At 52.9% G+C, this 57,461-nt stretch carries 54 protein-coding genes, 1 other RNA gene and 1 pseudogene (1 of these 56 running past the window's edge); 34 read left to right on the plus strand and 22 right to left on the minus strand.

What is annotated here, in order from left to right:
- Both AMM48_RS03785 and AMM48_RS03790 read right to left on the minus strand, forming a co-directional pair.
- Positions 1-462 (minus strand): annotated as a pseudogene (locus AMM48_RS03785) (hypothetical protein); the annotation flags it as partial.
- Between the two features lie 689 nt (positions 463-1,151).
- Positions 1,152-1,871, minus strand: a complete 720-nt coding sequence (locus tag AMM48_RS03790; protein ID WP_102782991.1) for a GntR family transcriptional regulator — start codon at positions 1,869-1,871, stop codon at positions 1,152-1,154.
- 132 nt (positions 1,872-2,003) lie between these two features.
- On the opposite strand from AMM48_RS03790, the gene dctP reads away from it, so the two are divergent.
- The 8 genes from dctP (at position 2,004) to AMM48_RS03825 (ending at position 10,537) form a co-directional block, all read left to right on the plus strand.
- Positions 2,004-3,026: a TRAP transporter substrate-binding protein DctP gene (dctP, locus tag AMM48_RS03795; protein ID WP_102782992.1), complete on the plus strand. Its 1,023-nt coding sequence runs from the start codon at positions 2,004-2,006 to the stop codon at positions 3,024-3,026.
- Between the two features lie 92 nt (positions 3,027-3,118).
- Complete coding sequence (locus AMM48_RS03800) at positions 3,119-3,640, plus strand: TRAP transporter small permease (RefSeq protein ID WP_102782993.1); 522 nt, start codon at positions 3,119-3,121, stop codon at positions 3,638-3,640.
- The gene (locus tag AMM48_RS03805) at positions 3,630-4,946 is read left to right on the plus strand and encodes a TRAP transporter large permease subunit (RefSeq protein ID WP_102782994.1); all 1,317 of its coding nucleotides are present in this window, start codon (positions 3,630-3,632) and stop codon (positions 4,944-4,946) included. Before AMM48_RS03800 ends, AMM48_RS03805 begins: the two co-directional genes overlap by 11 nt.
- A gap of 17 nt (positions 4,947-4,963) precedes the next feature.
- Positions 4,964-5,125 (plus strand): hypothetical protein, encoded by a 162-nt coding sequence (locus AMM48_RS22265; RefSeq protein WP_181951544.1) that lies wholly within the window; start codon positions 4,964-4,966, stop codon positions 5,123-5,125.
- Positions 5,126-5,479: 354 nt separating this feature from the next.
- Positions 5,480-7,225 (plus strand): L-arabinonate dehydratase, encoded by a 1,746-nt coding sequence (gene araD, locus AMM48_RS03810; protein WP_022733342.1) that lies wholly within the window; start codon positions 5,480-5,482, stop codon positions 7,223-7,225.
- A 68-nt stretch (positions 7,226-7,293) separates the two neighbouring features.
- On the plus strand, positions 7,294-8,205 hold the full coding sequence (locus AMM48_RS03815; protein WP_102782995.1) for a dihydrodipicolinate synthase family protein: 912 nt from the start codon (positions 7,294-7,296) through the stop codon (positions 8,203-8,205).
- Between the two features lie 29 nt (positions 8,206-8,234).
- Positions 8,235-9,749, plus strand: coding sequence for an aldehyde dehydrogenase (NADP(+)) (locus AMM48_RS03820; protein ID WP_102782996.1), 1,515 nt, complete (start codon positions 8,235-8,237; stop codon positions 9,747-9,749).
- Positions 9,750-9,811: 62 nt separating this feature from the next.
- Complete coding sequence (locus AMM48_RS03825; RefSeq protein WP_022733339.1) at positions 9,812-10,537, plus strand: ribonuclease activity regulator RraA; 726 nt, start codon at positions 9,812-9,814, stop codon at positions 10,535-10,537.
- An 88-nt stretch (positions 10,538-10,625) separates the two neighbouring features.
- On the opposite strand, the gene AMM48_RS03830 is transcribed toward AMM48_RS03825, so the two are convergent.
- The 5 genes from AMM48_RS03830 to xylF all read right to left on the minus strand — a co-directional run bounded on the left by AMM48_RS03830 (position 10,626) and on the right by xylF (position 16,455).
- On the minus strand, positions 10,626-11,891 hold the full coding sequence (locus AMM48_RS03830; RefSeq protein ID WP_102782997.1) for an ROK family transcriptional regulator: 1,266 nt from the start codon (positions 11,889-11,891) through the stop codon (positions 10,626-10,628).
- Between the two features lie 142 nt (positions 11,892-12,033).
- A complete protein-coding gene (locus AMM48_RS03835) occupies positions 12,034-13,215 on the minus strand; it encodes a fumarylacetoacetate hydrolase family protein (RefSeq protein WP_102782998.1) in 1,182 nt (393 codons plus the stop codon).
- Positions 13,212-14,039, minus strand: coding sequence for an ATP-binding cassette domain-containing protein (locus tag AMM48_RS03840; RefSeq protein ID WP_102783118.1), 828 nt, complete (start codon positions 14,037-14,039; stop codon positions 13,212-13,214). The genes AMM48_RS03835 and AMM48_RS03840 overlap by 4 nt, the downstream gene beginning before the upstream one ends.
- A gap of 20 nt (positions 14,040-14,059) precedes the next feature.
- The gene (locus AMM48_RS03845; RefSeq protein WP_181951545.1) at positions 14,060-15,325 is read right to left on the minus strand and encodes a sugar ABC transporter permease; all 1,266 of its coding nucleotides are present in this window, start codon (positions 15,323-15,325) and stop codon (positions 14,060-14,062) included.
- A 98-nt stretch (positions 15,326-15,423) separates the two neighbouring features.
- Positions 15,424-16,455, minus strand: coding sequence for a D-xylose ABC transporter substrate-binding protein (gene xylF, locus AMM48_RS03850; RefSeq protein ID WP_022733334.1), 1,032 nt, complete (start codon positions 16,453-16,455; stop codon positions 15,424-15,426).
- Positions 16,456-16,696: 241 nt separating this feature from the next.
- Between xylF and AMM48_RS03855 the strand changes: the two genes are divergently transcribed.
- A complete protein-coding gene (locus tag AMM48_RS03855) occupies positions 16,697-17,458 on the plus strand; it encodes an SDR family oxidoreductase (RefSeq protein ID WP_101304121.1) in 762 nt (253 codons plus the stop codon).
- Positions 17,459-17,526: 68 nt separating this feature from the next.
- Positions 17,527-19,689, plus strand: coding sequence for a dihydroxy-acid dehydratase (locus tag AMM48_RS03860; protein WP_102782999.1), 2,163 nt, complete (start codon positions 17,527-17,529; stop codon positions 19,687-19,689).
- 76 nt (positions 19,690-19,765) lie between these two features.
- On the opposite strand, the gene purU is transcribed toward AMM48_RS03860, so the two are convergent.
- Positions 19,766-20,650 (minus strand): formyltetrahydrofolate deformylase, encoded by an 885-nt coding sequence (gene purU, locus AMM48_RS03865; protein ID WP_022733331.1) that lies wholly within the window; start codon positions 20,648-20,650, stop codon positions 19,766-19,768.
- Positions 20,651-21,040: 390 nt separating this feature from the next.
- Here purU and AMM48_RS03870 point away from each other — a divergent pair, with 390 nt between their 5' ends.
- The gene (locus AMM48_RS03870) at positions 21,041-21,733 is read left to right on the plus strand and encodes a dienelactone hydrolase family protein (RefSeq protein WP_102783000.1); all 693 of its coding nucleotides are present in this window, start codon (positions 21,041-21,043) and stop codon (positions 21,731-21,733) included.
- A gap of 80 nt (positions 21,734-21,813) precedes the next feature.
- Here AMM48_RS03870 and argE read toward each other — a convergent pair whose 3' ends face one another.
- Complete coding sequence (gene argE, locus AMM48_RS03875) at positions 21,814-22,998, minus strand: acetylornithine deacetylase (RefSeq protein WP_102783001.1); 1,185 nt, start codon at positions 22,996-22,998, stop codon at positions 21,814-21,816.
- A complete protein-coding gene (locus AMM48_RS03880) occupies positions 22,995-23,762 on the minus strand; it encodes an NAD kinase (RefSeq protein ID WP_101304129.1) in 768 nt (255 codons plus the stop codon). Before AMM48_RS03880 ends, argE begins: the two co-directional genes overlap by 4 nt.
- 203 nt (positions 23,763-23,965) lie before the next feature.
- Between AMM48_RS03880 and AMM48_RS03885 the strand changes: the two genes are divergently transcribed.
- From AMM48_RS03885 to AMM48_RS03895, 3 genes are all read left to right on the plus strand, one after another.
- Positions 23,966-24,688 (plus strand): TetR/AcrR family transcriptional regulator, encoded by a 723-nt coding sequence (locus tag AMM48_RS03885; RefSeq protein WP_022733327.1) that lies wholly within the window; start codon positions 23,966-23,968, stop codon positions 24,686-24,688.
- A 155-nt stretch (positions 24,689-24,843) separates the two neighbouring features.
- On the plus strand, positions 24,844-25,767 hold the full coding sequence (locus AMM48_RS03890) for a sulfurtransferase (protein ID WP_102783002.1): 924 nt from the start codon (positions 24,844-24,846) through the stop codon (positions 25,765-25,767).
- A gap of 108 nt (positions 25,768-25,875) precedes the next feature.
- The gene (locus AMM48_RS03895; RefSeq protein WP_102783003.1) at positions 25,876-27,087 is read left to right on the plus strand and encodes a YeeE/YedE family protein; all 1,212 of its coding nucleotides are present in this window, start codon (positions 25,876-25,878) and stop codon (positions 27,085-27,087) included.
- 150 nt (positions 27,088-27,237) lie between these two features.
- Here AMM48_RS03895 and AMM48_RS22270 read toward each other — a convergent pair whose 3' ends face one another.
- The gene (locus AMM48_RS22270) at positions 27,238-27,579 is read right to left on the minus strand and encodes a hypothetical protein (protein WP_102783004.1); all 342 of its coding nucleotides are present in this window, start codon (positions 27,577-27,579) and stop codon (positions 27,238-27,240) included.
- Positions 27,580-27,922: 343 nt separating this feature from the next.
- Here AMM48_RS22270 and AMM48_RS03905 point away from each other — a divergent pair, with 343 nt between their 5' ends.
- The gene (locus AMM48_RS03905; RefSeq protein ID WP_102783005.1) at positions 27,923-29,740 is read left to right on the plus strand and encodes a DEAD/DEAH box helicase; all 1,818 of its coding nucleotides are present in this window, start codon (positions 27,923-27,925) and stop codon (positions 29,738-29,740) included.
- Between the two features lie 80 nt (positions 29,741-29,820).
- Positions 29,821-30,030, plus strand: coding sequence for a cold-shock protein (locus AMM48_RS03910; protein WP_008892034.1), 210 nt, complete (start codon positions 29,821-29,823; stop codon positions 30,028-30,030).
- Between the two features lie 86 nt (positions 30,031-30,116).
- Here the strand turns inward: AMM48_RS03910 and AMM48_RS03915 are convergent, their stop codons facing one another.
- The gene (locus tag AMM48_RS03915; RefSeq protein ID WP_102783006.1) at positions 30,117-30,794 is read right to left on the minus strand and encodes an FCD domain-containing protein; all 678 of its coding nucleotides are present in this window, start codon (positions 30,792-30,794) and stop codon (positions 30,117-30,119) included.
- 199 nt (positions 30,795-30,993) lie between these two features.
- On the opposite strand from AMM48_RS03915, the gene AMM48_RS03920 reads away from it, so the two are divergent.
- Genes AMM48_RS03920 through AMM48_RS03940 form a run of 5 tightly spaced genes read left to right on the plus strand, consistent with a single transcriptional unit; the run spans position 30,994 to position 34,358 of the window.
- Positions 30,994-31,776: a transporter substrate-binding domain-containing protein gene (locus AMM48_RS03920; RefSeq protein ID WP_102783007.1), complete on the plus strand. Its 783-nt coding sequence runs from the start codon at positions 30,994-30,996 to the stop codon at positions 31,774-31,776.
- A 37-nt stretch (positions 31,777-31,813) separates the two neighbouring features.
- Positions 31,814-32,485: an amino acid ABC transporter permease gene (locus AMM48_RS03925; RefSeq protein WP_102783008.1), complete on the plus strand. Its 672-nt coding sequence runs from the start codon at positions 31,814-31,816 to the stop codon at positions 32,483-32,485.
- A complete protein-coding gene (locus AMM48_RS03930; RefSeq protein ID WP_102783009.1) occupies positions 32,478-33,131 on the plus strand; it encodes an amino acid ABC transporter permease in 654 nt (217 codons plus the stop codon). Before AMM48_RS03925 ends, AMM48_RS03930 begins: the two co-directional genes overlap by 8 nt.
- Positions 33,118-33,846 (plus strand): amino acid ABC transporter ATP-binding protein, encoded by a 729-nt coding sequence (locus AMM48_RS03935; RefSeq protein WP_102783010.1) that lies wholly within the window; start codon positions 33,118-33,120, stop codon positions 33,844-33,846. The genes AMM48_RS03930 and AMM48_RS03935 overlap by 14 nt, the downstream gene beginning before the upstream one ends.
- A gap of 38 nt (positions 33,847-33,884) precedes the next feature.
- Positions 33,885-34,358, plus strand: coding sequence for a YaiI/YqxD family protein (locus AMM48_RS03940; RefSeq protein ID WP_102783011.1), 474 nt, complete (start codon positions 33,885-33,887; stop codon positions 34,356-34,358).
- 171 nt (positions 34,359-34,529) lie between these two features.
- Here the strand turns inward: AMM48_RS03940 and AMM48_RS03945 are convergent, their stop codons facing one another.
- Positions 34,530-35,987, minus strand: coding sequence for an aldehyde dehydrogenase (locus AMM48_RS03945; protein ID WP_102783012.1), 1,458 nt, complete (start codon positions 35,985-35,987; stop codon positions 34,530-34,532).
- 316 nt (positions 35,988-36,303) lie between these two features.
- Here AMM48_RS03945 and AMM48_RS03950 point away from each other — a divergent pair, with 316 nt between their 5' ends.
- Both AMM48_RS03950 and AMM48_RS03955 read left to right on the plus strand, forming a co-directional pair.
- Positions 36,304-37,287: a helix-turn-helix domain-containing protein gene (locus tag AMM48_RS03950; protein WP_102783013.1), complete on the plus strand. Its 984-nt coding sequence runs from the start codon at positions 36,304-36,306 to the stop codon at positions 37,285-37,287.
- 148 nt (positions 37,288-37,435) lie between these two features.
- On the plus strand, positions 37,436-38,257 hold the full coding sequence (locus tag AMM48_RS03955; protein WP_102783014.1) for a DUF3750 domain-containing protein: 822 nt from the start codon (positions 37,436-37,438) through the stop codon (positions 38,255-38,257).
- A gap of 85 nt (positions 38,258-38,342) precedes the next feature.
- On the opposite strand, the gene AMM48_RS03960 is transcribed toward AMM48_RS03955, so the two are convergent.
- Entirely contained in the window at positions 38,343-38,852 is a 510-nt protein-coding gene (locus AMM48_RS03960; RefSeq protein WP_102783015.1) for a TspO/MBR family protein, read from the minus strand.
- 167 nt (positions 38,853-39,019) lie between these two features.
- Here AMM48_RS03960 and AMM48_RS03965 point away from each other — a divergent pair, with 167 nt between their 5' ends.
- Positions 39,020-40,711: a cache domain-containing protein gene (locus AMM48_RS03965; protein WP_102783016.1), complete on the plus strand. Its 1,692-nt coding sequence runs from the start codon at positions 39,020-39,022 to the stop codon at positions 40,709-40,711.
- A 59-nt stretch (positions 40,712-40,770) separates the two neighbouring features.
- Here AMM48_RS03965 and zigA read toward each other — a convergent pair whose 3' ends face one another.
- Together zigA and AMM48_RS03975 are read right to left on the minus strand one after the other, a co-directional pair.
- The gene (zigA, locus tag AMM48_RS03970; protein ID WP_102783017.1) at positions 40,771-41,991 is read right to left on the minus strand and encodes a zinc metallochaperone GTPase ZigA; all 1,221 of its coding nucleotides are present in this window, start codon (positions 41,989-41,991) and stop codon (positions 40,771-40,773) included.
- A gap of 139 nt (positions 41,992-42,130) precedes the next feature.
- Complete coding sequence (locus AMM48_RS03975; protein ID WP_101304156.1) at positions 42,131-42,823, minus strand: glutathione binding-like protein; 693 nt, start codon at positions 42,821-42,823, stop codon at positions 42,131-42,133.
- A gap of 154 nt (positions 42,824-42,977) precedes the next feature.
- Between AMM48_RS03975 and AMM48_RS03980 the strand changes: the two genes are divergently transcribed.
- On the plus strand, positions 42,978-43,670 hold the full coding sequence (locus tag AMM48_RS03980; RefSeq protein ID WP_102783018.1) for a glutathione S-transferase family protein: 693 nt from the start codon (positions 42,978-42,980) through the stop codon (positions 43,668-43,670).
- 82 nt (positions 43,671-43,752) lie between these two features.
- Here AMM48_RS03980 and AMM48_RS03985 read toward each other — a convergent pair whose 3' ends face one another.
- Positions 43,753-44,967 carry an MFS transporter gene (locus tag AMM48_RS03985; protein ID WP_102783019.1) on the minus strand — a complete coding sequence of 405 codons (1,215 nt, stop codon included), beginning with the start codon at positions 44,965-44,967 and terminating at the stop codon, positions 43,753-43,755.
- Positions 44,968-45,079: 112 nt separating this feature from the next.
- On the opposite strand from AMM48_RS03985, the gene AMM48_RS03990 reads away from it, so the two are divergent.
- On the plus strand, positions 45,080-46,000 hold the full coding sequence (locus AMM48_RS03990) for a LysR family transcriptional regulator (RefSeq protein WP_102783020.1): 921 nt from the start codon (positions 45,080-45,082) through the stop codon (positions 45,998-46,000).
- 67 nt (positions 46,001-46,067) lie between these two features.
- Here AMM48_RS03990 and AMM48_RS03995 read toward each other — a convergent pair whose 3' ends face one another.
- Positions 46,068-47,408 carry an MFS transporter gene (locus tag AMM48_RS03995; RefSeq protein WP_101304160.1) on the minus strand — a complete coding sequence of 447 codons (1,341 nt, stop codon included), beginning with the start codon at positions 47,406-47,408 and terminating at the stop codon, positions 46,068-46,070.
- Positions 47,409-47,857: 449 nt separating this feature from the next.
- Here AMM48_RS03995 and cyoA point away from each other — a divergent pair, with 449 nt between their 5' ends.
- The 6 genes from cyoA (at position 47,858) to AMM48_RS04025 (ending at position 53,805) form a co-directional block, all read left to right on the plus strand.
- Positions 47,858-48,991: a ubiquinol oxidase subunit II gene (gene cyoA, locus AMM48_RS04000; RefSeq protein ID WP_081649548.1), complete on the plus strand. Its 1,134-nt coding sequence runs from the start codon at positions 47,858-47,860 to the stop codon at positions 48,989-48,991.
- 112 nt (positions 48,992-49,103) lie between these two features.
- Complete coding sequence (gene cyoB / locus AMM48_RS04005) at positions 49,104-51,092, plus strand: cytochrome o ubiquinol oxidase subunit I (RefSeq protein WP_338063620.1); 1,989 nt, start codon at positions 49,104-49,106, stop codon at positions 51,090-51,092.
- A 10-nt stretch (positions 51,093-51,102) separates the two neighbouring features.
- Positions 51,103-51,723 carry a cytochrome o ubiquinol oxidase subunit III gene (gene cyoC, locus AMM48_RS04010; protein ID WP_022733300.1) on the plus strand — a complete coding sequence of 207 codons (621 nt, stop codon included), beginning with the start codon at positions 51,103-51,105 and terminating at the stop codon, positions 51,721-51,723.
- Positions 51,720-52,103 carry a cytochrome o ubiquinol oxidase subunit IV gene (cyoD, locus tag AMM48_RS04015; protein ID WP_102783021.1) on the plus strand — a complete coding sequence of 128 codons (384 nt, stop codon included), beginning with the start codon at positions 51,720-51,722 and terminating at the stop codon, positions 52,101-52,103. The genes cyoC and cyoD overlap by 4 nt, the downstream gene beginning before the upstream one ends.
- Before the next feature lie 103 nt (positions 52,104-52,206).
- Complete coding sequence (locus AMM48_RS04020) at positions 52,207-53,007, plus strand: SURF1 family protein (RefSeq protein ID WP_244271108.1); 801 nt, start codon at positions 52,207-52,209, stop codon at positions 53,005-53,007.
- 159 nt (positions 53,008-53,166) lie between these two features.
- Positions 53,167-53,805 (plus strand): glutathione S-transferase family protein, encoded by a 639-nt coding sequence (locus AMM48_RS04025; protein WP_102783022.1) that lies wholly within the window; start codon positions 53,167-53,169, stop codon positions 53,803-53,805.
- A gap of 92 nt (positions 53,806-53,897) precedes the next feature.
- Here the strand turns inward: AMM48_RS04025 and AMM48_RS04030 are convergent, their stop codons facing one another.
- From AMM48_RS04030 to AMM48_RS04045, 4 genes are all read right to left on the minus strand, one after another.
- Positions 53,898-54,455, minus strand: a complete 558-nt coding sequence (locus tag AMM48_RS04030) for a peroxiredoxin-like family protein (protein WP_102783023.1) — start codon at positions 54,453-54,455, stop codon at positions 53,898-53,900.
- A 161-nt stretch (positions 54,456-54,616) separates the two neighbouring features.
- Positions 54,617-55,198, minus strand: coding sequence for a TetR/AcrR family transcriptional regulator (locus AMM48_RS04035; RefSeq protein ID WP_102783024.1), 582 nt, complete (start codon positions 55,196-55,198; stop codon positions 54,617-54,619).
- Between the two features lie 216 nt (positions 55,199-55,414).
- Positions 55,415-55,939, minus strand: a complete 525-nt coding sequence (locus AMM48_RS04040) for a dihydrofolate reductase (protein WP_102783025.1) — start codon at positions 55,937-55,939, stop codon at positions 55,415-55,417.
- Positions 55,939-56,733, minus strand: a complete 795-nt coding sequence (locus AMM48_RS04045; RefSeq protein ID WP_102783026.1) for a thymidylate synthase — start codon at positions 56,731-56,733, stop codon at positions 55,939-55,941. The genes AMM48_RS04040 and AMM48_RS04045 overlap by 1 nt, the downstream gene beginning before the upstream one ends.
- A 129-nt stretch (positions 56,734-56,862) precedes the next feature.
- Between AMM48_RS04045 and ssrA the strand changes: the two genes are divergently transcribed.
- Positions 56,863-57,238: a transfer-messenger RNA gene (gene ssrA, locus AMM48_RS04050) on the plus strand.
- 154 nt (positions 57,239-57,392) lie between these two features.
- Positions 57,393-57,461 carry the start of a ClpXP protease specificity-enhancing factor SspB gene (locus tag AMM48_RS04055; RefSeq protein ID WP_101304173.1) on the plus strand. Its footprint extends 471 nt past the window's final position, so only the first 69 of its 540 coding nucleotides appear in the window; it begins with the start codon at positions 57,393-57,395; its stop codon lies off the right edge, out of view.

Here is a 57,461-nt window from a genome sequence, read left to right on the forward strand (position 1 = left end):
GGCAACGCGAACGCGTTGACCAGCCGCCGCCGCAGCAATCACGTCTTCCATCGACTGCATCGGCGAATTTTTCGCTACGAGATACGCATTGCCCGGATTGATCGCGACCGTTGGGCCGACAACGTAATTATCAAAGATATCGTCATAACCGCGCACACCGTACAGATTTCCAAGATAGGATTGATCGTGGAAGATCATGATGGTGGTGCCACGCGAATCGCGTTGCAATGCCTTGAAAGCTTCGCTGGAGCCAACCGCATCAACTTTCACATTGATGTCGAGCTTTTTGGCGAGTGCTTCGGCGACGATCGCGCTGTTCTGATAGGTGTCGCCACCGGTTGATTTCGAGCCGATGACAAGGCGAATGTTGCTTGGCAGATCAGCAGCTGAAGCGAGAACAGGTGATGCAACCATGGCAGCGAAGCCAGCAGCAGCGGCGATGGATTTAAAGAGTCCGGTCATAAGATTTCCTCCCGAATGACGCGTTCCTGACGATGGGGGTGTCCCCAGTTTGTCCGCTTGGTGTGGTTCCCGAGCGAAAGGCTGTTGCTTGTTCTTATTGTTGTTTTGACTTGTAAAATTAAAAGCCATATGTATGCGCATACATATGTTGATACATCTTGTCTTAATTTGTGTCAATCGTTGAATATCTAGGATACTTGCATAATACATAGAGTGTACTTGCACATGTAATTTTAGATAACATCTTGTCTTTGTATACGCATACATAAAGCATCAGTGAAAAGTGTGGGCTCCTGCTTTTCGTGTGCCATGTGGAAGGCAGGGCAAAAGCCGAACGACGAGGCGGGTGCTATGTCCTGGGAGTATAAAAAGCTGCGGAGGATATTGGACGTGCGCGCTAGCTTCGTCCCGGATGATCTTCGTTCGTTTGGCCGTCGTTCGCGAGTGATGCGGGTGGGATTGATCCCCCGGTGCCTTTATCTTGATGGCCAGCCGGTGTTCCTGTTGACCGCACTGTGTCGTTGAGTGTCTGGACTTGCGAGGCTTTTGGTCGTTTGCCCAAATTTGTAAAGTTACCCGGCACTCATAAAGGTGATCGTAGGCAAGATCATTCAGAGCAATAAGATGCCGTTGGCCGCATCCTGTGCCTGTCAGGCTTATAGCGTCATCAGTTAAGTGATCTTAATAACCTAGAAGAAATTTGGATGTCGCTTGCGAATGTCATCAACCTTTGCAAGTGTGCCTGAGAGGTGCTCTCGCACAACAGATGCAGCGTCTTTGACGTTGCCGGTCTCGATCGCCTGAAGAATGCGGGTGTGGCAGCTGAAAATGGACGCCAATTTTCCGGGGTCAGGCAGGTTTAGGTTACGCAAGCGGTCTATATGTCCTGATCGTGCGTCAATCACGGTGTGGAGGTTTGCAACCCCGGCGGCTTCATATAGCGATAGATGAAAGGACCGATCAAGGCGTGAGAATGCATCGAGATCACCGGTTGTCATTGCCGCAGACTGTTGGGCAAGAATAGATCGGGTGTTGGATATTCGTGCCGGATCCGCGGCCTGTGCCAAATTCCTTGTGATTTCGAGTTCAATCGAAAGACGTAAGAACTGTGTTTCCAGCGCATGTTCGACATCAATACGTGACACTTCTGTTTTTGACTGGGGGAAGGTGTCTATCAGACCTTCCTCCTCCAGTTTTATCAAAGCGTCGCGTACGGGGGTTTGACTGACACCATACTCAGCGGCAATTTCATTGCGTGACAGGTACTGACCAGGAGCGAGTTGGAGTTGAATAATTCTATCTCGCAGGGATTCATGGAGCTGTGCGCTGGCTGATCCACGCTTTGCTTTGTGATTTATTCTCAAATGCTTACTGTTCGCGGGGCGCGCGTGCTGCGGATGGCTATTCATATGCTGCCTTCAAATCCAATCTAAAACCTATAGCATTTATATACATAAGTCTTGCGAGTAATGCACTAATATATTAGTGTTTTAATTCACCGGAGGGAAAACCCTTTGGATAATACTGGGAGGTTACATCTAATGAAGTTTGTTAAAACTGCTGTGATTGCGAGCTCTGTCTCGCTCTTTGCTGGCGCCGCAAGCGCGGAAACCTTGAATATTCAGACATCGTTCAACGCGGGTGACTTTTCCACGCAATTCATAACTGAGCAGTGGTTGCCCAAGATCGAAGAGCGCACGGATGGCCGAATCAGTATCGTTCTGACGCCAAACGGCTCGATCGTTCCAGCCAAAGAAACCCCCGAAGCTGTTGCTGCGGGGGTTATTGATGGGGACTTTACCTCGGTAAACTATTTTGCCGGTCTTGAGCCAGCGTACGCCATCATGGGTGATCTGATTTCTGGCTATGACACGCCAGAGCAGATGCTTGGTTTCTGTAAAGAAGGTGGCGGTGAAGCCATGATGCAGAAAGCTGCTGATGCTGTGACTGGCGGTGAGGTCAAAGTTATTGCATGTGGCCCTTATTCGCGTGAATCCCTCGCCGCAGGTACGCCGATCCGCACATTCGAAGATTTGCAGGGCAAGAAAATCCGATCCCCTGAAGGTCTGGCTGCGGCGGTATTTTCTGCTGCTGGGGCATCACCGGTTTCCATTCCCTTCTCCGAGGTTTTTGGTGCGCTTGAAAAGGGTATTGTTGATGCAGCTGATGCGTCGGCATATGTGAACAACGCTGCGACGGGCCTTCAGGATGTGGCGCCGTATCCGCTGTATCCGGGTATCCATTCAATGCCGTCCATGCAGTTCACGGTGAATGCGGAAAAATGGGCGGATATTTCGGCTGAGGATCAAACCACATTGCGTGACTGGTGGTATGACGCAATGTATGCAATGGCTGCGGAAGTTTCCAAGCTTGATGCCGAGTTGGCAGCGCGTGACGATGCCACCGACGATATCGAAGTGATCGACTGGGCGCAGGAAGATCGCGACAAGCTGCGTGTGGTTGCGCGCAAACAGTGGGAAGAATACGCCAAGAAATCCGACCTTGCTCAGGAAGCGCTGGACGCGAACATCGCTTACATGACCAAAATTGGTCTGTTCAAATAACCAAGCGATAATGCATGTGGGCCGCCCTTTTTATACCCTGATCGTAAAAGGGCGGTCCTTTTTTCTAAAATTTTCCTTGTCGGGGAAATGCAATGAAACTTCTTTTTGCCCGTTATGCCGATGCTATGGACACAGTCAGTGTCTTTGTCGGACAGGGCTGTTCCGTTCTGTTTTTTGCCTGTATTGCGGTATCGGCACTTGAGGTCGTTCTGCGTTACGGGTTTGACGCACCGACCTTGTGGTCGACCGAGCTTGTCATGGCGCTGTGTGCAAGCGCATGGGTCCTTTCTGTCGGTTATGTGACCGAACGTCACCGACATATCTCGATCACCATGCTCGAAATATTTGTGGGCGAGCGCATTTGGCGTGTTTTCCGTCTGATCCAGATGCTGGTTGCGACCGGTGCCATTCTGATCCTGTCCATGGCGCTTTATCATCCCGCGGCAAAGGTTCTCTCGCGGATAGAATACTCAGGTACGGCTATGAACTCTATGCAGCCGACTTACCTGAAGATCCTGCTGTTTGTAGGCAGCATCTTTTACATTTTACAGCTTTTGTCCAACGTCATTCGTTGGGTTCAGCGCACCGAAGGGGATGTAACCGGTGGGCATTGAGATAATTACACTTTTGATCGTTGTTTCGCTTCTGGCGCTGATGGCGCTGGGTGTGCCGCTTGGCATTACGACATTGACGGTCTCCCTTGCGACGGCACTTTTGTATTTTGGAGAGCGTGCAGGTTTCTTTATCGTTGCTGCAAATGTCAGTGAGGTACTGCATAAGTACGAACTGATTGCTGTGCCGTTTTTCGTCTTTATGGCGAATGTTCTGGAAAGGTCTGGCATTGCTCATTCAATGTTTGATTCCATGGCCATTCTGGGTGGGCGTTTTCGTGGGTCTGTTGGTGTTCAAACGACATTTGTTGCCGTGCTGCTTGCCGCTATGTCGGGGATTATGGGCGGCGAGATAGTCATGCTGGGCCTGATTGCCCTGCCGCAGATGCTGCGTCTTGGTTATGATCGTAAACTTGCCATCGGTATCATCTGTGCTGCCGGTGCATTGGCGACTTTGATCCCACCTTCGGTAGTTTTGATTGTCTATGGTCTGGCAGCACAGGTTTCGATTACCAAGCTGTTTGCTGCCTCTGCTATTCCGGGACTTATTCTGGCGTTACTTTATATCGCTTATATTCTGGTGCGTGTACGCCTGAAGCCTGAAATGGCACCGATCTATGATATTCCCGAAACAGGTCTACCGTTCTTCCAGCGCCTTAAGTTTCTTAAGGGGATTGCATTACCGGCCCTGCTGATCGGTACGGTTCTGGGGGTAATCTATTCCGGTATTGCGACGGTCACGGAGGCCGCAGCAATCGGTGCTGTCGGTGCGCTTGTGGTTGCTGCCGTGCGCAAGGAGTTGAACTGGGGTATGGCACGTGATGCGATGCGCCAGACCGTGATCACGGTCGGGTCTATCGTGTGGTTGGTGATTGGGGCGGTATCGCTAATCGGGATTTATAACCGGATCGGGGGTGGTGAATTCCTGCGTGGTATGCTGACTGCACTCGACATCGGTCCGATCTGGGTGATCGTCGTTATGATGCTGATTGTAATGGTTCTGGGTACTTTCCTTGAATGGATTGCGATCATTTTCATCACGGTTCCGATCTTTGCGCCTGTTGTGATTGATCTTGGATTTGATCCGGTTTGGTTCGGTGTTCTGTTCGCGATGAATATTCAGATGTATTACCTGTCACCGCCCTTTGGTCCAGCTTGTTTCTTCCTTAAATCGGTGGCTCCAAAAGATATTCAGTTGCAGGAAATATTCGTTGCGGTTCTGCCGTTTATCGCACTGCAGGCGGTGGGGCTGTTCCTTGTTCTGTTCAATCCGCAGCTTGCTCTTTGGCTGCCGTCATTATTTGACTGATGTGAAAGGATAAAACCATGTCTGATCAGGAATTGACCCGTCAGGATGAAAACCTATCTGTGCCCGAATTTGAAGGTGAAGAGCGTAAGGATGGCTATGATTTCGGCAGTTGGCCCGAGGTTTTTGGTCTGGTCTTCACGCTTATTGTGTCCTGGCTGATTTTGACGATTCGGGGATAAGATGATGCAACAGAAATCGCTGCGGGGGCTTTCGTGCTCATTGGTTCGCCTCGAAGTGTTTTTGTTCCATTCTTCTAGATCTATCTGGCACGTCAGGGGATTGCTCCAGACGTGCCATCAAAAACGCGACTGGTTCCTGTGTTTCGGTGGAATGGCTTAGCGGCTGGTTGCTACTCGGTATGACCAAGTGAGATGGACTTGTAAAATTTTTGACTGAGTGTCGGAGCGCAAGAACTTGTCACACAGACTGGAAAATTAATTTTCCAATACATTAAGGCGATTGAAATTCGTCTGTTATCTTGTTATTCAAGATGTAACTTATAATTACAAGTGGGCTAACCCAAGGAAGACGCCATGTCCGAGAAACATAAAAAAGCTGCAGAAGATCTTAGAAGTGCGCGCTGGTTTGCGCCCGATGATCTTCGTTCGTTTGGCCATCGTTCGCGTCTGATGCAGATGGGGCTTGATCCTGAGGATTGGACCGGGCGTCCGGTCATCGGGATCCTTAATACATGGTCGGAGCTTAATCCGTGCCATGCGCATTTCCGCGAACGTGCCGGTGATGTGAAAAAGGGCGTTCATCAGGCGGGTGGTTTCCCGGTTGAACTGCCATCAATCTCGGTTGATGAGTCGTTCACCAAACCAACCTCGATGCTGTATCGTAACTTGCTTGCGATGGAGACAGAAGAACAAATCCGGTCTCACCCGCTTGACGGTGTTGTCCTAATGGGTGGGTGTGACAAAACCACACCTGGTCTGGTGATGGGCGCGCTTTCGGCGGGTGTCCCAATGATCTATTTGCCTGCCGGTCCGATGTTGCGTGGCAATTATGCCGGTAAAATCCTTGGCTCGGGCTCGGATGCCTGGAAATATTGGGACGAACGGCGTGCCGGTAACATCAGTGACGAAGAATGGGTTGGGGTCGAAGGCGGCATTGCACGGTCATATGGTCACTGCATGACCATGGGAACCGCATCGACCATGACAGCCATTGCCGAGGCGATGGGGCTTTGCCTTCCGGGGGCATCATCCATTCCGGCACCGGATGCCGGTCATATCCGTATGTCGACCCAATGTGGTCGTCGTATTGTTGATATGGTCTGGGAAGATTTGACGCCGGAAAAAATTGTTACCCCGGCATCGGTCAAAAATTCCGCCGTTGTCGCGATGGCAACCGGCTGCTCGACCAACGCGGTTGTGCATATGCTGGCCATGGCGCGCCGTGCATCGATTGATCTGACACTCGATGATCTTGATGCGCTGGGTCGGACTACGCCCCTGATTGCCAACATTCGACCATCGGGCAAAGATGACTACCTGATGGAAGATTTCTATTACGCGGGTGGCTTGCGTGCGCTGATGGCGCAGCTTGGCGATAAGCTTGATACGTCGGTGACGACCGTGACAGGTAAAACCCTTGGTGAAACGCTTGAGGGGGCGGTTGTTTATAATGATGATGTCATTCGACCGTTGTCCAATCCAGTCTATCATCAGGGGTCGCTTGCGGTTTTGCGCGGCAATCTGTGCCCGGACGGGGCGGTGATCAAGCCTGCAGCCTGTGATGAGCGTTTCCGCAATCACGAAGGCCCGGCACTGGTGTTTGATAGCTATCCGGAAATGAAAAAGGCGGTTGATGACGAAAACCTTGATGTCACGCCCGATCACGTCATGGTTCTGCGCAATGCGGGTCCGCTTGGCGGGCCCGGTTTCCCCGAATGGGGCATGCTGCCCATTCCAAAAGCCCTGATCAAACAGGGGCATCGTGACATGCTGCGTATTTCTGATGCCCGGATGTCAGGAACGTCTTATGGGGCATGTGTGCTGCATGTGGCACCGGAATCCTATATTGGCGGTCCGCTGGCGTTGCTGAAAACCGGTGACATCGTGCGGCTTGATCTTGATAGCCGTCGTTTGGATATGCTGGTCGATGAAGAAGAAATCGAACGCCGTCGTGCTGCGTGGCAAAAACCCGAGCCGCGTTTCCAGCGTGGCTATGGCTATATGTTTGGCAAGCACGTGACACAGTCCAATGAAGGCTGTGATTTCGATTTCCTATCGCCGAAATTTGGCGAAACCGCCGGCGAGCCGGACATCTTCTAAACGCAAAAGACGCAAAGCGGGGGCTAGCTATGGCCCCCGCGAACCGCATCACTCAGGGATACAGTTCAATGGCACTTTCAAAAGCCGATCTGCGTGGCGTGCTGTCCGGGATTTCGGGCATTCTTGTTACGCCGTATGATGACAATGGCGACATCGCGCCAACCAAGCTCAAACCGATTATTGACCGTGCACTTGCTGCCGGGGTTCATTTTCCGGTGGTCAATGGAAATACTGGCGAGTTTTATGCGCTGACCACAGATGAAGCCATCACCATGGCAAAATCGGTTGCCGAGATGCTCGATGGCCGTGCGCCGATGCTCGCTGGTATCGGGCGCGGTGTGCGCGATGCCTGCGCCTTGGCCAAGGCATCGGCAGATGCCGGTGCAGAAGCCTTGATGATCCATCAGCCGCCTGATCCGTTCGTCGCACCACGCGGTGTTGTTGATTACATCAAACGTATTGCTGATGCGTCCGGCGGGTTGCCGATGATGCTGTATCTGCGCAACGATACGATTGGCACCAAGGCGATTGCTGACCTTTGCGCTGTCGAAGGTGTTGCGGGTGTGAAATGGGCGACGCCAAACGCCATGAAACTGGCTGATGCGATCAATGCATGTGATCCTGACATTGTGTGGGTTGGTGGTTTGGCCGAAACTTGGGCACCAGCGTTTTATGCGGTGGGCGCGCGTGGCTTTACATCGGGTCTGATCAATGTCTGGCCCGAACGGTCCATGGCGATCCACGCAGCCCTTGAGTGTGGTGACTATGCCAAGGCACGTCAGTTAATCGGTGAAATGAAGGCATTCGAAGACGTCCGTGCCGAAGAAATGAACGGTACGAACGTGACGGGTGTCAAGGCAGCGCTTAAACTGCTGGGTGATGATTGTGGCGCGACGCGTCCGCCATCTGCATGGCCGCTGACCGATGAACAGCACAAAAAACTGACCACGTTTATGCGTCAAAACAATCTTGTAAAATAAGGCGGCTCTGCCGCACCAAGGAGGCATCTATGTCCTATAAACTGACAGGCAAACATCTGATCGCGGGTGACTGGGTCGCAGGCGATGCAACGTTCCAGTCCGAACCGGCCCATGGCCCGGCCAACACATTCCCGGTTGGCACTCCGGCATTGGTCGATCAGGCCGCCAAGGCCGCCGAAGACGCGTTTTGGTCCTTTGCCTATTCCACCCGCGAAGACCGCGCAGAATTGCTTAACAAGATTGCTGATGAGATCGATGCACGCGGTGATGAAATTACCGAAATTGGCACGCAGGAGTCCGGGCTACCCGAAGCCCGCCTGAACGGCGAACGGGGCCGTACGGTTGGACAGCTTCGTCTGTTTGCCAGCCATATTCTTGATGGTGCGTATCTTGATCGTCGCCATGACGAAGCCCTTCCTGATCGCGCGCCCTTGCCACGCCCGGACCTGCGTTTGATGCAGCGTCCGATCGGTCCGGTGGCTGTGTTTGGTGCATCGAACTTCCCGTTGGCATTCTCTGTTGCTGGTGGCGATACCGCGTCGGCTCTGGCAGCGGGCTGCCCGGTCGTGGTCAAGGGGCATTCGGCCCATCCAGGCACAGGTGAAATCGTCGCTCAGGCGATTGATGCCGCGATCAAGGCATGTGGCGTTCATCCCGGTGTGTTCAGCCTTATTCAAGGCGGTAAACGCGATGTTGGCCAAAGCCTGGTGCAGCATCCGCTGATCAAGGCGGTTGGCTTTACCGGATCGCTTGGCGGTGGACGTGCACTGTTTGATCTGTGTGCAAGCCGTCCTGAGCCGATCCCGTTCTTTGGTGAGCTTGGCTCGGTCAATCCTATGTTTATGATGCCGGTTGCGATGAAAGAACGCGGCGAGGCGCTTGGCAAAGGCTGGGCAGGATCACTGACCATGGGGGCCGGGCAGTTCTGTACCAATCCGGGGATTGCTGTTGTGATTGACGGGTCGGATGCGGATGCGTTTGTCGATACGGCCAAGGCTGGTCTTTCCGAGGTTTCGGCCCAGACCATGCTGACCGATGGCATGGCGGATGCCTATCGCACCGGGGCAAAACGGATTGCTTCGACCAGCGGTGTCAAAGACGTTTTGACAACCTCATGTGATCTGCGCAATGCAACGCCGTATCTGTTTGAAACCACCGGTGAAAACTGGCTTTCAAATCATGAATTGGGCGAAGAAGTCTTTGGGCCGCTTGGTCTCGTTGTCCGGGTCAAGGACATGGAAGAAATGCGCACCATTGCCAAGGCGCTTGACGGTCAGTTGACTTGCACGCTGCATCTTGATGGTGGTGATGCAGGGGATGCCCGGTCGTTGATGCCGATTTTGGAACGTAAAGCTGGTCGTGTTCTGGCCAACGGGTTCCCGACCGGTGTGGAAGTTTCCGACACCATGGTGCACGGCGGGCCGTACCCGGCATCGACCAACTTTGGTGCGACGTCGGTTGGTACCATGGCCATTCGTCGGTTCCTGCGTCCGGTTTGCTATCAGAACATCCCGGCGGATGTTTTGCCTGATGATCTTGTCTGATTGTGTTTCCCAATGATATTGCCCGGCCGTGCGCGGTCGGGCACTCTACGGAGTAAAGAAGTATGAGTGATTATGTCCTGAGTGATGCAATCCGTAACAAGCTTAAACGGGTAAGCACCGCGTCGTTATGTACGGCCCTTTTTAAGCGCGGCATTCGCAATCAGTTCATCCAGAATGTACAGCAGGTTGCCCCTAAGAGTGAGAATATGGTTGGGCAGGCCTATACGCTGCGCTATATCCCCGCACGCGAAGATCGTAATCCGATTGAGGTGTTCCGGGATCCAAACCACCCGCAGCGCGTTGCCGTTGAGCAATGCCCGGAGGGACATGTTTTGGTGATGGACAGCCGCAAGGACGCGCGCGCGGCATCGGCGGGATCGATCCTTGTAACCCGTTTGATGAAGCGCGGCGTTGAGGGGATTGTGACTGATGGTGGTTTCCGGGATGCCGATGGCATCGGAAAACTTGCCATTCATGCATATCACTCGCGCCCATCGGCGCCGACCAACCTGACCCTGCATGAGGCCTATGACCTTAATGTGCCGATTGGGTGTGGCGATGCACCGGTGTTTCCCGGCGATGTTTTGGTTGGTGATAAAGACGGTGTTGTTGTTCTTCCGGCGCATCTTGCTGATGAGTTGGCCGAAGAATGTGCCGGTATGGAAAGCTTTGAGGACTTTGTTCTTGAAGAAGTTATGTCAGGCAAGCCGATCATTGGTCTTTATCCGGCAACCAAGGATGAAACCAAGGTCAACTTTGAAGCATGGCGCAAAAAGAACGGTCGCTAAGGCTTAATTGTACTGCCGGAAAAAATACAAAAGCCGCTCCAAAACGGGGCGGCTTTTTTGTGGTTTGGGCTCGACATCGCGTTGAGTGTTAGGTGTTGGTACCTGCCTTGAACATGTTTTCGTCATGACGCAGCAGGCTTTGACCAATTGCCCCTTGAAGGGCCAGATCCTTATCCCATGCCAGATGGACGATTTCCGGGCCGCGGTGCAATTCGGGGACTTGCGCGAGATGCAGTCCGCGTTGCAATTCCGGCGCCATCAGGTCATAGGCCCGTGCGCCTGACCCGGTGATGAAAATCCGTTTGGGACCAAACAAGGCAATCAGATTGGCAATGCCATATCCAAGAACCTTGCCGGCATGCCGAAACAGATCCGCAAGGTCTTCGTTGCCAGCCCGTGCACGGGCGACCAGATCCATCATTTGTTCTTCGCTGGGATGTAGGCTGTTGGCATCGGCCAAGTCAATCAGGCCAAGCGCATCGCGTAAAATGGCGTAATCACCTATATATGCCTCAAGACATCCGCGTCGCCCGCAATTACACAGCGGACCATCGGGCTGATACTTCATATGACCGAATTCGGCGGCGGTGCCAAAATGGCCGTTATAGACATTGCCATTTAACACCAGCCCCATGCCAATGCCATATCCCAGCATGATTACGGCAAAATCGCCACCGCCATGCAATGTGGTGTTCTGGGTGATGGCTGTGGCAATACAGTTGGCGTCATTGGACATTTGCACAACTCCACCATAGCGTTCGCTTAACGGTCGGGTAATGGCAATTTGACGATGACGCAGGGCAGGCGACCAGATGATTTCACCGCTGTTGCTATCGGTAACGCCTTGTACTGCGACGCTGATGCCGACTGGCGGGTGTGTGATGATGTCACTGTTATCTTTGATGAAGCTGTCAATCAGCGTGATCAGGGTGTCAATCAGTTGCCGGTCGGTTAAATCACGGGTTTTGATGCTGTGTTCGGTGTTGCGTTCGATTTCGCCTTTGAAATTGCCCAGTGCGATCTCGATCAGATTGATTGTCAGCTTGACGCCAATGACGCAGGCCGCACCGGGGACCAGATCAAGCAGCACCTTGGGGCGACCGCGTGTTGTGCCATGTGTGCCATTGGCGTTGGTCGTGCCATTACCATTAACCGCACCATGTGCTGTAGCCTGACTTTCCTGCACCAGCCCTTGTGTCATCAGATCGGCGGTCAACGACGTGACGGTTGCGGGGCTTAATCCCGTGGCCGTGCCTATATCAATGCGCGCGGCCGGGCCATGAATACGCAGATAGCGCAGGATGGCGATCTGGGATGGTTGACGCGGGGTATCGCTTTCGGTGCGACGGCTCATGCGGGGGGCCTGCTTTCAGGTGTCAGTGGCAAGACGGGGCGGATAAAACTGTCCGCACCCCGTCTTGCTGATATGGGCATTTTTTATCCCGTTTTGGCAAGGGGATAGAAAATCGCAAAGTGCCGCAGCAAATTGCCCAGCCTTAAAGCAAACCACGTGCGGCAAGGTTGGTCATAAGGGCGGTGATCCCGAACTGCCAAGGATTTATCACGTCCGAGCGATCCACCTGATTGACCAGTTTTCCAAGACTTGGCGTGGCAATGGTAACAAGGTCGCCCATCTCGTGGGTAAATCCTTTGCCCGCACCGCCTCGGTCATCTGTCGGGGCAAACATGGTGCCCAAAAACAGCATAAAGCCATCCGGGTACTGGTGATGTTTGCCAATCGCCTGTGACACAAGGCTTTCGGGGGATCGGCTGATCTGGCTCATTGAGCTTACCGCATCAAGGTGATAGCCATCCGGGCCATCGACAGCCATCGCAAGATCAGCACCTTTAACCGTTTCAAGGGTGAAGCTATCATTAAACAGGCGGATGAATGGCCCGATCGAGCACGACCCGTTGTTGTCCTTTGCCTTGCCCAGCAAAAGGGCAGATCGGCCTTCGACATCGCGCAGGTTGACGTCATTGCCAAGGCTGGCACCGACGATTTTTCCCTGTGATGTGACCGCCAGAACGACCTCGGGTTCCGGGTTGTTCCATGTTGAAATCGGATGCAGGCCAACATGCGCGCCATGACCAACGGCGGACATAGCAGGCGACTTGGTGAAGATTTCCGCATCCGGGCCAATGCCAACTTCGAGATACTGTGACCATGCGCCTTTTTCGATCAGGACCTTTTTGATATCGGCGGCTTTTTCCGATCCCGGTTCGATCTGTGACAGGTCATCGCCGATGATACCGGTGATTTCGGTGCGAATTTGATCGGACTTACTGGCATCCCCACGGGCCTGTTCTTCGATCACGCGTTCCAGCAGGCTGGCAACGAATGTGACACCACTCGCCTTGATCGCCTGCAAATCATTGGGGCTGAGGAGATGGGCAGTGTTTTTGTCAGCACCCGGTTTTGACTGTGCGAGAACATCTTCAAGGGCGCCAACGATGGGGAAGTTTGCCGGACGCGCCAGTTTGCCAACAAGATCGCCGATTTCAAGAAGCTGGCTGACGGTTGGGGCGATGCTGCTGATGTCGCGCAATTTATCGCCATCAACCAGTACCGGTGTTGGCCCGGAAACGCGCGGATCCCATATGCGTCCAATCAAAATGGCATGGTTGGCGTCATCTGGCAGAATGTCATTGAGGTTGGTTGGGAAGCCGTTGGTCATAAGAGTGTCTCGCTTGTCTGGGTGTTGGTCGCGTTGGTGGCGCCCGGTCCGGCCAAATGCAAAAGATGTTCGGGCATCTTGCCCAAAATGATCATGCCAAGAACATCATCATGGGTGACATCTTCTGTTCTGACACTGCCGACCAGTTTGCCGTTTTTCATCACATGAAGGCGATCAGAGAGATCAAATACATCATGAAGGTCGTGACTTATCAATAGAATACCAAGCCCGTCATGTTTGAGCTTGTTAATCAGTTCGCAGACCATTTTGGTTTCATGTACCCCAAGTGCGGCGCATGGCTCATCCATGATCAGGACACGTGCTTCAAACAAAAGCGCGCGTGCAATGGCCACCGATTGGCGCTGCCCGCCCGACAAGGCAGACACCGGGGATGTGAATTTCTTGAAGTTCGGGTTCAGGCGGTGCAGGACTTCACGCGCCTTATGTTCCATGGCGGCATCATCAAGGAAACCAAACTTGTCGACAAATTCGCGCCCCAAAAACAGGTTCTGCGTAGCATCAAGGTTATCGGCAAGGGCAAGGTTCTGATAGATCGTCTCGATGTTATTGTCACGTGCATCACGCGCATTTTCAATTTTGGCTTCCTTGCCGTCGACGACGATTTGCCCGGTATCAGCCTGATAGGCCCCTGACAGGATTTTGATCAGGGTCGACTTGCCTGCCCCATTATGGCCAAGTACCCCGACGACCTCGCCGGGATAAAGGTCGATGGAAACGCCATCCACCGCCTTGACCCCGCCAAAGCTGACATGGATGTCGCGCATTTCGACCAGCGGATTTTTATCAGTATTGGTATTATTCATGTCTGGCATATCCGGTCTCCTTACGCGGTCGGGTCGCTATAGCGACGGTGGAAATACTTGTCGCTAAAGACAGCCAGAACAAGAACCAGCCCGATCACGATACTTTGTAGCGACGTATCAACACCCAAAAGCGCCATACCGCTTTGCAGGCTTTGCATTACAAGTGCGCCGATGAGGGCCCCGTAAATCGTACCGACACCCCCGGCAAGCGACGTGCCGCCGATGACAACGGCAGCAATCACACGCAGCTCATCAAGCGTGCCAAGGTCATTGCCAGCTGATTGCAGGCGGGCCGATGATATCGCGGCACTGATGGCGCACAAAACCCCCATCAGGGCAAACACGGCAACGGTCATGCGTTTGACATTGATGCCCGCCAGTTCGGCTGCCTGCGGATTGCCGCCAATCGCGAAGATATACCGTCCAAAACGGGTGCGCTTGACAACAACTGTCAGGACAATCGCAACCAGGGCAACGATCAGAAGCGGAATAGCAATGCCGTGCGAGATTTCGATATTTTCCGGGGTCACCGGGATGCCCTTGTTCTCAAGAATGCGCTCGGCAGCACGGGTCGGCAGGTGATAGGCGTTTAAGGTCGTGATAACGGCTAAAACCAGTCCGGCCTTGACGATGGTATTGGTGTATTCTGCCCAAATCGGCTTGACCGGAAAATCAAAAGCTAGGCGGCGGCGACGGTCCATGATGGCGACATATATGATGGCCGCAATGGCAACCGCAGCAACGATCCAGCTCCATGTTGCGCCAATCGTGCCTTCGATCCCGCCGCCCAGTAAAATGAAATTCTGATCAAGCGGGGCAACGGTACGCCCTTGCGTAACCCACCATGCTGACCCACGCCAGACCAGAAGTCCGCCAAGGGTAACAATAAAGGCAGGTACGCCGAGATAGCCAACAGCAAGTCCCTGTATCCCACCGATGGCAGCGCCAACCGCAATGCCGATCAAAAGGGTAAGGGCCCACGTCATCGGGTGATTGTAATCAAGGAATTGCGGGAGAAAATCGGTTTGAACAACACCCATGATCATCGCCAGAACGCCAAGGATCGCCCCAACGGAAAGGTCGATATGGCGGGTGACGATAATCAGAACCATGCCGCAGGCCATAACAGCCACAGAGGCCGTCTGAACTGATAGGTTAAAGATATTACGCGGGGTGATAAAGCGCCCGCCCGATGCGATATCAAAACCGACCCATATGATCAGCAGGACGAAAGCCAGACCGATCAGTCGGCGGTCGACTTCCATTTTCGAAAGCAGTCGTGACATGAAAAAGCTCGTAAAGCAGCGGGGCCGACGTGCTGTATTCTGCGCATGGATACAGCTGTCGGCCCCGGGTTAAGCAAGGTCGGAGGAAACTGGCTGCCTTAGTTGCAGGCAGCTACCTTGCCGCTCGAAACGCCTTGGCAAACGACGTCTTTTGAAACCCAGCCAGCATCAATCACGAGATCAAGTTTGTTCTGGGTAATCGCAACCGGATCCAGGAAATAGGATTTCATGGTAACACCGTTCGGGCTTTCCCAGTCGGCTGTGCCGTCAACATCACCAAGTTTGGTACCACCTGCCAGTTCAACAGCGATTTCAGCCGCGCGCTTGCCAAGAAGGCGGGCATCTTTCCAAACCGAAACCGTCTGGGTGCCAAGAGCAACGCGGTTCAGTGCGGCATGATCGCCATCCTGACCGGAAACCGGGATGCCCTGCATGCCCTGTGCAGAAAGTGCTGCGACAACGCCACCGGCAGTGCCATCGTTAGAAGCAACAACCGCATCAACCTTGTTGTCGGCCGCGGTTAGGAACTGTTCCATGTTGCGCTGTGCAATTGTTGGCTGCCAGCTATCGGTATAGGCTTCGCCAACAACCTTGATATCACCTGAATCTATCGCAGCCTGAAGAACTTCAAGCTGTCCTTCATGGAGAAGATTGGCATTCGGGTCGGTCGGTGCGCCTTTGATAAAGACGTAGTTGCCTTTTGGTTGCTCGGCAAAGACGGCTTCGGCCTGAAGGCGACCGACTTCCTTATTGTTGAACGTAATATAATAAGCGCTCGCGTCTTCGATCAGTCGGTCATAGCCAACCACCGGAATGCCTTCGTTCGTTGCCTTCGTTACTGCCGGGCCGATTGAAGACGAGTCTTGGGCCAGAACGATCAGTGCATTCGCACCGCGTGCGATCAGGCTTTCGATATCTGAAAGCTGCTTGGACGGAGAGCTTTGCGCATCGGCACTGATATATTCAGCGCCAGCTGCTTCGAGGGCTGCTTTAATGGCAGCTTCGTCAGTTTTCCAGCGTTCTTCTTGGAAGTTTGACCAGCTAACGCCAACGGTGAGGTCGGCGGCAAAGGCATTTGCCGACATCAATACGGTTCCGGCCAGCATGGCCGTCGAAAGGAGTTTTTTCATCTGTTTCTTCCCTGAATGAGTGTGTCTTTAGGTGACATTTATTTTTGTTGTCGAAAAAATGTTGACGTGAAGAGGTCGCCCTGTCAAATTTTTTTTAGTTATCAAATTAAAAAATATGCTAGTGCCGCAATATATGCCCTAAATTTCTGCATCTTTAGTATAAATCGGGGATTTTGGTAGGTTGCAGTGCAGCATTTAATTTGGGAGCCTAAAATAAAATGAAAAAATGGCAGGGAACGTTATGACAGCGAAATATCACGACATTGATGGCAAGTCGGTTCTTGTGACCGGCGGGGCATCGGGGATTGGTGCATCAATCGTGCGGGCTTTCTGTGCCCAGGGTGCACATGTCGGGTTTATCGACATTGACGATGACGCTGCCCAGAAACTGATTGACTCGATCCGCGAAGATCACGGTGTTGCGCCGGTCTATAAATCACTTGATTTGCGTGATCAGGCGGCAATTCCCGGCGCTGTGCGCGAACTTTCCGCTGCCATCGGGCCTGTTGATGTTCTGGTTAATAATGCCGCACGCGATGATCGCCATCGCCCCGAAGACATTGGGCCAGAGCAATGGCGTGACGGGCTTGATGTTAATTTGAATCATCAGTTTTTCTGTGCCCGTGCTGTGGCGCAAGGCATGCGCGAAAAGGGTGGCGGCAGCATTATTAATTTCAGCTCTGTAAGTTATTTAATGGGACTACCCGATCTGGTGACCTATGAAACGGCAAAGGCTGGCATTATTGGCATGACCCGGGCACTGGCCCGCGACTGGGGGGCGGATGGGATTCGGGTCAATACGGTTATTCCGGGCTGCATCATAACCCAAAGGCAACTTGATCTCTGGATAACGCCCGCCGACGAAGAACGCATTCAGGAGCAACAGTGTGTGAAACGTCGTCTTGTCGGTGATGATGTTGCGCAGATGGTTTTGTTTTTGGCGTCTGACGTTTCATCGGCCTGTTCTTCGCAAAGCTTTATTGTCGATGGCGGTCTTGTCTGATCCGCGATAATCTGACAGCTATACACGCCAACGTTCCGCATTCTTGCCCCGATTGAGATAGACCCACCATGTCACCGACCAATCTGCCTGCCCAGCCCGTCATTATTGACGAAAAAGCCAACCCGTACCGTGATTGTATTCAGGGGTTAGCCAATCAACCGATCACAGTGGTCAGTCTTTTGCGCAGTGCGGTAAATGAAAATCCGACGGTTGCGCGCGATCGGGATTTTTCCGTTCCTGAAATAAAGGATGTGGTTGGTCGTCTGGTGGAAAACCGTCCGCGTATTGCGATCATTGCCGGTGCGCCCGATCATCCTGCCCACCTTCTGGATCGGCCACAGGCGTTGATGGCGGCCATCCGGATCTGGGAAATGGGCGGGGTGCCGTTCCTGTTTCATGTGCCGGTGATTTGTGATGGCACAGCGCAAAACAATATCGGGCAAAGCTATTCACTGGCATCACGCAATCATACGGCTGCCGCAGTAAACATCACCTTTGAAGGTCATAGCTATCACGCGGCCTATGTCATTGCCGGTTGCGATAAATCGCCGGCTGCTGTGGTGGCGGGGCTGGCATCAGCAGATCATGCGCGCGCCTATCGTGGCGATCAGGCCCCGGTCTGGGCAGTGTTTGCACCATCACACGTTCTAAAGGGCGGCGAAATCCCCGATGGGACGCGCAGGTTGCTTGATAAAATTGCATCGGATGCGGATCATGCAGGGCATGATGACTTGGGCGGGGATATCCGCGAAAACATGCGCTATATCCTGCAATGCACGTCCGATGAGGCCTTCGCCGGATTGCTCGAACGGGCACGTTTGCTTGGATTGATTGACGGGGCGATGGAACGGCGCGTCTTGGATGAGCTGGCAACTGCGACCTGTGATTCCAAGGGCGGTATTTGTGCCTTTAATGGCACGGGGAATTCATCGCGCACCATGCTGGCGGCCTTTGGTCTGACGCCGCCGGAACTGGAATTGCTAACCGATGTGCCGCCTTTTGCGGCGGTCGCGGCCGGAGTGGATGCGCTGTTTGGCGTCTTTAATAAACCGGAATATGCGATTGGCAATTTGCTTAAGGCCAATTTTGCCAATTTCGTGCGTGTTCATAATGCCACCGGGTCCAGCAGTAATATGCTGCTGCATTTGCCGTTCATGATGCGCTATGCCGGATTTGATGTCTCGATTGACGATTATCAGGATGTCCGAACCAAAACCCCGGTGCCGGAAATCTTCGCTCATAGCTTAACCGAAAATCGCGATACGTTCGTTTTGGCTCAGCAAATGGCCGAAGGCAAAAATCGCGGCATGGAAAGCATTTATCGCATTCTCAGTGATCTTGGCGTGGCGATGGACCTTGATGCGCCGACGGTTCTTGGCAAGACATGGGGGCAGCGCATTGCCGGACTGGATAATCCGGTCGATGTTACCCTTGGTGATGCATCGGTGATTCGGGCAACGCCGGTCAGGCAGCGATCCGGCGTTGATGTCATCACCGGCAGTTTCTTTGAAAACTGCGCGGTCAAAACATCGGGTATGAGTGACCGGCTGTTATCGCATTTCGATGATCATGTTTTCATCGTGCGCTATTACGAAAATGAACATGTTTGTAATGGTGATTTTGCATCACCCGATCTGGTCACCCGCCTGATGGAAACCGATGGTGTCAGCGAAGAACTGATTGCCGCTGTTGTCCGCCGCAATGGTGGCAACCGTGTTGATATGGATGCCCCCAAGGACATGTTTGAACAAGGGCATCTTTCCTTTGCCTTTGTCATTGGCGGGCAGGGGCCAGAAGCCTATGGCATGCCGGAAATGTTTTCACCGTCACAGAACCTGCGCCATCACCGCATTCTTGAAGCATCCTCGATGCTGATTACCGATGGGCGCTATTCCGGTGTGACCAAGGGGGCCTGTATTGGGCATATGGTCCCCGAAGCCTTCGCGGGCGGTGGAATTGGCTATTTATGTGACGGCGATGTTTTGCGTCTTAATCTGACGTCGCTGACCCTTGATTGGCTTGATCCAAAGGCCTTTATTGAAGGGCGCGAATTGCCAGCCGATCCTAAACTTCAGGCTGATCGGGCTCAAATGTTTGACGCGCGATTTAAACGTATGGAATCCCGTCAGTGCGATATTGCTGCGAGTAATGTGCTCGACGGTATTGGAAACGCCGCGCGTGGGATTGTTCCACCTGCTGTCGACCGGCGGGCTGTTAAAGACTGGCGTTGATCGGCTAACAACATCAGGCTCGGAATCCAAACATGAAAAAGCCCCGGTCTTTAGAAGGCCGGGGCTTTTTTTTGAGTTATCCCATCCGCTCGGATGCGTAGCTTCCCGGGCTTGGCGGGAAGACGATGGTGCGATTGCCGTTGATGAAGGATCGATGGTGGATGTGGGCGTGGACCGCACGGGCCAGCACCTGACTTTCAACGTCACGTCCGATGGATACGTAGTCGGCAGAGTTTTGAGCGTGGGTGATGCGGGCAAGGTCCTGTTCAATGATCGGGCCTTCGTCGAGGTCCGCGGTCACGTAATGGGCGGTGGCCCCGATCAGTTTTACACCACGTTCATAGGCCTGACGATATGGGTTCGCACCCTTAAAGCTTGGCAGGAATGAATGGTGGATATTGATGATCCGGCCACTCATTTTCTTGCAAAGATTATCGGAAAGAACCTGCATGTAGCGGGCAAGAACTATCAGTTCGACGTCGCTATCGGCAACCAGATCAAGAAGCTTCTTTTCGGCTTCGGGCTTGTTGTCCTTGGTCACCGGGATGTGGTGGAACGGAATGTCGTGGTTGACGATGACCTTTTGGTAATCGAAATGGTTCGACACCACGCCGACAATATCAATTGGCAAGGCACCGATTTTCCAGCGATACAAAAGATCGTTCAGACAATGACCAAAACGCGACACCATCAGAAGAACACGCATCTTGTGGTCGCTGTCGTGGAACTGATAGTTCATGCCAAGTTTGGTCGCCGCACCATCAAAGCCACGTGACAGGGTTTCCTGATCAACACCTTCTTCGCTGACGAAGGCGACCCGCATAAAGAACAGACCGGTTTCCATATCGTCGAACTGGGAACTGTCGGTGATGTTACAGCCATGTTCAGCCAAATAGGCGGAAATAGCGGCAACGATCCCGCGTTGGGAGTCACAGGTTACTGTCAGAACGTAGCTTTTCATCTCGTTCGGCCTTCAATTAAACAGTTATTAAAATTGCCCGACCCGGTCCATCGGGGAATGTCGCAGGGGCGGGCAGAAGCATTAAATATCAAGTGTATTTTCGCGTTCCCAGAGCGAGAAATGCGAAACATATGAATTCCACTCTTTCTGCTTGAGGTACGCTTTTGAAACATGATGCTCCGAAGTTCGCCGCAACGTCCAACAAATGGCAATCGAATTCAATTAGATAATACGAGATGTCAATCTTAGTTTGCGCAATTGATTGTTGAAATGTGTTTTTTGGTGATCAAACCTTGTGGTTCCGTGATCTTGGCATATTTCATTGACCAATGATCTGCGGGCGGCTTAAGGCCCGTGGGATTTAAGATCAAAGCAAGGAGCCTTATCACGATGACCAAGCTGAATGTCACCACCCCGGACGGTTCATTTGATGCCTATGTCGCCATGCCAACGACATTACCCGCACCTGTTGTCGTTGTTATTCAGGAAATATTTGGCGTCAATGCGGTGATGCGTGACATTGCCGACGATTATGCCAAGCAGGGCTATATCGCCGTCTGTCCCGATCTTTTCTGGCGGATTGAGCCGGGCATCGACATCACTGATAAGTCCGAAGCCGAATGGAAGCAGGCATTTGGCTATTATCAGTCGTTTAATGTTGATAAGGGTGTCGAAGACATTTCGGCAACCATGAAGGCCGCCCGCAGCCTTGAGGGGGCGAATGGCAAGGTTGGTGTGGTTGGCTTCTGTCTTGGTGGGTTGTTGACGTTTCTGTCGGCAACACGCACCGATGGCGATGCGTTTGCGGCATATTACGGTGGGGGCATGAGCAATTACATGAATGAAGCGGACAACATCAAAAATCCGCTGATTGTTCATCTGGCCGGTAATGATGAGTTTATTCCGACCGAGGCACAGGACGTTATCAAGGAAGCTCTTGGGGACCATGACCTGACCGAGCTTCATTTTTATCCGGGCCGTGATCATGCCTTTGCCCGTAAGGGTGGCGCGCATTACGACAAAACCGATGCCGATACCGCCAATGCCCGGACAGCAGAATTCTTTGAAGCCAATCTGGCTTAAATACGTTGCACGTTAGATGCAAAGCAAGAAGGGCTGCGAAAATCGCAGCCCTTCTTTATGTATATGTCCTCGGACACGGCTTACTTAGTCAACGCACCGATCAGTTTATCAAGGAACACTTCGCATCGGCCAAGCTGATCAAGTTCGATGAATTCGTCGGGTTTGTGGGCCTGTTCAATGTTGCCCGGGCCGCAAACCACCGTGGGAATTTCGCCCATGGCGGAAAAGACGCCGGCTTCTGTGCCAAAGCTGACCTTGCCGGTTGTGTTCGCACCGGTTAGCGCCATGACCAGTTTGGTGACTTCTTCGTCATCGCCGGTGGCAAGGCCAGGCATGTCGGATACGACTTCGATTTTAACGCCAACATCGTCGTAGGTTTCACGCATTTCCGGGATCAGGGTGTTGTCGAGATAATCGAAAATCTGTCCTTTAAGTTCCATGCGGTCATGGTTGGGCAGATTACGAAATTCGAAATCAACAAAGCAGTTTTGCGGGATAATGTTGAGCTGTGTACCACCGTTGATCACGCCGGAATGAAACGTGGTGTGATTGGGCACGAAATCATCATCATGCGGGCCCTCATCGCGGCATGTGCGGCCAAGCTGGCGCAGGAAAACCACGAATTGGGACGCAAACTCGACAGCATTAACGCCTTCGCCCGGAAGCGACGAATGCCCGGACCGCCCGGTGAAATGCGCACGCGCCGAATATTTGCCCTTATGCTGGGTGATGACCTTCATTTCGGTCGGTTCACCGACAATGCACATGGCTGGTTTGTGCGGCAGATTATTGATTGCTTCCACCAAGCTGGGCACACCAAGGCAGCCGACTTCTTCATCGTAAGTGAATGCCAGATGGATGGGGACGCGAAGATCGGCATTTTTAAAGGTTTCGGCCTTGGCCAAAAGACAGGCCAGAAAACCCTTCATGTCACATGATCCACGGCCATAAAGCCGATCGTCGCGGATGTCGATGGTGTAGGGATCAGATGCCCAATTCTGGCCTTCGGTCGGGACCACGTCGCTATGCCCGGATAGGATTACACCGCCATCAACCTTTGGCCCAATCGTCGCATAGAGATTGGCCTTGGTGTTGCTATCATCGCGCACGACAAGGCAATCATAACCAAGCGGTTCAAGATATGCTTTGATCTCTTCAATCAGGGCCATGTTTGGGGTCATGCTGACCGATGGGTGGGCAATCAGTTTGCGGCACCAGTCAAGGGTGGCTTCTGACGGGGCAAGGGTGTTGGGGGCGGTGGTCATTCGACGAATTGTTCCTTTAGGATGCGTTCTTCAAGGTTATGTTCCGGATCAAACATCAGTCTGATTTTCATGCTGCGGTCTTCGACGATCTTAACGCGCGAAACATCGCGGACCTCGGTATAGTCGGCCACGGCTGAAACCGGGCGCTTTTCCGGGTTTTGAACTTCAAAAACAACTTCAGCACCATGGGGTAAAAGTGCACCACGCCAGCGACGCGGACGAAACGGACTGATCGGGGTCAGGGCCAAAAGGCCGCTTCCCATCGGCAGGATCGGACCATGCGCCGACAGGTTATAGGCAGTACTGCCTGCGGGGGTGCACACCAAGGCGCCATCACATACCAGTTCGGGCAGTCGTTCAACCCCGTCGACCTTGATGCGCAATTTTGCCGCCTGACGGGTTTCACGTAAGAGCGATACCTCGTTAATTGCCAGCGCACACATGCTTTCGCCGCTGACGGTGTGGGCTTCCATCTGCAGGGGGTGGAGCTCGACCGTCTGGGCTTCTGCGATGCGTTCGGGCAGATCGATTTCCCGAAATTCGTTCATCAAAAAGCCGACAGTTCCACGGTTCATGCCATAGATCGGAACCTTGCGACCCATATAACGGTGCAGGCTTTCGAGCATGAAGCCGTCGCCACCAAGGGCAACGATGACGTCTGCCTTGTCAGGCGGGATATGGCCGTAACGGTGTTTCAGCCGATACATCGCATCTTGGGCGATTTTGGTTTCGGCTGCGACAAAGGCGATGGAATCCGTTTGCATCTGCTTCCCGACGGGTAATTCACGCAAAACCCCAAGGGGCTATCGCCAACAATAGAGTACGCTTTGCTTTGAATTGCAAGGGTCTGCGTGGTGCAACGGGGCATGTGACGTGTGGTGGTTCACCTTATAAACAAGCTGGTTGATCTTGGCGGGAAAACAGAGGAACCTGAGATTCTTGTTCATTTGCCAAGTTAGTATGTCGTATGACCAAATCGCCCTTTAGCATTTCATCTGCTCTTTCGCGGATTTCCCGCCCCGACAACAGTCAGGATGATGCGGGCACGGCACTTGATCTGACGCCTGAGACGGCTCTTGTGCCAAAGCGGGTGCGTAATCCCGATGAAACCCGGCAAAAGCTTTTGGACGCGGCATTTGGTGAAATTCGCCGCGCCGGGTTTGGCGGGGCATCGATCAATAATATTCTCGATCATAGTGGTGTAACCAAAGGTGCGCTGTACCACCACTTTTCCGGCAAGGCCAAGCTGGTGAATGCCGTGATCGAGGAATGCCTTCCAGGATATGTTGATACGGTCTGGCTGAATGAGCTTGAAAACGCCGAAGATATTTTGCCCATCCTGATGGAGCAGGTTGACCGGCTTAGCGGTGATAATGCCCCGGAGCTTCTTGAGGGCGGCTGCCCGCTCGCACGGCTGGCGTCGGGTGCGGGGGAGCTTGATGAAAGTTTACGCAAACGTATTGATGGTGTGTACCGTTATTGGCGGCGTGGGCTGGCATCCCATATCGGCAAGGCACAGTTTAACAAAACCGTGCGAACAGATGTTGAGCCGTCGTCTGTGGCAGAATTCCTGATTGCTACCCTGCATGGTTTCCTGACCCGGCCCCCGGCCTTGCGCAATCTTGAAACCCAGGATGCCTTTGCGCGCGAATTTGCCCGTTATCTGAATAACCTGCGCCCGGCGGGATGATTCCCTGATTTGAATGCAGTAGGGATGGCAGGGTTTCGTCGATATCTAAATTGAACAAAAATAAAATGTATAATTAGTTTTATTGACATTTTTATCTGCGTGATTACATCTCTTCTACAGATTTATGACACTCTTGAAATATGGAGACAGGCCCCATGCGTTCTCTCATTCTTTCTGCGGTTGCCGCAGCCGCATTTGTTTTTGCCGGTAGTGCTGCTCAGGCTGAGCGTCTGACCGAAAAGCCACTGGTGGATTCCAACTGGGTTGAAGCAAACCTTGATAACCCGACGTTAGTTGTTGTTGATATCCGTTCAATGACCAAAGAGGGCAGCCCCTATGATGCCGGTCACATTCCCGGTTCGGTTTATGCGCCTTATGGTAAATTTGGCTGGCGTGCGAAGGTCGACAATGTTGTTGGCATGCTGCCACCCGTCGACGTGATTTCAGGTCGTATTGGCGCACTTGGCATCGATAACGACAAACAGGTTGTTGTCGTCCCGGCGGGGCAGAACAGCTCCGACTTTGGTGCTGCGACACGCGTGTATTGGACATTTAAGGTGCTTGGCCATGATGCCGTGACCATTCTTGATGGCGGCCAGCGCGCCTGGCTTGCTGCGGGGAAGGCTGTGTCCAAAGACGCTGTGGCGCCGACCAAAGTTGCCTTTAACGCCAACTTCCGTCCGGAACTTCTGGCATCCGCTGATGACGTTGCCAAGGCGCAAGCCAATGGAGTTGCCCTGATTGATGCGCGACCAGAGTCACAGTTTAAAGGGGATGCAAAAAGCGGTGTTGTTGCCCGTAATGGTGCCATTCCGGGGGCAAAAAACATTTCCCAGTCGAAGTTTTACAGCGATCAGGACGGTGCCTTTGTCGCATCTGATACGATTGCGCAACTGGTCGGTGATGCCGGCGTTTCGTCCGATGCCAAGGAAATCACCTATTGCAATACCGGCCATTGGGCATCGGTTGCATGGTTTGGTCTTTCCGAAGTTATGGGCAATAAGAACACAGCCATGTATGATGGTTCCCTGACCGAATGGGCTGCTGATCCAAGCCGCGAAATGGTGATCCCGGAATAATCGGGATTTTTCAGGCACTGCTATTTGCCAGATCATGTCGGACGGAACCGGGCAGGCCCTGGTTCCGTTCGCATTTGTGGAATTCATTTAACGTTATTGAGCGTCACCATGTCTGAAACGACACTTTCTGCGCGCCCGACCAAACCGGGTTTTGATTTTGACAGGGGCCCGGCCTTGGTCACTGCCATCCTGTTTATCCTTGCAGGCGTTGCGATTGCCCAGGCGGTCGATCTGCATCAGGCCGTGCTTTACGGTCTTGGCGGGCTGCTGGGCGTTTCGCTATACCATGCATCCTTTGGCTTTACGGGCGGTTGGCGCCGTTTTTCGGTCGAGAAGCGCGGACGTGCGATGCGCGCGCAGCTTTTGATGGTCGGCGTTGCGGCGGCGGCCTTTATCCCGATGCTGGCCCTTGGAAGCCCACTTGGAAACCCGATTGTTGGCGCGGTTGCACCTGTTGGCACCTCGGTCTTGATCGGGGCGTTTATGTTCGGTCTTGGCATGCAGCTTGGGGGTGGTTGCGGGTCGGGTACATTGTTCACCGTGGGCGGTGGCAGTGCGCGCATGTTACTCACCCTTGTTTTCTTTATCATCGGTGCAGTGGTTGGCACCGCCCATTTGCCGATGTGGCTTGAACTGCCATCTTTGCCACCGATTAGCTTGGGTCGTGAATTTGGCATCGGCGGTGGTCTTGCGGTGACGTTTGCCGGTTTGGTGCTGATCGCACTTTTGACGGTGATTGTTGAAAAACGCGCGCACGGGTCACTTGAAGCATCGCCAATCGCGCAGCACAGTAATCTTACCCGTCTTTTCCATGGGCCGTGGCCGATGGTTTGGACCGGGTTGCTGTTGGCGGGGCTTAATGTTGCAACCCTTTTGATTGCCGGTCATCCGTGGTCGATCACGTTTGGTTTTGGCCTTTGGGGGGCTAAGATTGCCCAGTTCGCCGGGGTTCCGGTGGAAACATGGGAGTTCTGGAATTGGGCAGGCCCGGCAAAGGCATTGGGCAACTCGGTTCTGGCCGACACTACATCGGTGATGAACTTCGGCATCGTTATCGGCGCAGCCTTTGCGGCTGCCCTTGCGGGTAAGTTTGCACCGAAAGTCAGTGTGCCGTTGGCGTCGCTTATGGCGGCGGTCATTGGCGGGTTGCTGATGGGGTATGGTGCGCGTTTGGCGTTTGGCTGCAACATCGGCGCGTTCTTTAGCGGTATCGCATCGGGTAGCCTGCATGGCTGGTTGTGGTTTGTACTGGCGTTTGCCGGCAGTTGGGTCGGTATTGCCCTGCGTCCCGTGTTTGGAATGGATGGTTTTCGGAAATGAGCGAGAAAAACACACTTCTGTTTGGGGCGGTCTTCCTTGCTGCGACGGGGGCGGTCGCACTCGACCATTACAGTCATACAGCAAACATCCCAGCGATCGCCAACCCCGCCCCGGGCAAGCTTCCGGCCGCGGGGAGTAATCCGTGTGCTGCTAATCCTTGTGGCGCGAATCCATGTGCAGCCAACCCGTGTTCTGCAAATCCATGTGGCGCGGGATATAATCCTTGTGCGGCTGCGCCGTGTGGGGCGAATCCCTGTGCTGCATACAACCCATGTTCGGCGGGTAACCCTTGTTCTGTGGCAAACCCATGTGCCGCCTATAATCCATGTGGGGCGAACCCATGCGCTGCTGGTGGGGTAAATCCTTGCGGTGCGAATCCATGCACAGCAAACCCGTGCGGGGCAGGGAATCCATGTGCTGCTTATAACCCTTGTGCGCCGTCAACGGCCAATCCATGTGCTTCTGCCAGCCCTTGTGGGGCATATAATCCATGCGGCGCGGCAAATCCGTGTTCGGTGAATTAGCGGTTGAATGCTATGGTTTATGCGCCCGGTGGCACTGTTGCGCCGGGTCGGAGCGGATAAAACTCTGATCTTGCATGAATATGACGTTTGACAAGCGGTGAAAACTCTGTGCATGGTGTCTTCGATATTTGATCGCTCCAGAAGCGTAGAGGGAACGAAAGTTCCACACTGTTGAGTGATTGTCGGAAGAACGTATTGAAGTATCCAGCTACGCGGATGCTTCCTGAACTACAAGGCGCAGACCTGATTACTATATTTTACCGGGATTTTTCCCAGCTGTCTGCAGCCCAACAATTACGAGTTACCCTTATTTGACCCAGTTTTCCGAACTCGGCCTGGCCGAGCCGGTTCTTCGTGCACTAGCGCATGAAGGCTATGATGTGCCCACCCCAATTCAGGCGCAGTCCATTCCGTCCCTGCTACAAGGCAAGGACCTGCTTGGTATCGCTCAGACCGGTACCGGCAAGACGGCAGCTTTCGCGTTGCCGATTCTTGATCGCCTTTCGAAATCCGAAGGCCGTACTCCCAAAGGTTCCTGCCGTGTGCTGGTTCTGGCCCCGACGCGCGAACTAGCCGCGCAGATCGGTGACAGCTTCCGTGCCTATGGCCGTTTCTTGAACGTCCGCGTTGCTGTGGTCGTTGGTGGTGTTGCGCCTGGTCCGCAGATCAAGGCTATTGTACCGGGTGTTGAGGTGCTTGTCGCCACGCCGGGTCGTTTGCTTGATCACGTTGATAGCGGAAAGCTCAGCCTGTCCCACGTGGATGTGGTTGTGCTTGATGAAGCTGACCATATGCTTGATCTCGGCTTCTTGCCGCCGATCAAACGCATTGTCAAAATGCTCCCCAAAAAGCGTCAGAACCTGTTCTTTTCGGCAACCATGCCCGGCCAGATTGGCCAGTTGGCAGGCGATATGCTGTCAGATCCGGTGAAGGTGTCGGTAACCCCGGTTTCCACCACGCAAGAACGTGTCGAACAATCGGTTTACCTGATTGAGCGCACCCGCAAGCGTCAGCTTTTGGCCGAGCTTCTTGATAATCCTGCATTCAAACGCACATTGGTCTTTACCCGGACCAAACGTGGTGCTGATCGTGTTGCCCGTCATCTTGAGGCAAACAAGATCAGTGCAGCAGCCATTCATGGTAATAAAAGTCAGAACCAGCGTGAACGCGCCCTGAACGCCTTTAAGGACGGTCAGATTGGTGTGCTGGTGGCAACCGATATTGCTGCACGTGGTATCGATGTTGACGGCGTGACCCACGTTGTGAACTTCGAACTGCCGAATGTGCCTGAAAGTTATGTCCACCGTATCGGCCGTACGGCCCGTGGTGGTGCCAGTGGTTCCGCGATTGCATTTTGTGATGCAGAAGAGCGCGGCCTGCTGCGCGATATCGAACGCAATACACGCCAGACGATCCCCGTGATTGACCGTCGTGATGCCAAGGCCGCAGCCGAACAGGCAGCTGATCCTGAAGATGCACGTGATGCCAATCGCGGTCGTCGTTCAAGCGGTGGTGGTCAGTCACGCGGTAACGGTGGTCGTGGTGCTGGTACAAATGGTCGTGGAAGCGGCCGTGGCAATGGTGGCGGAAATCGTCAGGCTGCTTCTGGTCGTAATGACCGGTCCGAGCAGCGTGCTTCTGGTCCGCGTCGCGAACGTGATGATGCCGGCCCGGCAGCGCCGCGTCGTGATGCCGAAGCTCGCACCAACGCCAACGCAGGCACAAATGACAAAGCCGCCGCAAACCCGGCTTTGGAAAAATCGAAAAGTCGTTACAAAGGCGGGATCAGTTCCAAGCCAGCGAACGGCCGTGGTAACGGCACTGGAAACGGTGCTGGTCAAACTGATAGTCGCAAGCGCCCAGCCAAAAAGGTCGATTCCAACGGGAACGTCCGTGATGGCGCGCAGAACGGCAATGCAATTTCTTCCGGTCTGTCCTTTATGGGCAGCACGGAAGAACGCCGCGCGAATGGCAACGGGGCCAATGGCCGCGGAAATGCCAATCCGCAAGGCAAGCGCGGCGGTGCAAACCGCAATCGCAATCATCGTGGCCCACAATCTGGCGGGCAGCCGGGTGGTGCAGGCCGCAACAAACCTTCCGATAATCAGAGAAGTCGCGAACGCGTCTGATTTGATTATCGAACAAAGATAGGCGCACCCAAGCGGGGTGTGTCAAAACGCCAATCAATACTCGATAAGGAGATTTAAAGATGGCAACAGGTACCGTTAAATGGTTCAACGCAACTAAAGGTTTTGGTTTCATTCAGCCGGACGAAGGCGGAAATGACGTATTCCTGCACATCAGCGCCGTTGAACGCGCTGGTATGGGTCACCCGCAGGAAGGCGACAAAATCAATTACGAACTGCGTACCGACTCACGTTCGGGCCGCGTTTCGGCTGACGACCTGACGGCTGCTTAATTCGGCTTGCCATTCCGTGTGAATGGCACCGAGTTAAACGAAGTTAAGTGAAACCCCCATCCGGGAAGCCGGGTGGGGGTTTTGCTTTAGGGGCGTAAAAAAGCGATCTGTGCTCTGGTCGCAGCACTTAATACATGAAAGTGCATGGCATCGCGCGCGCCGGAAGGATTGTGTTCACGAACAAAACGCAAAACCTGTTCGTGTTCTGATAAAGGGGCTGCTATGGCGGTCGCGTTGGCGAAAGGCAGCATCTGGTTTTCGTGAATGATATGTGCGGCTGGATGCATGGCGTCGGCAAACATCGGGTTGCCCGATGCGGCCAGAAGAATCTCGTGAAATTCCGTATCGGCGGTGGCCGCCGCAATCAGGTCATCGCCATCAAGCGCATTGCGCATATCGCTGATGCTGACTTCTAGCGCTGCCAGATGTTCGTTGGTGCGCATCTGGGCGGCAAGGCCTGCGACATAGGGTTCGATAGCTAACCTGAACTGATAGACTTGTGCTGCCTGCTGGTTGCGGTGCTGATCAAGCGGGATGTGGGTTTTGCGGTCGGCGACGAAGACGCCTTTGCCTGCATGGGTGTGAACCATGCCCAGAGCTTCGAGTGTGGCAAGTGCCTCGCGCAGGCTGGTGCGGCTAATGCCAAGCTCCGCGGCAAGGCTGCGCTGGGCGGGCAGGGCCTCACCTGCCTTTAACTCCCGACGTTTGATCAGGTTTCGAATGTCTCGTGCGGCCCGTTCTGGCGCTGTTTCACTGCGTTTCATTTGCATCCTTGCATCTGGTCAGACCAGTTGAGTGTCTTTTCTATCCTAAAATTCCCGGTTTTCCGATGAATAACTGTTTATAAGAGCTGAATTTATGCTGAAGAACAAAATATTCATAGACATTAGATGAATAAATATGCAGTTTTATATTTAGGTTAAAAAATATGCAAAATTCTCTTGGCAAAACGGGTAGAGGCAAATGAAACAGTTCTTGAAAGTGGCCGTCGCCGCGGCGACGATATTGACAGCTCCCTTGGGGGCTGCTTGGGCAGGCGCGCTTGATACCATTGCTGAGGCGGGTGTCTTGAAAGTTGCGGTTCCGCAAGACTTTCCGCCTTTTGGTACGGTTGGCACAGACATGCAACCAAAAGGCTATGACATTGATATGGCGGCACTGATTGCCGAGAATCTTGGTGTGGAGTTGGAGCTTGTCCCGGTCGCGTCAAGCAACCGTATTCCGTATCTGACCACCGGCAAGGTGGATCTGGTGATTTCCAGTCTTGGCAAAAACCCGGACCGCGAAAAGGTCATTGATTTTAGTGACCCATATGCACCGTTCTATAATGGTGTTTTTGGTCCGGCGGATTTTTCAGTCGAGAAGGCTGAGGATCTTTCGGGCATGTCGGTCGGTGTAACCCGTGGGGCGATTGAGGATCTTGAGCTTTCGAAAATTGCGCCGTCGGATGTTGATATCAAACGCTACGAAGATAACAACGGCACGATTTCGGCATTCCTGTCGGGCCAGGTTGACCTGATTGCCACCGGAAATGTGACGGCGGCAGCAATCATTGAACGTGATCCGCCGCGTAAGCCAGAGCCGAAATTCCTGATCAAAAACTCTCCTTGCTATGTCGGTTTGAACAAAGATGAAGCCGCCTTCAAGGAAAAGATCAATGAGATCATTGCTGCATCAATTGCGGATGGCAGCCTCAATGAGATTGCCGTGAAATGGCTTGGTATTCCGTTGCCGAAAGAACTCTAGGCATTTTGACCTGACGGAAGGGGATCGTTGCAGATCAATGGCATATGCATTCGACTTTGGCGCCATCGTGCCGCGTTGGGAATTACTGTTGGACGGTGCCATTCTGACCACCGAGCTGACAGTTATTGGGGCAGTGGTTGGCGTTGGGCTGGGCATCATGGGGGCGTGGGCGCGTGCGTCACGCACCCCGGTGATCAGCCAAATTGTCGGCGTTTATGTTGAGTTGATCCGCAACACCCCGTTTCTGATCCAATTATTCTTTATCTTTTTTGGTCTTCCTGCGTTGGGCGTCAAGCTGACGGAGTTTCAGGCCGCTGTATTGGCGATGATTGTCAATCTCGGTGCCTATTCGACCGAGATTGTCCGCGCGGGCATTCAGGCGGTGCCACACGGGCAACTAGAAGCCGCGCAAAGTCTTGCGATGAACAGGCTACAGATTTTTCGCTATGTGATCATCCTGCCTGCGCTTCAGAAAATCTGGCCGGCACTTTCCAGTCAGATCGTGATTGTGATGTTGGGATCTTCTGTTTGTTCGCAGATTGCCGCCGAAGAGCTGACCTTTGGGGCGAACTATATTCAGGCTCTTAATTTTCGTGCGTTCGAAGTTTATTTCATCGTGACCGGTATTTATCTGGTGATGTCGATCCTGCTTCGGATGGTGCTGAGGGTTCTTGGCAACTATCTGTTTGAACGGCGGCGTCATGTCTGAATTTTCAAATTGGGATATCATTTATAATCTTTTGATGGCTGCGCGCTGGACAGTGTTGCTATCCCTGACTGCTTTTGTTCTGGGTGGTTTGGTTGGCCTGTTACTTTTAATGGCCTGCACGGCAGGGGGCGTATGGGTAAAGGGGCTTGTTCGCTGTTATGTCGAACTGTTTCAAGGCACGCCGCTTTTGATGCAGCTGTTCATTGTTTTCTTCGGGTTGCCGCTTATTGGGCTGGACATATCCCCCTGGATGGCGGCGATGCTTGGGTTAACATTGTTCACAAGCGCATTCCTGACCGAAATCTGGCGTGGGTGTGTCGAGGCTATTGGTAAGGGGCAGTGGGAAGCATCGACCAGCCTTGGCATGAAGTTTACTCAGCAAATGCGCTACATCATTTTGCCGCAGGCCATGCGCATTGCGGTTCCCCCGACGGTCGGGTTCTCAGTACAGGTGGTTAAGGGAACGGCGGTTGCATCAATCATTGGCTTTGTCGAACTGACCAAGGCGGGCACCATGATTACCAATGCGACTTACGCCCCCTTCACCGTTTATGGCTTTGTCGCTGTAATGTATTTTTTGATTTGTTATCCGCTGTCACTTTTTGCCCGTCACCTCGAAGGGAAGTTTCGTCATGTCGCTCGTTGAATTACATGCCATCCATAAAAGTTTTGGCGAGCTACAAGTCCTTAAGGGGATCAACCTTTCAATTGATGAGGGGCAGGTGATCGCGCTGATTGGCAAAAGCGGATCTGGCAAAAGCACGCTTTTGCGGACGATCAATGGGCTTGAAGTCATTGATGATGGTGCCATCATGGTTGACGGCAAGAAAATCAGTGATCGCGATGCCGATCTTCTGGGATTGCGTCTGCAGGTCGGCATGGTGTTTCAGCAGTTCAATCTTTTCCCGCATTATACCGCGCTTGAAAACGTGATGCTGTCGCCACAGGTGGTCAAAAAGCAATCGAAGACCGATGCCAGGAAAGTCGCAGAAGAAATGCTGATCAAGGTCGGTTTGGCCGACAAGATGATGCATTATCCGGACCAGCTTTCGGGTGGGCAACAGCAACGCGTAGCCATCGCGCGGGCACTTGCCATGAAGCCCAAGGTTCTTTTGTGTGACGAGGTCACATCCGCACTTGATCCCGAACTGGTTAACGAGGTGCTGGCGGTCGTGCGGCAACTGGCAGAAGAGGGCATGACTCTTGTCATGGTGACCCACGAAATGCGCTTTGCGCGTGAAGTGTGTGACAAGCTTGTCTTTATGCATCAGGGCCGCATTCACGAAACCGGCGACCCGCAAGAAGTCTTTGCCAATCCGAAAACACCGGAACTTTCAAGTTTTGTCGGTGGGTTGGCCTGATTGCTTGACTTTGGTCGCGGTCTGCGGATGATCGCGCCATGAACGACAGTAATGAAAAGACCCGCCCGCGTTTGTTTGTTGATGCCGATGCCTGTCCGGTAAAGGCCGAATGCGAACGTGTGGCTGAACGCCACCGGATCGAGATGATTGTGGTATCGAACGGTGGCATCCGGCCATCACGCAATCCATTGATCCGAAATGTGATTGTGCCGCCCGAACCCGATGCGGCCGATGACTGGATCGCCGAGAACGCCCATGCGGGTGATGTGATTGTCACGAGTGATATTCCGCTGGCATCGCGCGGGCTTGAAATTGGCGCGCGGGTTCTTAAAGCCAACGGGCAGGAATTCACCGAAGCCAATATTGGCAATGCACTTGCCGGGCGCGAAATTGCCGCCCATATGCGCGAAGTCACGGGTGAGCAGGGGCGCAATGCGGCTTTTACCCAGAAAGACAGATCAAAGTTTTCCAGCGCACTTGAAGTCATGATGCAAGCCGTTTTGCGCGGTTAACTTTTCTCCTTAAAAGCTGCGGGCCGTCCAAGCACTTGGCATTGGGCGGCCCGCACACAGGTCCTGATTTGTAAGGGGACTTAGTACAAATCAGGCTTCCCCCCTGCGTAACTGAATATTCAACGAGGCCGCCGGGCGAAGGTTCCGCCCGGCGTGTTTGGTTTTACCGGTTTAGAACGGGTAGTGGCGTTTGCCGCTTTGGATGGTGATCCAGCGCATTTCGGTGAATTCATCAATCGATGCTCTTGATCCGAAACGGCCATACCCCGAAGATTTAACCCCGCCAAATGGCATCTGGGCTTCGTCCTGAACGGTTGGGCTGTTGATGTGGCAAATGCCGCTTTCAATACGTTTGGCAACGTCCATCGCACGCGGGATGTTGGTTGAAAAGACCGCAGACGACAGGCCATATTCGCTGTCATTGGCAATGCGAACTGCTTCGTCTTCGTTACCCGCACGAATGACGACACAGATCGGGCCAAAGCTTTCTTCGGAGTAGATCTTCATTGCAGGTGTGACATGATCCAGAAGGATGGCATCCATCAGCACACCGTCTTTGGCCTTGCCTGAGCCCGCAACCAGTTTGGCACCTTTCGATACAGCGTCTTCAACCAGTTCTTCGATGCGTTTGACCGCCTCGACGCTGACCACACCTCCAAGGATGTTTTCAGCCTTGGCCGGGTCACCCGCTGTAAGGGTTTTGGCCTTGGCAGCCAGTTTGGCGACGAAGTCATCGGCAACCGCATTGTCGACAATCAGACGTTCGGTCGACATGCAAATCTGGCCCTGGTTCATATAGGCGCCAAAGGCTGCACCATTGACCGCCTCGTCAAGGTCGGCATCGTCAAGGACAAGGAACGGTGCCTTGCCACCAAGCTCAAGCAGAACCGGCTTAAGGTGTTCAGCGCCAAGTTTGGCGATGATGCGCCCGACACGGGTGGAGCCGGTAAAGTTGATGCGACGGACTGCCGGATGGGCAATCAGGGCTTCGACGATTTCCGGAGCATCTTCGGGGGCATTGGTCACGACGTTAACAACACCGGCCGGTGCACCCGCTTCGACAAGGCACTGCCCAATCAGATGGTGCAGGGCGGGGCACAGTTCGGACGCCTTAAGGATCACGGTATTGCCGCATGCTAACGGCATGGCAATGGCACGTGTGCCCAGAATAACCGGAGCATTCCACGGGGCAATCCCCAGCACCACGCCAACCGGCTGACGGATGCCCATGGCCATCAGGCCCGGCGTGTCGGACGGAATCAAATCACCCTGAATCTGGGTGGTCATGCCACCGGCTTCGCGGAGCATGTTTGCTGCCAGATGGGCGTTAAAGCCACCCCACATGCGTGTGCTGCCGGTTTCATCAAGAACCAACTGGCCAAATTCATCGCCCTTGGCTTCCATAATGTCGGCTGCTTTAAGCAATATCTTGCGGCGCGCACCCGGGCCCATTTTTGACCATTCAGGGAAAGCGGCGGCGGCAGCATCGGCGGCCTTGCGGGCATCAGCGGCATTGGCGGCGGCAGCAACCGTTGCGGTTTTGCCGGTGACGGGATTTTTACGTTCGAACGTACGGTTGTTCGCGGCGGTGATGTCTTCGTTATTAATCAACAATTTGACATCATTCATGGCGTTTCCTCCGAATCTCGTGAAAGAGATGGTTTTCCTGATTGCGCCTTGATTTCAGAGGGGTAGGCAAAGATAGATCAATTTCTACTTTGGGGATCAAAGTAAATAGATGCGTGCCCTCCTGCCCATTAGTTCGCAAATGCAAAATAATGAGAGCGCAAATTTATGTGTGTTTTTGTTTTTGTCGTTATTTCAAGCGTACCCTTAGTAGGCGATGGAACGCACCCAATGTAAAGACACCTAAATTGACATTTTAAGACGAAAAATTGTATATTTATGTATATAACTATTTGGAATAACACCGGGTGAAAATGGCATGGATAACAGATCTACCCAATTTGTACCTGTTTCCAGTGCTGTAGAGTCGGGCGACTCACCTTTTGCCAATCCGATGCCGGTGACAAGTCAGGCCATGATCGACAGGTTTGATCGTAGCCTGTCCGTCCAGCAATGGGTGATGAATGATCCGGGGCGTCGGGATCGGTGCTATGGTGTATTGCTCCTGTCTGGGCGTGCGCAAATCCAATTGCGCCAAGGCACAATTGAGGCAAAAGCACCCGCATTGATCTGGTTACCACTTGGCGAGACACAGGCGGTTTCGGTGACGGCGGGGGCTGATGGGTATGTGCTATCGGTCGCGGATGACCTTGTCGCGCGTTCTTGTGGTACTTCGGGTGGGAGTGTCGCAGGGACCATGGGATCAATCGGTGGCGGACTGCCGTTGCGGTTTGCCGCCGATACCGTCCATGTGGTTCCTCTAACTGACGGCGACCGTGATCACGCTCTTTTAAGCAGTAGCTTTGATGCGATCAGATCCGAACTGATGCATAATGCGCTTGGGGCCAGCGTGGTGGTCGGAGCACAGCTTCAGGTTATTCTGACGATTGTGGTACGTCTTGCGCAGGGCGTGATGGAACAGCGTCATCAACATGGCCCGGGTTCGATCACCTTTCAACGGTTCTTACAGGTTCTGGAATTGCATTTTCGCGAACACTGGAATGTTGCCGATTATGCCAGCACCCTTGGCATCAGTGAAAGACGACTTGGATCGGCGGTTCTGCGTGCGACGGGCAAGCCGCCACTTACGATCGTGCATGAGCGGGTCATTCGGGATGCCTGCATGCGGCTGGAACAGTCCCCGCTGGGCGTGGCGCAGATTGCATATGGTTTGGGGTTTCGTGATCCGGCCTATTTCAGTCGGTTTTTCAAACGCTACATCGGGGAGGCACCGGGGGCATATCGCCGCCTGCGCCGGGCCGAAGAACGGGTTCCTGATAATACCTTTGCCGCTTGGCCATAAGGTGTTTGTCGTGAAAATGTATCGACGTCTCACAGGGTTTTGAACGACCTGCTGACTTGCTATGCCATTTTTTGATCTTATTTCTCGTCTGTCATCGTACCAGTAAAGACAAAACGTAATCGCAGTTGAATTCAGACAGGATTATTTGGTGAAAAAAGGCAGAACCCTACTTCTTGGCCTTCTGGCAGTACTTGTGTTGCCGTTCGGGATCAGTTTGGCCGAAGACCCGCCGGGCGAGAAAACCAAAGAAAAATATACATGGCGCACGGCACCGCGCCACTCATCTGCCGTGGCTCCTGATCCGGTTGCTCTTAAAAATCAGGCCGTCATCATGGTTATGGCGGCCAATACATTCGGGTGGCGCGGGTATTTTGCCGTTCATCCGTGGGTGATTTTCAAACGCGCCGGTGAAACCAGCTATAGCCGCTATGATGTGGTGGGCTGGGGCGGCGGCAATGTGGTGCGCAAGAACTATGCGCTGCCTGATGGGCTTTGGTTTGGCTCCAAGCCGCAAATTCTGGTTGATCAACGCGGCGAGGCGGCCGCGCAATTGATCCCGCAGATCGAAGCCGCCATTCAAAGCTATCCGTTTCCAAGCACCTATCGCAGTTATCCGGGCCCCAACAGCAACACCTTTATTGCCCATATTGGTCGTGAAGTGCCCGGTCTGGACCTTGATATGCCAGCCAATGCGATTGGCAAGGACTACCGACGGATCACAAATCCGGTGGGGATGTCATCAAGTGGTCAAGGTGTTCAGGCAAATCTGCTGGGTGTGTTTGGGTTTTCTGTCGGGTTGGAAGAAGGGATCGAACTTAATCTTCTTGGATTGAATGTCGGGATTGATTTTAATCGACCAGCCTTGCGCCTGCCCTCCATTGGCCGTCTTGGCATGGACAATGTTGCCCAATCTAGACCCGATGCTGGCGCAAAGACTGCTGAGGCCAGCGGAGCGCAGGTCATGCAATAAGTGCGATCAGGCCCGGATAGAATAAAAGCCCGTAGGCCGAAAGGTGCTACGGGCTTTTTCGTATGCTTGTCCGTGCATTGAAACGTCAGGCATTTAGAAAATAAATTGATCCGTTCAAAAGCATGGCAAAGCTCACCCAGAGTGCATAGGGCACCATAAGTATTCCGGCCAACCGATCTATTTTCCAAAACATCACAGCGTTAATAATGATCAGGATCAAAAGTGGAATGATGTCAATCAGGCCAAGAAACGGGGATTGAGCCCCAAAGAACAGGAACGACCAGGCAAGGTTCAGCAAAAGCTGAGCGCCGTAAATCCCAAAGGCGACCTTGGCATTCGCAATACCGCCTTTAAGCCATACCCGCCAGCCACTAAAGGCAATCATGAAATAGATAACTGTCCAGACCGGGGCAAACAGCCAATTGGGCGGGTTGAAAAACGGCTTTTCAAGTGTCGTGTACCAGCCTTGCACGCTGGTTGCCGTTGCCGCACCACCCGCAGCGGAAATGATCAGGCACAGCACCATAAATGCAATCAGGGCAAAGATTCTACTGCGTTGATTTGGGGCAAAGCCCGATGGGTCCGATTGGGTCATTTGTATTCCTGATTGTATTTTGTACGGCGTTGCTGTCTATGGTGTTGTTAGGAAACACGTTTTTCTAGGTAACAGGGTAAAAATAACTTGTTACGATACTTGTAAAGGCAGTTTTCGATCAAACATATGCACTTCAATAATAGCAACTATTTAGGGTTGGGGACAGAATGCTTAGATTAAGTTCCATGAAAATCGGCACGCGCCTGATGATAATCGTGGCGGGTGCTATTCTTGCTGCTCTGCTGGTTGGGGCGTTCGGTTTAACCGAATTGCGCTATAACATGCTCGAAGATCGCAAGGCGAAAACGCAAAACCTTGTTGATTCGACAATTTCTCTTATCAATCACTTTCATGAGCTTGAGAAATCTGGCGCTTTAACAAAAGAGCAGGCGCAGGATGCGGCCAAGGGTGCCGTTGCGGCATTGCGCTACGATGAAACCAACTATTTCTTCGTATTCGATTATACGCCAGTAGTACTCATTCATGACATTAAACCCGATCTTGTGGGCAAAAACCTTATTGACGCCAAAGATGGCGCGGGCAAATTTCATTACCGTGAGTTTGCACGCGTTGCCAAAGAAGATGGTCAGGGCTTTGTCGACTATACCTACAAGGTTCCCAATGGGGATGCCACCCGTCCGAAGCTTTCGTTCGTAAAGGCGTTTAAGCCTTGGGGATGGATTGTTGCAACCGGCATTTATATCGATGACGTCAACGCGGTCTTTATGAAAAGCCTGATGGTGATGGCCGGTGTTGCCGCGGCGGTTTTGATTGCAGTGGTCGGGATTTCGCTGATGATCAGTCGCGGTATTACGGTCCCGCTGTTTGCCATTTCCGACAATATGATCCGTCTGTCTGGCGGGGATCATAAGATCGACGTTCTGTATACCGATCAGAAAAGTGAAATCGGTGATCTGGCAAGGTCGATGGAAATCTTCCGTGACAAGACCATTGAAATGGAAGAAATGCGCGTTCAGCGTGAAGAACAGGAACGCCGGTCCGAGATCGAGAAACGCGAAGCCTTGCGTAAAATGGCAGACAATTTTGAAGCCAGTGTCGGTCAGGTTGTTGCCAAAGTGATTGATGCATCGGCAAATATGCAATCTTCTGCCGGTGCGATGTCAGAAACAGCAAAGCAGGTTGGTCAGCGTTCATCGGTGGTGTCGGCCGCATCACAAGAAATGTCGAGCAATGTGGAAACGGTGTCGGCTGCCGCCGAAGAACTGAGCGCATCTATTGCCGAAATCAGCAATCAGGTCGCCCATTCAGCCGAGATTGCAAATGGTGCTGTACGGACGTCCGAGGATACGCATCAGAAAATCGAGTTGCTGGCAGAAGCCGCAAACCAGATCGGCGAGGTGGTATCCCTGATTACCAACATCGCCGAGCAAACCAACCTTCTGGCCTTGAACGCGACGATCGAAGCCGCGCGTGCAGGCGACGCAGGCAAAGGCTTTGCCGTCGTTGCCAACGAGGTCAAAAACCTTGCCAATCAAACGGCGAAGGCAACCGATGATATCCGAACACAGGTTGAGGGTATTCAGGTTGCAACGTCCAATGCGGTCGATGCGATTGCCGAAATTGCCCAGACCATTCGCCAGTTGGATGGATCAAGCACAACGATTTCAGCCGCAGTTGAAGAACAGGGTGCTGCTACTCAGGAAATTGCCCGAAATGTTGAACAGGCATCTCATGGTACTCGGGATGTTTCGGAAAACATTACCGGCGTGTCGAGTGCCGCTGATGAGTCTGAAAAGCTTTCTGGCGAAGTGCTGGGTCTTGCAAAGGGCTTGGGACAGCAGGCCAATGAGCTGAACGAGGCTGTTGAGGCGTTCCTAAAAGAAGTTCGCAGCGCCTAAGTACGAATGATGTAACGCAAAGAGCCGCCAGCTGATTGTATCGGCTGGCGGCTCTTTTGTTATGTGCCCCAGTGAGGGAATGGATCGGGCAGGTCCTGATAGCGGTCGGGGATAAACTTTCCGCCGATCACTGTTTCGTCTTCGTCAATCAGGCAGGAGGCAAGTTGCGCGCGCAGGGCGGCTTCATTCATGTGGTTTGAAAGGCCGATAAAGACAATTTCCTGTCTTCGGTCGCCAAAGACCGGGTCCCAGTTTGATAAAACCCGGTCACGCCATTCATTGTTGTCAGGCCAGCGATCACGTGGCACCGCACTCCACCATGTGCCCAATGCTTCGTTCTTTACTGCAGCACCAGCTTGGCTGATTTCACCAACCCAGTTTGGGCGCGTTGCGATCCAGAAATGACCTTTGGCGCGGACAACGCCTGGCCACTCACTGTTTATAAAGTCATGAAAGCGTTGGGGGTGAAACGGAAACGGCGTGCGAAACGTGAAGCTTGTGATGCCGTATTCTTCGGTTTCGGGAACATGATCGGCAAAACCATAAAGTTCCTTGGCCCACAGGGGATGGTCCTGAGCGCGTTCGAAATCAAACAAACCTGTGTTTAGGATGTCTTTCGGATCAACCTTGCCACGGACTGTTTCGAGGATACGCGCATCTGCATTTAGCGCGCGAATAATGCCAAGAACAGTTTTGCGCTCTGATGGATCAATCAGATCCGTTTTGTTCAAAACAATGACATCGGCAAATTCGATTTGATCGACCAGAAGGTCGACGATGCTGCGGTCATCTTCTTCGCCCTGACTTTCGCCACGATCATTGAGAAAATCGGTCGAACTGTAGTCGGCGATCATGCGTGCGCCATCAACAACCGTGACCATGGTATCCAGTTTTGAAATATCGCCCAATGATTTGCCGTTTTCATCACGAAAATCGAAGGTGGCAGCAACAGGAAGAGGTTCTGATATGCCTGTTGATTCAATCAGCAGGTAATCAAACCGCCCTGTTTCGGCAAGACGGCGTACTTCCGCCAATAAGTCATCTCGCAATGTGCAACAGATACAGCCATTGGTCATTTCGACAAGTTTCTCATCCATCGTCGAAAGTTCCGCACCACCCTCGCGGATGAGGTCAGCATCAATATTGACCTCGCTCATGTCATTTACGATCACCGCGACCTTAAGCCCGTCACGATTGTTTAAAACATGGTTTAGCAATGTGGTTTTGCCTGCACCCAAAAAACCAGACAGCACCGTGACCGGAAGGCGGTTATGCGTCATGCTGCGATCTCCTCAGTATATGTTATGTTATAACGTAACATATACTTGGTTCGTGTTTCTGATGCAATCAGTTTTGTACAAAAGAAAACCCCGCCGGTGGGGCGGGGTTAACATTAGAACGGTTTTTCGGACGCGTTGATTAAGTTGTTTTTGAAGTTTGACCAAACAGGACTTTTTTGTCTGCTTCGCTCATCTCGCCGGACCTCAATCCTTCGCCTGCTTTATAGGCGGCAATGGTCGCTGGGCGCGACCCGATGTTTTCAAACCAGCGTTTCAGGTTTGGGAAATCATTGAGGTCCTGTTGCTGTTTTTCGTGGCTGACGATCCACGGATAAGATGCCATATCGGCAATGGTGTAATCGTCGCCAGCAATAAAATCGCGGCCTTCAAGGCGCTTGTTCAACACACCATAAAGGCGGTTGGTCTCATTGACATACCTTGTGATCGCATAGGGGATTTTTTCTGGCGCATAGCTGCCAAAATGGTGGTTTTGACCCGCCATCGGGCCAAGGCCACCCATCTGCCAGAACAGCCATTCCATCACTGTTTTCCGCCCGCGCACATCCGTCGGCAGGAACTTGCCGGTTTTTTCCGCCAGATATTGCAAGATTGCGCCGGATTCAAAGACCGTAATCGCGTCACCGCCATCGGCTGGATCATTGTCAATAATGGCGGGCATACGGTTGTTGGGCGAGAAGGCGAGGAATTCTGGTTTGAACTGATCACCCGCACCGATATTGATCGGGTGGATTTTATAGTCCAGTCCGGCTTCCTCAAGAAACAGCGTGATTTTATGGCCGTTTGGGGTCGGCCAGTAATAAAGATCAATCATGGGAAGGTGGCTCCTTCAATTCTTTGTGTGGTGGCAATTTCGATAATCAGAGCTTGCCAATTACGAACCTTTCGGTCAATTTAAAACGATCATTCCATAATGCAATATCAGGTCACAGCTTTGTGTAAACAAGCTGGCCTGTCAGGAGACTTTGATGATCCGCTTTTATTTTCACCCGACGCCGAACCCCCAAAAAATCTCGATGATGCTCGAGGCTTCCGGCCTTGCATACGAGGTGCTGCCGGTCGATACCCGCAAAGGTCAGCAACATGATCCGGCGTTTCGCGCGATCAACCCAAATGGCAAAGTTCCCGCCATTGTTGATACCGACGGTCCGGGTGGCAAGGAAGTCCGGGTTTTTGACTCGAACGCTATCCTGCTGTATCTCGCCGAAAAATCCGGCAAGTTCCTTGGCAAAGCCGAAGATCGCGGCGAGTTCCTGTCGTGGCTGATGTTCATTGCCACCGGTATTGGTCCGTTTTCCGGGCAAGCAGTTCATTTTCAACATGTCGCCCCAGAAGGCAGCGATTATGGTGTGAACCGTTATCGCAACGAAATTGCGCGCCATTATCAGGTTTTAGAAGACCACCTGAAAGGCCGTGACTTCATCGTTGGTGATGAGATGACGATTGTTGATATCTCAGCTTGGGGCTGGATCGATAAGGCACCGTTCGTTCACAAGAACCCGGATGTGATGGACAAATATCCGAACATCAAGCGCTGGTTCGAAAAGATGAATACACTGCCTGCAGCGATTAGCGCGCGCGACGTTGGCAAAGGCCACAGCTTTAAAACTGAAATGGACGAAGACGCCAAGCGCGCGATGTTCCCTTCGAACTACAACTGATTTCGGCTCATCACGCCAGAAACACTTTAAAATAAAAAAGCACCCCGGCAGGAAATTGCCGGGGTGCTTTTGTATGACGATATTACTGGCTGCTATGTGCCCGAAAACGAATGATCAGACTTATAAGCCCGGCGACGATGCCCAATCCAATCACTGCCTGATACCCGGCCATGGCAAACAGTTGGGTGCCAAGTGCCGACCCTGATGCCATGCCAATGAACATGACTGTGAATAGCACGGCATTCAGACGGCTGCGCGCTTCTGGTGCAATTCGATAAACGATGGTTTGGTGTGACACCAAAGCTGCTTGCATGCCAAGGTCAAAGCCAATCGTCCCAAGAGCCAGAAGGATCAACTGGGCGGTCGTGCCGGGCAGGAACGGAACAAAGCTCATTGCAACGAATGATGCGATCAGAAGACTGGCCCCCAGTCTGGTGACCATTGCTGGGCCATGGTGGTCTGAAAGAACGCCTGCATAGCGTGCCATGAGTGCACCGGCAGCGCCGAGAAGGCCAAAGGCACCTGCAACATCACTGCCCAACTGGTAATGCTGATCAAGGATCATCGACAGCGTTGACCAGAATGCGCTGAATGCGACGGCCAGGAAGGCTTGTGCAAGTGCGGCACTCCTTAGTTCGGCGTGCTGTTTCCAAAGATGGGCAAGCGACAGCAAAAGTCCGCCATAGCTCATCTGCGCGTGGATTTTGAACTTTGGCAAAATTTTCCACAAGGCAAGTGCGACAATCAGGATATCAACAGCGGCAAGTTGAAAAACCAAACGCCAGCCAAATTGATCAGCAATAAAGCCACTAATGGTCCGTGACAGCAAAATGCCAACAAGTAAACCCGTCATCACCGTGCCGATGGTTTTTCCTTGCCGTTCTTTAGGGGCAAGGATCGCAGCCGCCGGAACGATATCCTGCGCCAGAGTTGCCGCAACCCCGATCATCAAACCCGTTAGCAATAATGAGTTGAGGCTGTTCGATAAGCTGCCAAGAAACAACATCGCGGCGAGAAAAATGCTTTTGAGGACAATCAGCATGCGTCTGTCGTAGCGGTCACCCAGCGGAGAAAGAAACAGGATGCCAAGCGCATATCCCGTCATGGTCAGGGTTGGGATCAGCCCTGTTGTGCCAAGGCCGATATTAAGCTCTGAGCTGATAAGGTTCAAAACGGGTTGTGTGTAATAAATCGATGCAACCGCCGACCCGGCACCAAAGGCAAGGGCGAAAACAATTGTCCGCGATGGTGTCGGTGTCTCGTCGGCTTGCGCGATAATTTTCTGTGCAACAGACATTGTAAACTCCGGTGAAACGAAATGTATGATGCACAAAATACCCATTACGAACTGGCGCGGTAGACGGTTGTCAGGTACAACAGTCATACGTAATGCGTATGAAAGGTGATAAATGTCTGCTGTTGATCGTATGGAGTTAATGCAGACCTTTGTGCGGATTGTCGATAGCGGTAGCCTATCCGCAGCCGCAGCCCATCTTGGGACAACTCAGCCCACCGTCAGCCGACGGTTGCGATCGCTTGAAAATTTGCTGGGGGTTGAGCTTCTTTTGCGAAGTACCCATGCGCTTAAACTGACCGACGATGGTGAGCGGTGCTATGGGCATGCACGCCGTCTGATGGAAGGCTGGGCCGCACTCGAAGAAGAGATCAAGGGAGCCGGTGCCGAACCCGTTGGGCGATTGCGGGTTAAAGTGCCGCACGCCTTTGGTCAGGACCAACTGGTTGGTCCCCTGGTGTCATATTTGAAACGTTACAACCAAGTCAGCGTTGACTGGATTCTGAATGATCGTCCACCCGATTTTATTACCGAAAACATCGATTGTGCCATTCATGTCGGGCCGGTAACCGGGCCATCCCATGTTGCGGTCCTGCTTGCCGAAATACCGCGTATTGTTGTGGCTGCTCCTGAGCTTGTGGACCACACAAAGCTGACCCGGGTTGAGCAACTTGCGGATCTGCCTTGGGTGGCGCTTAGTACGTTTTACATGCATGAAATCGCCTTGCAGAGTACGGATTTCAAATCAACAGTCAGGTTCCCGGTTTCACCCCGGATGAGTTCCGACAGTCTGTTTGCCATTCATAGAGCGGCACTTGATGGTTTGGGTGCTGCTATTGTCTCAAGCTGGATTGCCGATGATGATCTGAAAAACGGACGCTTGGTTAATCTTTTTCCTGAATGGCAAGCTCCGTCACTTCCAGTTTATCTTGTCTATCCTTATGCCAGCTATTATCCGATCCGAATGGAAAAGTTCTTTGAGGCCGTGCGTGACTTTATGCCGGGGTTGGTTGGTGTTCGACCCCGGCATCGGTAATAGCGTGCAAAAAAACACCCCCGAGCCAATGGTCGGGGGTGTTTTGTCTTCCAGATACTTTTCGCAATCAGTCGGTGGTTTTGGCACCAAACTGTTTGTTGAACTGCAGAACCAGCAGGGTCACAACTGCACCGGACATCAGATACGCACCGACACCCGGCAGACCAAACTTGTCACACAGATAAAGTGCGATCAGTGGGGCAAAACCCGCACCGAGCAACCATGCCAGATCGGACGTCAGGGCCGAACCGGTATAGCGGTATTCGCGCTTGAAATTTGATGCCAGAGTTCCGGCCGCCTGACCAAAGCACAGACCAAGGACTGCAAAGCCACCCAGAACAATCATGCCTTCATTGATGATGTTATAGGTGTAAAGAAGCGGGGTGAGGATCGCACCAGCCAGGATGATCCCGGCACTGTAACCTAGCAGGCGACGGCGACCGAGCTGATCGGCGATGAAACCTGATGCAATGATGCCAAAGGCACAAAGTACCGCACCCACACCTTGGGTCAGCAGGAACTGGCCTGCATTGCCGTCGGCATAAAGATACACCCAGGTAAGCGCAAAGACAGTGACCAGATGGAACAGCGCGTAGCTTACCATCGGCACCAGCGCGCCCAGCAGAACGGTACGACCGTTATGTTTGAGCGTGTCCATGACGCGGGCGGCATGCAATTCGTTCTGTTCAAGAAGGTGACCGAATTCCGACGTTGCCACCAGACGCAGGCGGGCAAACAACGCAACCACGTTAATGGCAAAAGCCACGAAGAAGGCATAGCGCCAGCCAAAGGCCAGGAAGTCGTCAGGATGCAGGGTCAGGATCAGATAGGCAAACAGCGAGGATGCCAGCATGAAGCCAAGCGGTGCGCCCAGCTGCGGGATCATTGCATACCAACCTTTGCGGTTGTCAGGGGCATTGAGTGCGAGAAGGGAAGCAAGCCCGTCCCATGCGCCGCCCCATGCAACGCCTTGCAGGAAGCGAAAGGCACAAAGCAGGTAAATGGCAAAGACGCCCACGGAATCAAAGCTGGGCAGGAAAGCCATTGCCGCGGTTGACCCGCCAAGCATGAACATGGCAATCGTCAGTTTGACACCGCGCCCGTGATGCCGGTCAACCGTCATGAAGGCAAGTGAGCCGATCGGGCGGGCAATAAAGGCCAGAGAGAAGATGGCAAAGGAATACATGGTGCCCATCAGTGCCGTTTCACCGGGAAACAGCAATTGCGGGAACACCAGCACCGATGCGATGCAGTAAACAAAGAAGTCGAAAAATTCCGATGTACGGCCAATGATTACGCCAAGCGCAATCTGACCAGGATCATGTGCATCGCCGGCATATTGCTGGCGTGCGTCGCGTTCCAAACCTGACGAGGTGGCGGTCGCGTAGTTTTCGGTTGTTTGGTTCACGCCGTTCTCCCTATTCACTGGTCGGGCCTTTGGGGCCCTAACTGCTTTTGATTGGATCACAAATCCGGCTCGAAAGGCGATACGACTTTGGATCGAGTCTAAGTATAGACATGTGAATTGCAAACGTCAGTGTCAATTATTGTTCTGCAACGCACAACGCACGGTTTACATTGGGATGATAATTGTCATTAAGACCCTGCTATGCATGGCGCGTACCTTGACATTGCTGCGATGCAGCTATAGCAATTGCCGCGACTTTCCACCTTGGCAGGTTTTTGAAAAAAATTTGCTGTTTTTGTGCCCTTTTCGTGGATGTTTAGGATGACACTTCCTATATGCCGTTGCGGTAGGGTACGACGTGTGGCGATCTTCGATGGGTCGTTGTGCGGCTTGCAGGTATATGGTTACCTGTGAGAACATCTTCCAGAAACTGACAAAGTATGAAGCGCATGCTTTCAAAACTTGTACGCGGCGTCACTGTAACCTCGATGTTTTCGCTTCTGGCCGGTTGCAACCTGGTTGTGATCGACCCGTCGGGTGATATTGCGTCCCAGCAGTCCGATCTTATTATCGTGTCCACGATCCTGATGCTGTTGATCATCGTTCCGGTGATGGCATTGACGGTTTTCTTTGCCTGGAAATACCGTCAGGGCAACAAGGACGCGGAATACGATCCTGAATGGCACCATTCCACGAAGCTGGAAGTTGTCATCTGGTCGGCCCCGCTGGTGATCATTATCGCCCTTGGTGCAATTACCTGGGTTACGACGCATACGCTTGACCCGTATCGTCCGCTGGACCGTATTGATGCCGAACGGCCGCTTGCCAAAGACCACAAACCAATGGTGGTTGAAGTTGTTTCCCTTGATTGGAAATGGCTGTTCTTCTATCCGGAACAGGGCATTGCGACCATTAACGAGCTCGCGGCGCCAATCGACACACCGATCCAGTTCAAGATTACCTCTTCGGGGATCATGAACTCCTTCTTCATTCCTGCACTCGCAGGTCAGATTTATTCGATGGCCGGCATGGAAACCAAACTTCATGCCGTGATCAACGAAGAAGGCGTTTATGACGGCTTCTCTGGGAATTACAGCGGTGAGGGTTTCTCCCACATGCGCTTTAAATTCCACGGTCTGAGCGAAGAAGGGTTTGAAGATTGGGTTTCGAAAGTGAAATCCGACGAGAACTTCCTTGGTCGTTCCGAGTATCTTGAGCTTGAAAAGCCGAGTATCGATGAGCCGATCCACTATTTCAGTTCGGTTGATCCGGAACTTTATGGTGCGATCCTCAACATGTGCGTCGATCAGTCGAAAATGTGCATGAACGAGATGATGGCCATTGACGAGAACGGTGGTGGTGGTCTGGCCGGTATTTATAACGTCATGTCCTTGACCTATGACGTGCCGCGCATGCGCGGAAGCCAGCCATTGCCCGAGAGCAAATCCTATGTGGCGACCTTGTGCACGACCCCGGAAGGCGGTTTTGCCGGTGATTTGAATGCTTTGCCGCTGTTTGATCGCGTGCAGGCATCTGATCGTGCCATGAGCTTTGCGCCGTCAGGCGTTTCGACAGGGTTCTGAAGCAGTGCCGGTTGGGGGATCCCAACCGGCCCTTCGCGGTTTTAGCACCGGACAGCCGGTGTATTGCTGCATTTGAAAGAAGAGTAATTCGATGTTCTCCAATCCGGACCTTTTGCATTTTATATTTGGCCGGCTGTCGCTTGATTCACTCCCGTTCCATGAACCGATCCTTGTGGTGACGTTCGCGGCCGTGGTTCTGGGTGGTATCGCCGTTCTGGGCGGTATTACTTATTTCCGCCTCTGGGGATATCTCTGGAACGAGTGGATCACGTCGATTGACCATAAAAAAATCGGCATTATGTACATCATATTGGCGCTTGTCATGCTTTTGCGTGGTTTCTCCGATGCGCTTATGATGCGTGCCCAGCAAGCGATGGCTTTTGGCGGCTCGGAAGGTTTCCTTCCCCCTGATCATTACGATCAGATATTCACCGCCCACGGCGTAATCATGATCTTCTTCGTGGCCATGCCGCTGGTGACGGGGCTTATGAACTTTGTCGTGCCGCTACAAATCGGCGCGCGTGACGTTGCGTTCCCGTTCCTGAATAATTTCAGCTTCTGGATGACCACCAGCGGTGCCGTGCTGATCATGGTGTCGCTGTTTGTCGGTGAGTTCGCGAAAACCGGCTGGCTGGCATATCCGCCGCTGTCTGACATTGTTTACAGTCCGGGGGTCGGGGTCGATTATTACATCTGGGCCCTTCAGATTGCCGGTGTCGGGACGTTGCTTTCGGGGGTCAATCTGGTTGTGACCATCGTCAAAATGCGCGCACCGGGCATGTCCATGATGAAAATGCCGGTCTTTACCTGGACGGCACTTTGCACCAACGTTCTGATCGTGGCTGCGTTCCCGGTTCTGACCGCTGTTCTGGTTCTGCTTGGGCTTGACCGTTATGCAGACACCAACTTCTTCACCAACGATCTTGGCGGTAACGCCATGATGTATATCAACCTGATCTGGATTTGGGGGCACCCGGAAGTTTACATCCTGATCCTGCCGGCGTTTGGTGTGTTTTCCGAAGTTGTGTCGACATTCTCGCGCAAGCGTCTGTTTGGGTATAGCTCGATGGTGTATGCCACCGTGGTTATCACCATCCTGTCCTATATCGTCTGGTTGCATCACTTCTTCACCATGGGCTCGGGTGCCAGCGTGAACGCCTTCTTTGGTATCGCGACCATGATCATCTCGATCCCGACCGGTGCGAAGATCTTCAACTGGATGTTCACGATGTATAAGGGCCGCATCAGTTTTGATGTTCCGATGCTGTGGACCATCGGCTTTATGCTGACCTTTGTGATCGGGGGCATGACGGGTGTTATGCTTGCGGTTCCGCCGGCTGACTTTGTGTTGCATAACAGCCTGTTCCTGATTGCGCACTTCCATAACGTGATTATCGGTGGTGTGGTGTTCGGGATGTTTGCCGGTATCGTTTACTGGTTCCCCAAGGCATTTGGCTTCAAGCTTGATCCGTTCTGGGGCAAAATGTCCTTCTGGCTCTGGCTTGTCGGGTTCTATTTCGCCTTCATGCCGCTTTATGTTCTTGGTCTGATGGGGATTACCCGCCGCATGAGCCAATTTGACGATCCGTCGCTTCAGATCTGGTTCGTGATTGCCGCCTTTGGTGCGCTTCTGATTGCCGGGGGGATCGGTTCGTTCATTCTGTCGATCGTTGTTGCGGTGATCAAACGTGACAAGCTTCGTGATGAAACCGGTGACCCATGGGGGGATGGTCGTACGCTGGAATGGTCGACTTCGTCGCCGCCCCCAGCCTACAACTTTGCCTTTACCCCGGTTGTCCATGATCTTGATGCATGGGCCGACATGAAGAAACGTGGTTATGTCCGTCCGACGGAAGGCTTCCTGGATATCCATATGCCGAAAAATACCGGCGCTGGCTTTATCCTTGCCGCTCTGTCGCTTGTTCTTGGTTTCGCGCTGGTCTGGCATATCTGGTGGCTGGTGATTGCAAGCTTCATTGCCCTGGTTGTCGGTGCAATTGCCCACACCTTCAACTATGACCGCGATTATCACATCCCGGCATCTGAAGTCGTGGAAACCGAAGACGAACGTACTGCCCTTCTGGCAAAACAGCAGGCGTAAGGGAATGACAATGGCGAATAACACTGCCGCACAGACCGAAATGCCGGTCTTCTATCTGAAGGAAGAGCATCACCCGGAAACCGGGACGATGCTTGGCTTCTGGATCTATCTGATGAGCGATAGCCTCATCTTTGGGATTCTGTTTGCAACCTATGCCGTTATTGGCCAGAATTATGCCGCAGGTCCGGCACCGACTGATTTGTTCGATCTGGAATTGGTGGCGATCAATACATCGATGCTGCTGTTTTCGTCGATTACCTATGGCTTCGCCATGCTGCAAATGGAAAAAGGCAGTATTGCGGGCACACAGCTTTGGCTGGCGATTACCGGTTTGTTCGGTGCCGCGTTTGTCGGGCTGGAGCTATATGAGTTCCATGAACTTTGGAGCCTTGGTGCGACGCCGATGCGAAGCGGGTTCCTGTCGGCATTCTATACGCTGGTTGCGACCCACGGTCTTCACGTGACGTTCGGGATCATCTGGCTGGTGACCCTGATGATTCAGGTAGCCAAACATGGTCTGATCCCGGCCAATAAACGTCGTCTGATGTGCCTGTCGATGTTCTGGCACTTCCTTGACGTCATCTGGATCGGTGTTTTCTCCGTTGTTTATCTGCTGGGAGTTCTGGGATGAGTGCACATTCACACGCACATGATGACCATCACGGCGATGGCGGTGCCGGCCACGGTACCTTCAACAGCTATATGATCGGGTTTATCCTGTCGGTTATTCTGACGGCCATTCCGTTCTGGCTGGTGATGGATGGTGTTCTTGACAGCAAGATCGCAACCGCACTTTGGATCATGGGTCTTGGTGTGGTTCAGATCATTGTTCACATGGTCTATTTCCTGCACATGAACACCAAATCCGAAGGTGGCTGGAACATGTTGGCGCTGATCTTTACCCTTGTGATCGTTGCGATTGCCATCGCCGGTTCCATGTGGGTGATGTATCACCTTAACACCAACATGATGCCGCAGATGGATCATGAAATGATCAGAAGTTTCGGCTAGCCGACGCTTGATATCATCTGGGGGCGCGATACTTTACCGGTATCGCGCCCTTTTTTGTTCGCACCGGATGCCAGTTTACACCACCGTTTTGAAAGACAGCGCCATGACGCAAAGCCACGTTTCTGAAAACCGGCATGACCGATCCAAAAAGGGTCCGTCGATGGTCACACGTGCTGTGGTGGCGTTGCTTGCGGTGATCCTGTTTTCAGGTTTCTTTGGCCTTGGCTACTGGCAAGTTGAACGCCGGGCGTGGAAGTTTGATCTGATTGAGCGGGTTGATGCCCGTGTGCAGGGTGATCCGGTGACCGCCCCCGATCACGCCGACTGGGAAAATGTCACGCGTGATCGCGATGAATATCGCAAGGTCATGTTGCTTGGAACCTATCGCAATGACCTTGAAAGTCATGTCTATGCCGCAACCGATTATGGGGCTGGATATTGGGTGGTCACGCCGATGGCGCGTGTGGACGGGACAATCATTATGATCAACCGTGGCTTTGTCCCCACGGACCACCGTGATCGCGCCACGCGACCTGAAGGCATGATTGAAGGTCAAACCCGCGTCACCGGTCTTTTGCGTCTGGACGAGCCGGGCGGTACCTTTATCCGTGATAATGTACCGCAGGAAGATCGGTGGTATTCGCGCGATGTGCGGGCAATGGCGGTCAAGCGCGGCCTTGATCCGGACCGTGTGGCACCTTATTTCATCGACGCCGATGGCAAGAATAATCCGGGAAAACTGCCGGTAGGGGGCTTAACCAAAATCAGTTTCCCGAACAATCATCTGATGTATGCCCTGACATGGTTTGGCATGGCTGCCCTAACATTGGTTGGGGCATGGCTGGTGTTACGCCACCGTAAAGGCGATGGTGATGACGTGGATTTGGACGCCCGAAAGAACTGATTATTTGTTGATGCGCAATCTTATGCGTTCCTGATGGCGTCCTGACATACTGCTGTCAGGAGCCTGCTTATCACGCTGTTTACATTGCGTTTAAACGGGCTGCACTATGCGGCCAGCAAGCCACGTTTGAACCCGACAATATGAGCAGGAGCCTCAAGAATGATATCAGACCGCAAGCTGACATTTTATCATGCTATCCCGTCACGCAGCAGCACGGTGCACTGGATGTTACACGAGCTTGGCATTGAGTTTGATGTCAAAATGCTCGACTTCCGCAAGGGCGAAGGGCAGACGTCAGAATACCTTGCGATTAACCCGCTGGGCAAAGTGCCAACCATCGTGCATGGCGATACGGTCGTGACCGAGGCGGCAGCAATTTGCTGTTATCTGGCGGATGCATACCCAGAGGCCGGATTGGCCCCGGCGGCTGATGACCCGATCCGCGGGGAATATCTGCGTTGGTTGTTCTTTTCACCCGCCACCATTGAACCGGCCTTTATCGACCGGGTGCGTCAGTATGAAGCAGAAGATTGCAGTCAGAATTCCTATCGGAACTGGGAAACGCTGATGCCGATCCTGCTTGATGTTGTGGGCAAAGCCGATCCGTGGGTGCTTGGTCAGAAATTCACGACAGTTGATGTTGTGTTAGGCGCAACGATCCGGTTTGGGTGCATGTTTGGTATTCTGCCAAAGGATCCTGTCTTTGAGGCCTATATCGTCCGGATTGATGCCCGCCCGGCATACCAGCGCGCGCAGGAACTGGACGCGCCATATTTTGCGGCGGCGATGGCGGGATAATCATGTTAACGTAATTGTATGATGAATAAAAGGGCCGGTTCCTGCGACATGGAACCGGCCCTTTGTGTTTTTAAGACCGTTTTGGTGCGCGATCAGGGATTAGTATGATCAATAACTTCGCCGCGTGCCGGATAGTTTTTAGCAATGACGAAATCAAGTGCGCCAAGAATTTCGGCAAAGGCCGGACGGGCGAATGGCATGGTCTGGACCGTGCCGAAATAAAGCGTGCCATCCGGACGGACAAGGAAAAGGCCCGGCTCGGAAAACAGTGCGGGTTCTTCAAAACCCGAAGACGTCACACCGTTTGAGGTCGAGATATAAAGACCCCATTCCCGGGCTTTCTCAAGCGCAAGTCCATAGCCAAGATCAATATTCTCAAGACCCCATTTTTCTTTGGCTGTGATTGCGCGGTCTTCGCTGTCAGATGACAACACCACAACATTCACGCCCCGTTTGGCAAAATCTTCGAGCCTGTTATCAAGGTCTTTAAGATATTTGCCGCAGATCGGGCAATGCAGACCACGGTAGAAGACGACCATGGTGAAATTTTCGGGGCTCTGATCCGCAAGCGACCAAGTACCACCACCAACCAGTGGTACGGAAAGGGACGGGACTTTTTGGCGTGGGACAAGCGGTGTGATTACAGACATTTTCGGTCCTCATAACGGATACGTTTGATTGATGGGGATCATTCTGGAATGATCGTTTAAAAACGGCAACCAGAATTTCTTGCCATCACTCAACCGTGATCAGTCTGATGCGAAATCACTGGGTTTTGTTATTCTGGCGTTCGCAACTTGGGCACAGCAGATCAGTCGAGTGCGGCCAGAATGGTATCGGTGTAATCTTCGATTGTTTCACGGTCGGCACCCCGGCGGGCCATCAAATGCACGCCTTGTATCGAGCCTGCAAAAAAGCGTGCCAGTGCGCGGACGTTTTTATCGGCTGAAATGGTGCCGGTATTTATGCCGCGCTTCAGTGCATTGGCGAACATGTCTTCGACCCGGCGAAAAGCCTGCTGGGCGATTGCCGCCGTTTCGGGATCATGCGGGGCCAATTCCATGCCCGAATTAACCATCAGACAGCCTTTAAGATGGCCATCTTCACAACTGTGTCTGGTGGCGTCTTTGAAGGTGGTGACAATTGCCACCCGACCATCCGCTGTTTCACGCAGCTTGGCAAATCGCTTGGAACTGATTTTCAGGCTGTAATGATCAAGCACACGCAGGAAAAGCGCCTTCTTGTCGCCAAAGCTTGAATACATGCTCGCACGGTTAAGACCAGTCTCTTCGACAAGGTCCTGAACCGAGGTTGATTCAAATCCCTTGCTCCAGAAAATGTTCATGGCGTTATCAAGAACGCTTTCTTCGTCAAACGCGCGTGGGCGAGGCATGGCAGTTCCTTGGTTGCGAGCTGTCTCTGGAACGAGTGTTCTGTAATACTGAGAAAGATGTAACTTGTGGTGCTGAAAATCAACTCTGCGCTGATGGTATCAACTTTGTGAGCGTAGGTTAAGCTCAGAGCCAACAAAAGAAAACAGGCAGCTCATCAAGTTAGCTATATGTGATAATTGAACAATTCCATATCACAGGGAGATGGCGTGCCGTCATCAATTTGTCGTGCGATCAAGGGTGACAAAGCTGTAGTCCGGGCCATCCGGATTATTGATTTTATGTCGGCTCGATTCTTGCCATTGATCGGCAGGCAGCGGATCAAGGAAGGTGTCGCCGTCAATATCGGCATGGACCTCGGTCAGCTCAAAACGTGTCGTATAGGGCAGGGCGAGATGATAAATCTGCGCACCCCCGGCAATGATAACTTCGTTTACACCATCGGCCTTGGCGATTTCGTCGCCCAGCTTGATGGCACTCTCGACATCGTGACAAACGCGCACGTTTTCATGATCAAATGACCAGTCGGTGTCACGCGTAACAACGATGGTGACGCGTTTGGGAAGGGGACGCCCAATGGCTTCAAATGTCACGCGTCCCATGATCATCGGCTTGCCAAGGGTCAGCGCCTTAAACCGTTTCAGGTCTTCGGGCAATTCCCACGGCATCCAGCCATCCTTGCCAATCGCACCATTGGCGGCCGCGGCCACCACGGCAACGCGTTCGATCTTTTGATCCGTCATCACACCGCAACCTTGCCGGCAATATGCGGGTGCGGGTCATAACCGAACAGTTCAAAATCATCAAACTTGAAATCAAAGATCGATTTAACATCGGGATTGATCTTCATGGTCGGAAGCGGGCGCGTTTCGCGCGACAGCTGCAATTCAACCTGTTCAAGATGGTTGGTGTAAAGATGCGCGTCCCCAAGCGTATGGACAAAATCGCCAAGCCCAAGATCGCATACTTGCGCAATCATCATGGTCAAAAGTGCATAGGACGCGATGTTGAACGGCACGCCGAGGAAGATATCTGCACTGCGCTGATAGAGCTGGCATGAAAGCTTGCCGTCTGCGACATAGAACTGGAACAGGCAATGGCACGGCGGCAGCGCCATGTTTGGCACATCGGCAACATTCCATGCCGAGACAATCAGGCGTCGGGAATCGGGATTGTTTTTGATCTGGTCAATCAGGCCGGTGATTTGGTCAATGGTTTGGCCGTTTGCACCCTGCCAGGACCGCCACTGGCCGCCGTACACCGGGCCAAGATCGCCATTTTCATCGGCCCATTCGTTCCAGATACGCACCCCGTTGTCTTGGAGGTATTTGATATTGGTGTCGCCATCAAGGAACCACAGCAATTCGTGAACAATGGATTTGAGATGCAGCTTCTTGGTGGTGACCATCGGGAAACCTTTGGAGAGGTCAAACCGCATTTGATGACCGAAAACCGATATCGTGCCAGTTCCGGTACGGTCTTCCTTGTGCGTGCCAGTGTCGCGCACCATCCGCATCAGATCGAGATATTGCTGCATGCTGTGTCCTGTTCTTCGGAATCGTGTTTGGGGCAGCATAGTCAGGTACAGGCAGCTCGGCAAGCCGTGCAGACACAGGTGGATCGGGCGGCCGATTTCGCGTTGTTTGCTTAAAAAAAATTGCCAATTCCCCTTGTGTGGCAAGGGGTGAATGACCTATATAGGGGCTGTCGGGGCAACCTGACTATGGCGTTACACGACTTGGCAGAATAGACATTACGGACCCGGGGGCGGTACCCGGCGGCTCCACCAACTTTCAAACTTTGACTTCGTCCGACTCAGGCGAAGATGTTGGGGCCGAAATAGGATCGACGTGTGTAGTAAAAGCCTCTGTTGGCGCTCGGCATGGTACCACCGTTATCGGGCTAATGTTTGTAAATGCAAACGACAACAATGCTCCGGTAGCTGTTGCTGCGTAAGCGGCACTAGCACCAAAGCGAAATTCCGGTTGCCGGGAGCGGTAATTTGGTGGGGGACGGGGCACCTAGCAACAGAACGCCCCACTCTTGTATTTCTTTCCCGCTTCGTTATGAATAGAGTTTAGGGATCAAACCCTGATCGAACACGTTGTGATATGTATACAGCGTGATCTAATGCTATATTATAATGACGGGATGGACCGCACTTCGGCGGTGCGCCCGCCAGATACAGGATTACTGATGCAGAAACCGGAAGAATTTCGTTACGATCTTATGGTCGATCAGGCGCTACGCGGCGTGGTGAAAGAA

Source organism: Thalassospira sp. GB04J01 (assembly GCF_000751115.1).
In the GTDB taxonomy this organism is placed as follows: domain Bacteria; phylum Pseudomonadota; class Alphaproteobacteria; order Rhodospirillales; family Thalassospiraceae; genus Thalassospira; species Thalassospira lucentensis.

Coding starts and splice junctions, on each gene's coding strand:
- AMM48_RS04030 (WP_102783023.1), bottom strand. CDS start 54,455: ATGTCTGTAATCACACCGCTTGTCCCACGCCAAAAAGTCCCGTCCCTT.
- AMM48_RS03825 (WP_022733339.1), top strand. CDS start 9,812: ATGAGTGATTATGTCCTGAGTGATGCAATCCGTAACAAGCTTAAACGG.
- AMM48_RS03895 (WP_102783003.1), top strand. CDS start 25,876: ATGTCTGAAACGACACTTTCTGCGCGCCCGACCAAACCGGGTTTTGAT.
- AMM48_RS22265 (WP_181951544.1), top strand. CDS start 4,964: ATGTCTGATCAGGAATTGACCCGTCAGGATGAAAACCTATCTGTGCCC.
- AMM48_RS04020 (WP_244271108.1), top strand. CDS start 52,207: ATGACGCAAAGCCACGTTTCTGAAAACCGGCATGACCGATCCAAAAAG.
- AMM48_RS03985 (WP_102783019.1), bottom strand. CDS start 44,967: ATGTCTGTTGCACAGAAAATTATCGCGCAAGCCGACGAGACACCGACA.
- AMM48_RS03990 (WP_102783020.1), top strand. CDS start 45,080: ATGTCTGCTGTTGATCGTATGGAGTTAATGCAGACCTTTGTGCGGATT.
- cyoD (WP_102783021.1), top strand. CDS start 51,720: ATGAGTGCACATTCACACGCACATGATGACCATCACGGCGATGGCGGT.
- AMM48_RS04040 (WP_102783025.1), bottom strand. CDS start 55,939: ATGACGGATCAAAAGATCGAACGCGTTGCCGTGGTGGCCGCGGCCGCC.
- AMM48_RS03945 (WP_102783012.1), bottom strand. CDS start 35,987: ATGAATGATGTCAAATTGTTGATTAATAACGAAGACATCACCGCCGCG.
- AMM48_RS03885 (WP_022733327.1), top strand. CDS start 23,966: ATGACCAAATCGCCCTTTAGCATTTCATCTGCTCTTTCGCGGATTTCC.
- AMM48_RS03915 (WP_102783006.1), bottom strand. CDS start 30,794: ATGAAACGCAGTGAAACAGCGCCAGAACGGGCCGCACGAGACATTCGA.
- argE (WP_102783001.1), bottom strand. CDS start 22,998: ATGACCACCGCCCCCAACACCCTTGCCCCGTCAGAAGCCACCCTTGAC.
- AMM48_RS03855 (WP_101304121.1), top strand. CDS start 16,697: ATGACAGCGAAATATCACGACATTGATGGCAAGTCGGTTCTTGTGACC.
- AMM48_RS03815 (WP_102782995.1), top strand. CDS start 7,294: ATGGCACTTTCAAAAGCCGATCTGCGTGGCGTGCTGTCCGGGATTTCG.
- AMM48_RS03930 (WP_102783009.1), top strand. CDS start 32,478: ATGTCTGAATTTTCAAATTGGGATATCATTTATAATCTTTTGATGGCT.
- AMM48_RS03980 (WP_102783018.1), top strand. CDS start 42,978: ATGATCCGCTTTTATTTTCACCCGACGCCGAACCCCCAAAAAATCTCG.
- AMM48_RS03840 (WP_102783118.1), bottom strand. CDS start 14,039: ATGAATAATACCAATACTGATAAAAATCCGCTGGTCGAAATGCGCGAC.
- AMM48_RS03960 (WP_102783015.1), bottom strand. CDS start 38,852: ATGACCCAATCGGACCCATCGGGCTTTGCCCCAAATCAACGCAGTAGA.
- AMM48_RS03920 (WP_102783007.1), top strand. CDS start 30,994: ATGAAACAGTTCTTGAAAGTGGCCGTCGCCGCGGCGACGATATTGACA.
- AMM48_RS03935 (WP_102783010.1), top strand. CDS start 33,118: ATGTCGCTCGTTGAATTACATGCCATCCATAAAAGTTTTGGCGAGCTA.
- cyoA (WP_081649548.1), top strand. CDS start 47,858: ATGCTTTCAAAACTTGTACGCGGCGTCACTGTAACCTCGATGTTTTCG.
- AMM48_RS03910 (WP_008892034.1), top strand. CDS start 29,821: ATGGCAACAGGTACCGTTAAATGGTTCAACGCAACTAAAGGTTTTGGT.
- AMM48_RS04035 (WP_102783024.1), bottom strand. CDS start 55,198: ATGCCTCGCCCACGCGCGTTTGACGAAGAAAGCGTTCTTGATAACGCC.
- AMM48_RS04045 (WP_102783026.1), bottom strand. CDS start 56,733: ATGCAGCAATATCTCGATCTGATGCGGATGGTGCGCGACACTGGCACG.
- AMM48_RS04025 (WP_102783022.1), top strand. CDS start 53,167: ATGATATCAGACCGCAAGCTGACATTTTATCATGCTATCCCGTCACGC.
- AMM48_RS22270 (WP_102783004.1), bottom strand. CDS start 27,579: ATGGATTATATGCCCCACAAGGGCTGGCAGAAGCACATGGATTGGCCG.
- AMM48_RS03925 (WP_102783008.1), top strand. CDS start 31,814: ATGGCATATGCATTCGACTTTGGCGCCATCGTGCCGCGTTGGGAATTA.
- AMM48_RS03940 (WP_102783011.1), top strand. CDS start 33,885: ATGAACGACAGTAATGAAAAGACCCGCCCGCGTTTGTTTGTTGATGCC.
- cyoC (WP_022733300.1), top strand. CDS start 51,103: ATGGCGAATAACACTGCCGCACAGACCGAAATGCCGGTCTTCTATCTG.
- AMM48_RS03820 (WP_102782996.1), top strand. CDS start 8,235: ATGTCCTATAAACTGACAGGCAAACATCTGATCGCGGGTGACTGGGTC.
- AMM48_RS03790 (WP_102782991.1), bottom strand. CDS start 1,871: ATGAATAGCCATCCGCAGCACGCGCGCCCCGCGAACAGTAAGCATTTG.
- AMM48_RS03870 (WP_102783000.1), top strand. CDS start 21,041: ATGACCAAGCTGAATGTCACCACCCCGGACGGTTCATTTGATGCCTAT.
- AMM48_RS03880 (WP_101304129.1), bottom strand. CDS start 23,762: ATGCAAACGGATTCCATCGCCTTTGTCGCAGCCGAAACCAAAATCGCC.
- AMM48_RS03830 (WP_102782997.1), bottom strand. CDS start 11,891: ATGAGCCGTCGCACCGAAAGCGATACCCCGCGTCAACCATCCCAGATC.
- AMM48_RS03845 (WP_181951545.1), bottom strand. CDS start 15,325: ATGTCACGACTGCTTTCGAAAATGGAAGTCGACCGCCGACTGATCGGT.
- AMM48_RS03835 (WP_102782998.1), bottom strand. CDS start 13,215: ATGACCAACGGCTTCCCAACCAACCTCAATGACATTCTGCCAGATGAC.
- AMM48_RS03800 (WP_102782993.1), top strand. CDS start 3,119: ATGAAACTTCTTTTTGCCCGTTATGCCGATGCTATGGACACAGTCAGT.
- xylF (WP_022733334.1), bottom strand. CDS start 16,455: ATGAAAAAACTCCTTTCGACGGCCATGCTGGCCGGAACCGTATTGATG.
- AMM48_RS03950 (WP_102783013.1), top strand. CDS start 36,304: ATGGATAACAGATCTACCCAATTTGTACCTGTTTCCAGTGCTGTAGAG.
- zigA (WP_102783017.1), bottom strand. CDS start 41,991: ATGACGCATAACCGCCTTCCGGTCACGGTGCTGTCTGGTTTTTTGGGT.
- AMM48_RS03975 (WP_101304156.1), bottom strand. CDS start 42,823: ATGATTGATCTTTATTACTGGCCGACCCCAAACGGCCATAAAATCACG.
- AMM48_RS03890 (WP_102783002.1), top strand. CDS start 24,844: ATGCGTTCTCTCATTCTTTCTGCGGTTGCCGCAGCCGCATTTGTTTTT.
- araD (WP_022733342.1), top strand. CDS start 5,480: ATGTCCGAGAAACATAAAAAAGCTGCAGAAGATCTTAGAAGTGCGCGC.
- dctP (WP_102782992.1), top strand. CDS start 2,004: ATGAAGTTTGTTAAAACTGCTGTGATTGCGAGCTCTGTCTCGCTCTTT.
- purU (WP_022733331.1), bottom strand. CDS start 20,650: ATGAAAAGCTACGTTCTGACAGTAACCTGTGACTCCCAACGCGGGATC.
- AMM48_RS03860 (WP_102782999.1), top strand. CDS start 17,527: ATGTCACCGACCAATCTGCCTGCCCAGCCCGTCATTATTGACGAAAAA.
- AMM48_RS03965 (WP_102783016.1), top strand. CDS start 39,020: ATGCTTAGATTAAGTTCCATGAAAATCGGCACGCGCCTGATGATAATC.